This window comes from Amycolatopsis sp. NPDC003865, assembly GCF_053605345.1.
In genome coordinates, this window is sequence record NZ_JBSGJA010000016.1 from 167943 (window position 1) to 225613 (window position 57671).

A 57671-nucleotide genomic window follows, 5' to 3' on the forward strand; every position below is an offset into this window, starting at 1 on the left:
TGCTGGTCCGCGGAACGCACCTCGTGCGGACGGCGGCCGACGACCACGGCACCCTCGCCCTCACCGGCGACACCGGCACCGACGGCGCGTTCGAGGTCTTCGCGGCCGAGAAGTCGTTGTCCTGGAACGGTTCCCGCGTCGCGGCACAGCCGACGTCGAGCGGCAGCCTGACCGCCGCCGCGCCGACCGCGAAACCGGTGACCCCGCCCGCGCTGACCGGGTGGAAGCACCAGCAGGAATCGCCCGAGAGCCGGCCGGGCTTCGACGACTCGGCGTGGCCGGTGGCCGACAAGGACACCAGCAACAGCTCGACCGCGCTCGGCACGAAACCCGTGCTCTTCGCCGACGACTACGGCTTCCACACCGGGAACACGTGGTACCGCGGCCGGTTCACCGGCGACGGCAGGCAGACCGGGATCACCCTGTCGAGCCAGAGCGGCGGCCCCGCGGGCGCGTTCTCGGCGTGGCTCAACGGCGTCTTCCTCGGCAGCTCGAAGGATCCCCAGCACACGTTCCCCTTCCCGGCGGGTTCGCTCAAGCAGGGGGAGAACGAGATCTCCGTGCTGACCGTGAACATGGGCCACGAAGAGGACTACGGCGCCAGCAACGGCAACAAGGCCGCGCGGGGACTCACCTCGGCCCGGCTCACCGGAGCGCCGCTGACGTCGGTGACCTGGCGGCTGCAGGGCGTCCGCGGCGGCGAGACCGGCCTCGACCCGGTCCGCGGCCCGCTGAACACCGGTGGGCTGTACGGCGAGCGCGCGGGCTGGTCGCTGCCCGGCTTCCCGGACGGGAGCTGGACGCCGACGTCGCTGCCCGCGAAGGACACCGCCCCGGGAGTCTCCTGGTACCGCACCACGGCGGACCTCGACCTGCCGCGCGGCCAGGACACTTCGCTCGGCCTGACGATCACCGACGACCCCGCGCGGCAGTACCGGGCGCTGATCTTCGTCAACGGCTGGCAACTGGGCCAGTACGTCAACTACCTCGGGCCGCAGCACAGCTTCCCGATCCCGGCCGGCGTCCTGAACCCGAACGGGCACAACACGATCGCCGTCGCCGTGTGGAACCTCGACGGCAGCACCGGTGGCCTCGGCAAGATCGCGTGGACGAACTACGGCAGCTACTCCTCGCCGCTCACCGTGCGGCGGAACGCCTCGCCGGGCTTCGACCCCGTGCGGTACGCGATGCCGGCCGCGCCGGCGACGACCGTCTCGCTGACCGCGCCGGACACCGCCTCGGGCGGGCAGCGGTTCACCGCGTCGGCCACCGTCCGGGTGGCGGCGGGCGCACCGCCGGCGACCGACGTCAAGCCGGTGCTCACCGCGCCCGCCGGGTGGACCGTCGGAACGGCGTCTCCGCCTTCGGTGGCGAAGATCGACGGCGGCCGGGCGGCGACGTTCACCTGGCCCGTCACCGCTCCCTCCACAGTGGACACCTCGGCACTGGGGGTGGCGGTGGCCTACCGCCAGGCCGGGCGGCCGGGTTCGGCCTCGGACGAGCGGATCGTCGGCGCGGTACCGCCCGCGCCGCCGGCCGGGCAGGTCGCGGTCAGCTCGCTGCCCTTCCTGACCGCGACCAACGGCTGGGGCCCGGTCGAGCGGGACACCAGCAACGGCGAGGCGAACGCGGGCGACGGCAAGCCGATGACCATCGGCGGGGTGGCGTACGCCAAGGGCCTCGGGGTCCACGCGGCGAGCGACGTCCAGCTGTACCTGGCCGGGACGTGCACGCGGCTGACGGCCTCGGCCGGCGTCGACGGCGAGACCGGCACGGGCGGGAGCGTGAGCTTCAGCGTCGCGGCGGACGGCGCGACGAAGGTGACGACGCCGGTGGTCCGGGGCGGCCAGGCGGCCGTGCCGATCGACGTCGACGTCACCGGGGCCCAGGTCCTGGACCTGCTGGTGTCCGACGGCGGGGACGGCAACGGCAACGACCACGCGGACTGGGCGCTGCCGACGCTGACCTGCGCTACGCCGCCTGCCGGGTGAGCTCGGGCACGGGCCGGAGGACGAAGGTGGCGCGGACCTCGCGGCGTTCGCGCCACAGGTGGTACAGCGCCAGACCGAAGATGATCGAGCCCACGACGTTCGCGACGAAGTGCCACCAGACGCGGTAGGTGGTCAGGCCGGGTCCCGGGTCGATCAGGCCGAAGAACGTGGACAGGCCGATCGCGCGCGAGCCGGCCGCCACCGAGAGCGTCAGGACGAGGTGCTCGAGCCCGTGCAGGCCCTGCATCCAGACGCCCGTCTTCGCCCAGCGGCGGGCGCGGGTCTTCGAGGCCCGTCGCGTGATCACCATGACCCCGGCCAGCCCGGCCAGGAAGATGAAGTTGCCGGTGAGGTGCAGCAGCTCCATCCCGAACGTCGGCCGGCCGGGCAGGAGCAGCTGCAGGCCGTTCGCGAGCCCGGTGCCCCACGGTGTCATCCACGCCGGGGAGTTCGGGTGCCCGAGCCAGTAGCCGGCCTGCGCGACGTGCTCCTGGACGTGCCCGAGCTGGCCGAGGACACCGGCGCCGATCACCGCGACCGAGCCGCGGTACACCCACGGCCGCACCGGCCCGCGGTTCGCGTACGCCAGCACCCCGACCGCCGTCCACATCGCCAGCGCCCAGAGCACGAGCAGCGTCGCGCCCGCGACGTCCCAGCCGGACATCGTCCCCATCGGCATGGTCATGGCCGCCTCCCGTCCGCGTCCCGGCCAGGCTAGCCGCGGAACCGGCCGCCGAACGTCTTCGTCCGTGCGGCCGGAAACCGGGCAAATGCCTGCACCACAACGGTTTTCTGCTCAAGACAGGACAAGCCGGACGGCCAGCGCGGTGATCACCGCGCTGGAGGCGAGGGCCGTCACCAGCCGGCCCCGCCGCCCGGTGAGGACGCGGCCGAGCAGTGCCCCGCCGCCGGCGAGCAGTGCCTGCCAGCTCGCCGAGGCGGCGAACGCGGCCAGCACGAACACGACCTGTTCGAGCACCGACACGGCGTCGCCGGCGCGGTCGCCGACGACCAGGGCGGTGAAGTAGACGACCGTCGTCGGGTTCACCAGCGTGATGCCGAGCAGGCTGACGTAGGCGCGGCCGGGCGCGAGCGGCGTCACCGGCCGGGCGGCCGGGTCGCGGTGCGAGCGCAGCGCCAGCACGGCGCCGCGGACCGCCAGCACGACCAGGACCGCGGCCGAGACCAGCCGCAACGGCCCGGCGACGGGCGCGACGACCCCGGCGATCGCGGCGCCCCCGAGCACCGCGACCAGCGCGTACACCCCGTCGGCCGTCGCGACGCCGAGCGCCGCGGCCAAACCGGTCCGCAGGGACGTGCGTGCGGTGAGCGCGACGAGGTAGGTCGCCACGGCGCCGACCGGGATCGCGATGCCGTAGCCGGCCAGCAGGCCGGCGAACAGCGCGCCCGTCACGGCACCGGGGTGATCGACCTCCGCGGCGGGCACGGCTGCTGCTGGACCGGCGCGGTGGTCGCGGCGACGGTCGGCAGGAGCGGCGTGCGGTGAGAGGTCATGCGCAGATGGTGTAGCCGCGGGCCCGGCTGGGCAACCGGTTTTCCAGCCGGTGCGCACCGGGCGCCTGTGCTTGAATCGGCCGGGGGACCGGCCGACGCGAGAAAGGGTTTTCACGATGCGGGTCGACCTCAGCGGGAAGACGGCCCTGGTGACCGGGTCCACCCAGGGCATCGGCTCGGCCATCGCGGCGGGGCTCGCGGCCGCGGGCGCGCGGGTCGCGATCAACGGCCGGAGCGAGACCGGCGTCGCGAAGGCCATCGCGCGCCTGAAGGAGGACCGGCCGGACGCCGACCTGGTGCCGGCGCCGGGCGACGTCTCGGACGAGGCCGGGGCGGCGCAGGTCGTCGAAGAGGTGCCGGACGCCGACATCCTGGTCAACAACCTCGGCATCTTCGGTGCCCGGGAGCCCCTCGACATCACCGACGCCGAATGGCGGCGCTACTTCGAGGTCAACGTCCTGGCGGCGGTGCGGCTCACCCGCGCCTACCTGCCCGGGATGACCGAGCGCGGCTGGGGCCGGATCCAGTACATCGCCAGCGATTCCGCGGTCGTGATCCCGGCCGAGATGATCCACTACGGCGTGTCGAAGACGGCGCTGCTCGGGGTTTCGCGCGGGTTCGCCAAGCACGCGGCCGGCACCGGGGTCACGGTCAACGCCGTGATCGCGGGCCCGACGCACACCGGCGGCGTCGAAGACTTCGTCCACGAGCTGGTCGGCACGGACCTGCCGTGGGAGGAGGCCCAGCGCGAGTTCATGAAGAGGTACCGGCCGCAGTCGCTGCTGCAGCGGCTGATCGAGCCGGAGGAGATCGCGAACCTGGTGGTGTACCTGAGTTCCCCGTTCGCGTCGGCGACCACGGGGGCGGCCGTGCGCGTCGACGGCGGCTACGTCGACTCGATCGTGCTGTAGGCCCGCTCCCGCCCGGGCGCACGGGGGAGGCCCGGGTGGGAACGGGGGTTTTGGGGCCGGTACGGGGGCCGCCTCGCGGCGGAAGGCACGACACGGCTCCTGCGTTACCGGTATTCCGTGAAGGCAAGGGGTGAGGCCCGGGGGCACCGCCGTACCGACACCCGGTACAACGCTCGGGCGGTGCTGGTGTTCCGCGGGCGGGAGTGACGTGCGTCGCCGCCGTCCGGGGTACCCCGCGCAGGGGTCGCCCGGTCGAGCGCGCCGGCTGTCGCGTCCGGCGCGCGTCGGTCATGATCGACTTCATGGATCGGATCGAGACACCCGCGAAACCCGCCCGCGGCCTGCGCCGGGTGCTCCTCGCCGCGGCGACGGGCGCGTTGCTCGCCGCCGCGGCGTGGGTGGCGCTCTGGCTCGCCATGCACCTGTGAGCTACGGCGTGACCGAGATGTTCGTCAGGCCGGACTTGGCGTTCGTCACGGTGTTGGACGCGTACACCACGTTCGGGTTCGCCGCGCACTTCGAGACCGAGCTGATCTTGATCGCGTAGGCGCCGACGCCGCCGAGGTCGGACTTGTTGTTCCGCCACACGTTCCCGCAGCCGTTGTCGAAGGACGGGGACGTGCTCGTGTTGTGGTTCTCGTAGCCGTTGGCGAACACCCCCGGCGCCGCGAACGTGCCCGTGTTGTTCTCGATCGTGTAACCGATGCCCTTGACGTCGATCCAGGAATCCGCCGAGTTCTCGCCGGAGATGCCCCGGCCGTCGAAGGTGTTGCCGCGGATCACCCCGGCGAACGTGCCTTCCTTGACGTCGATGGGCTCCGCCGCGATGAACGGGCCGATGTGGTTGTCCAGCACCTGGATCCGGTCGCCGCGGTCGACACCGCCGGAGTTGCCGTGGCAGGACCAGTTCGAGGTGGCCGAGCCGAGGTAGACGCCTTCGCCGTAGCCCGGCTGCACCAGCCCGGTGTAGGTGATCGTGGAGTTCTTCAGGACGCTGTCGGCCGACGAGCGGCGGAAGTGGATCGCCTCCTCGTCGACGTGGTGGACGGTCACGCCGTCGATCGTCGTGTGCGGCGAGTTGTCGACGACGATGCCCTTCTTGGACTCCTGCACGGTGAAGCCGGTCAGGTTCCAGTACGGCGCGCCCGAGAGCCACAGGCCGTACCCCGAGTCCCAGCCCGCCGTCGGCGTCGGGCAGTCCGGCGCGTCGCCGCTCGGGCCGTCGTTGATCAGGACCGCGTTCGCCGGGCCCGAGAGCGTGATCGGCTTGGCCGCGGTGCCCGCCTTCGTCGTGACGAACGAGCCTCGGTAGGTCCCGGCCGCGAGCTTGATCGCCTGTCCGGGTGCCGCGTTGGCCAGCGCGGCCTGCAACTGGGCGGTGGTGGAGACGTTCACGGTGTCCCCGGCCGGCGGGGGAGTCGTGGTGGTCGTGGGCGGTGGCGTCGTGGTGGTCGTCGGCGTCGTGGTGACCGGGCCGCCGCCCGCGCACGCAAGCCCGTTGACCGTGCAGCCCGAAGGCAGGCCCGATCCGGTGACGGTGAAGCCGAAGTCCGCGGTGGCGCCGGGCTCGACCGTGCCGTTGAAGCCGGCGTTGGTGAACTTGTAGTGCTGCCCGCTCCGCGTCTTGACCGAGCTCCACGAGCTGGTCACCGCCGTGCCGGCCGGCAGGTCGAACTCGACGGTCCAGCCGGTGGCGGGCGCGTCGCCGCGGTTGGCGATCGTGTAGCCGCCGCCGTAGCCGCCGGTCCAGACCGAGGTCTGGGCGAAGGTCGCGGACAGGCTCGCCGCCGCGGCCTGCGCGGTGACGGCGCCGGTGAACGCGAGCGCGGCGGAAACGATGGCGGCACCGAGCAGAAGGGCACGACTTCGTGGGGACACCGAAGGCCTCCGGAGAAAGGGACAGCGGAGGTGTTGCGGCGGACACCCGGACTTCCCCTTTATAGGTGACCTCGCCGAGACTCGTCAATCGGCTGAATGATTGTCACGTATGTGAATGATCAGCCGGTGACGCTCGGGGCCCCCGTCTCGAGGTGCCCGCTGAACCGGCGGAGGAACTTCGGGTCGGCGTCGAGCGTCGCGGACAGGTCGTACCAGCCGTTCCCGTACGCGACCGGGTTCCAGTCGTCGGTCACCGTCTGGCCCGCGGCCAGCGAGTACGTCCACGGCCCGTCCGTGCGGTAGTGGTTCGCGGTGATCGTGACGCGCACGGCCGTCGTGCCGGTGTTCCGCATGGTCAGCCGCAGCTTGTTCTCCGTCGTGTAGCCGCCCAGGACGTCGACGCCCGCGCCCGCGCTGTTCGCGTCCCCGGCGAGGACCCAGCGGAACCGGTTGGGCCCGTGCACGGCGACGCCGTACTTGCCGCCGCCGTAGAGCTGGATCCGCCAGGTGTCGCTCACCTGCGCGCCGGGCGCGAGGTCGTAGGGCCACGGGCCGTCGGTCTGGCCGTCGTTGCGGTAGGCCGTCAGCTGCACGGCCGCGGTGCCCTGGTTGACGAACGTCGTGGTGAGGATCTTGCGGTCGGCGCTCAGCGCCGTCGTGACCGACGGCCGGTAGGGGAGCGCGCGGGCCGGGCGCGTGCCCGCCTCCTGCACCGGGAGCTGCTGCTTCCCGGTCGCCGGCGGGGCCGGCTTCGGCAGCTTCTTCTGGGTGTCGTCGGCCTGCTTGCGCAGCACCGCGGTGTCCGGCAGCAGCGGGATCTGCGTGACCGGGGCGCCGAAGTCGAAGCACGTCGTCAGGTCGCCGCAGATCGCGCGCCGCCACGCGCTGATGTTCGGCTCGGCGACGCCGGTCCAGCGCTCGAGGAACCGGATCACCGAGGTGTGGTCGGTGACCTCGGAGCTGACCCAGCCGCCGCGGCTCCACGGCGAGATCACCGTCATCGGCACGCGGGCGCCGAGCCCGATCGGCTTGCCGCCGACGTACTCGCCCGCGGTGCCGGCCGGCGCGATCGGCGGGGCGACGTGGTCGAAGAACCCGTCGTTCTCGTCGTAGTTGATGAGGACCACTGTGGACTCCCAGAGCTTCGGGTTGGCCCACAACGCGTTCAGCACGGTCTGGGTGTACGCGGCGCCGTCCACCGGGCGGGCTTCGGGGTGCTCGCAGTAGCCGTAGGGTGCGACGACCCACGAGACACGGGGGAGCGAGCCGCTCGCGCAGTCGGCCTTGAACTCGGCGAGGACGTGGTTCACGTCCTTGCCCTGTCCGGAATCCGGGCCCCACGTCTTGAACACACTGGCCCGTTCGGACAGCTCCGACCCGTAGTCCTGGTGGTAGGCCTTGAACAGCCACAGGGGGTTGTCGCCGTAGTCGCCGACGAACGAGCCGCTCGCGTCGCCGACCTCCTTGTTGGCGTAGACCTTCCACGAAACACCGCGCTGCTGCAGGCGTTCCGGGTAAGTCGTCCAGCTGAAGACCGGCTTGTAGTCGGCGGGGTTGTAGTTCGCCGGCCCACCCGCCTTGCCGTCGGCGTCGATCGTGCCCGTGAACAGGTAGAGCCGGTTGGGCGTGGTCGGGCCCTGCACCGAGCAGAAGTAGTGGTCGCACACCGTGAACGCGTCGGCGAGCGCGCGGTGGAACGGGAGGTCGCCGGAGTCGAAGTAGCCCATGGTCAGCTCGCCCTTGGCGGCGACCCACGCGTCGTTCGCGCCGCCGGCGATGGCCTGGTGCTGGTCGGTCCACCCGTGGCCGAGGTCGCCGAGGTCCTGACCGTCCACTTTGGTCGTGTCCACCCGGAAGGGCAGCAGGTACTGCCCGTCGGCGCGCCCGGAATCGGGCTGGTGGAAGACGTCCAGGCCGTTCGGCCGCACGATCGCCGAGCGGTCGCCGAAGCCGCGGACGCCCTTCATCGTGCCGTAGTAGTGGTCGAAGGAGCGGTTCTCCTGCATGAGGACCACGACGTGTTCGACGTCGGACAGGCTGCCGGAGACGCGCGGTTCGGCGAGGGCTTCGGCCATCCCGGGTGGCAGCGCGCCGAGGGCGCCGGCGGCGGCGACCCCGCCGAGGAAGCTGCGTCGGGTGAGCTCGTGCGGGTCGGCCATCTCGGGAGCCTCCTGGGGACCTCGGCAGGGCAGCGTCAGCGTAGGGACCCGGAGCCGCTCGGTGACACCGACGAAGGTACGTAATCACCCAGCGTGAAGTTCACGAGCTGTTCGGTTCGTGGGCCGCGGCCGTGACACTTTCCGGTGACCCGGAGGTGAACGCGGTCCGGACGGGGAATCTTGATCAGCACGAAGCCCTGGCACGCAGGGAGATTGCGGAGGGAGAGCACGATGAAGACCCGAATCGCTTCCTGGGCGGCGGCCGCCGCGCTCACGGTTTCCGCGGTGGTCGCCGCGGCGGCTCCGGCGTCGGCCGACCCGGTCCCGGGCAACGCCAACCAGTTCTACGCCTACTGCTCGGTGGACCTGCTCGGCGTTCCGCTGGCGTGCACCGAGACCGACGTGGCCCACGCGACGCACATCTGCCAGTACCTGGCCACGCCGCTGGGCGTCGGCCTCGACTGCATCCAGCGCTGAGCGTTGCCCGAAAGTACCCGGTGGTCCGGACCATCGGGTACTCGTCGGAAAATGTCCGACCGGATAGCCTTGTTCTTCGCCACCGGCCCGTTCATACTTTGTTGCGTTCGACAACAAATAGGGTGCCGGTGAGCCGCCAGCCGTCGCCCGCGGAACGGAAGGGGCGACGACGATGTCGACCAGGAACTCCGCCCGATGGCGGCGGACCGCCCGCCTGCTGGTGGCGCCCGCGGCGCTGCTCGTGGCAGGCGCCGTGGTGACCGCACCGCAGAGCCAGGCCGCGCCGGCCCGGACCTTCGCGAGCTTCAGCGACGACTTCGACGGCCCGGCGGGCAGCGGGGTCGACGGCTCGAAGTGGGTCCACGAGACCGGCGACAACGTCAACAACCACGAGCGCCAGTGGTACACCGACGGGACCGCCAACGCGGCCCTCGACGGCCAGGGCCACCTCGTCATCACCGCGAAGAAAGAGAACAGCGGGAACAACTGCTGGTACGGCGCCTGCGAATACACCTCGGCGCGGCTCAACACCTCAGGCAAGTTCACCGCGTCGTCCGGGCACGTCGAGGCCCGGATGAAGCTGCCGCGCGGGCAGGGCATGTGGCCCGCGTTCTGGATGCTCGGCTCCGACATCGGCAGCGTCGGCTGGCCGCAGTGCGGCGAGATCGACATCATGGAGAACGTCGGGTTCGAGCCGACCACCGTGCACGGGACGATCCACGGCCCCGGCTACTCGGGCTCGGGCGGCATCGGCGCGCCCTACAGCGGCCCGAACTTCTCCGACGACTTCCACACGTACGCGATCGACTGGTCGCAGGACAAGATCGTGTGGTCGGTGGACGGCAACGCCTACCAGACCCGCACGCCGGCCGACGTCGGCGGCAACCAGTGGGTGTTCAACCACGACTTCTTCGTGATCCTGAACCTGGCGGTCGGCGGCTACTGGCCTGGCGACCCGGACGGCAGCACCCAGTTCCCGCAGCAGCTCGTGGTCGACTACGTCCACGTGAGCTGAGGGTCCGGACCAGCGGGACCGGCTCTTCCCCGTGCGCGGCGGAGGGGAGCCGGTCCCGCGCCACGTCCGCTGGTACAGAACCGGGACATTTCCGGTTCAGACCTGTCGAACAACCCCGACTGCCCGGCGATCTTCCCCGGACACAGTGACGGAGTGCGCTCCCGAAGCGCCCCGGCACCCGGAGGAGACCCATGGCCCGTACCCGTATCCCACCCGTCGCCGGCGGGATCGCCGCCGCTGTCGCGGTGGCCCTCGCCGTGGCCTGCTGGGTCCTGTTCCCGCCCACCGTCGACGGCTACGCCAGTGCCCGGCCCGCCGTCGACCTCTCGCTGCCGTGGCCCGCGGGCGGGCAGGCGAGCGCCGAGGTGCAGGGGCTGGGCTCGCTCGGCAGCCGCGGGGAGCGGCGGCCGGTGCCGATCGCCAGCGTCACCAAGGTGATGACCGCCTACGTGGTGCTCGAGGACCACCCGCTGGCCCCGGGCGAGGCGGGCCCGATGATCACCGTCGACGAGCAGGCCGAAGCCGAGTCGGTCTCCCGCGAGGAGTCGACCGTGACCTTGCGGGCCGGGCGGGAAGTCAGCGAGCGGGACCTGCTGGCGCTGATGCTCGTCCCCTCCGGCAACAACGCCGCCCGGCTGCTCGCCCGCTGGGACGCCGGCAGCCAGGAGGACTTCGTCGGGAAGATGAACCGCGAGGCCGGCGCGCTCGGCATGACCGACACGACCTACACCGGCGCCAGCGGCGTCGAAGACTCGACCACGAGTACCGCCACCGACCAGCTGCGCCTGGCCCGCGAGGTGATGCGCAACGCCGTGATCCGCGAGATCGTCGCCACGACGAACCTCCGCGTCGACGGCGTGCCCGGCGTCGTCAACACCAACACCCTCCTCGGCCGCGACGGCGTGATCGGGTTAAAGACCGGCTCGTCGACCGCCGCCGGCGGGGCGCTCATGTGGGCGGCGAAGGGGCCGGGCGGAGCGCTCATCCTCGGCGTCGTCCTGCACCAGAACCCGGGCGGCAGCCCGGCACAGGGGTTGCAGGCCGCGCTGGAGAACAGCCGGACGCTGATCGCCGCCATCCAGCGGGAGCTGCCGGCGGCCACGCGATGACCGCGGTGCTCGAGACCCCGCCGGACCGCGGAACCTGGCGCCGCGGGCGCGTGATCGCGGTGTTCTCGGCGTTGACGGCGCTCCTGCTCCTCGCGCATTCGCTTATCCCGAACTGGGCCGGCAACGCGGGCAGCCTGCTGGAGACGTTCCTGCCGTGGACCGGCCTGCTCGTGCTCCCGCTGCTCGTGGCGGCGCTGCTGCGGCGCTCGGCGCTCGCGCTCGTTTCGCTGCTGCTGCCCGCGCTGGTGTGGGGCGGGTTCTTCGGCGGCAGGCTGTTCGACAAGACCGAAGCCGGCGGCGACCTCATGATCGTTTCGCACAACGTGAACGACGAGAACCCGGACCCGGCGGGCACCGCGCGGGCGCTGGCCGCGTCCGGCGCGCAGGTGATCGCCCTGGAGGAGCTGAAGAAGTCCGAGATCCCGAAGTACGAGGACGCGCTCGCCGCGGGCTACCCGCACCACTCGGTGCAGGGCACGGTCGGGATCTGGAGCACCTTCCCGCTGGGCGACACGCGACCGGTCGAGATCATGCCGTGGACCCGCGCCCTGCGGACCACAGTGGACACTCCGCGGGGGCCGGTCGCGGTGTTCGTCGCGCACCTGCCGTCGGTGCGGGTCCGGCTGGAGGCGGGCTTCACGGCGAACGGCCGGGACGAAGCGATCGGCCTGCTCGCCGACGCGCTGGCGGGGGAGCCGTCGCCGCGCACGGTGCTGGTCGGCGACTTCAACGGCACGGCCGACGACCGGGCCCTGGACCCGATCACCGCGCGGATGCGGCCGGCGCAGGAGGACGCCGGCGACGGCTTCGGGTTCAGCTGGCCGGCCGGGCTGCCGCTGGCGCGCATCGACCAGGTCTTCGTCGCGGGGCTGCGGCCGGTGGCGTCGTGGACCTTGCCCGCGACGGGCAGCGACCACCTCCCGGTGGCGGCTTCGGTCGCCTTCTGACCCCCCCGGCGCCGGCCGAACATGCCCCTTGAACACCCGCGCCGCGGGTATCCGGTGAATAATCCACCGGCTTTCCCGCAGGTCGGGCGGTGAAGCCACGACCCGCCGCCGCGGCGGCTTACGTGACTAGACCGTTACGCGACCCAGGCTTGACCCCGTGGGTGTTATCGCTAACACTGACTCCTCGCCGTCACCGGAACGGGTGACGGCGACCACGACGAGGTGTGCGAAAGGGGATGCCGGTGGCCGAACGACCCCGCTCCGGCGGCCCCGTCCGGGTGACCGCGGCCGGCACGCGGCAGCCCAGCCTGACCGACGTCGCGGGGGTGGCGGGCGTGTCGCACATGACCGTCTCCCGGGTCATCAACGGGACCGGTCCGGTGCGGCCGGAGACCCGGGCCCGGGTCCTCGCCGCGATCGAGGAACTGGGCTACCGCCCGAACTCCGCGGCCCGCGCGCTCGTCACCGGGCGTACCGGGACCCTCGGTGTCGTGGCGCTCGAGTCCAATCTGTACGGTCCGGCCAGCACGCTCTACGGGATCGAGAACGCCGCCCGCGAAGCCGGGTACGCGATCACGATCTCCAGCGTGAGCCGTCCGGGCCGGTCTTCGATCACCGACGCGGTGGAGAACCTCCGCCGCCAGGCCGTCGAGGGCATCATCGTCATCGCCCCGCACGTCACCGCCGGCCGGGCCCTGGAAGCCGCACCCGCGGACTTCCCGGTCGTCGCGGTCGGCGGCGGGGAAGCCGCGCCGGTCCCGGTCATCTCCGTCGACCAGCGCGACGGCGCCCGCCGCGCCACCGAGCACCTGCTGGCCCTCGGGCACCGGACCGTCTGGCACGTCGCCGGACCCGAGGACTGGCTGGAAGCCCGCGACCGCGAGGCGGGCTGGCGGGAAACCCTGGAACGCCACGGCGCGAACGTGCCTCGGGTGATCCAGGGTGACTGGAGCTCGCGTTCCGGCTACGAGGCGGGGCGATCCCTCGCCAAGGAGCGCGATCTGGACGCCGTCTTCGCCGGCAACGACCAGATGGCGCTCGGGCTGTTGCGCGCGTTCGCCGAAGCCGGCATCTCGGTGCCGCGGGACGTGCGGGTCGCGGGCTTCGACGACGTACCCGAGGCGGCGTACTTCACGCCGCCGCTGACCACGGTGCGCCAGGACTTCATCGAAGTCGGCAGGCGCACGTTCGGCCTGCTCACCCAGCGGATGGACGGGGGCGACCGGCACGCGCGGGCCCTGGTCGTGCCCGAGCTGATCGTCCGCGAGAGCACCGGGCCGCGTTAGCGCGGCGAACGCGCCCGGCAGAAGAAGACCAGCTCCGAATGTTAACGCTAACAAATTTGATCACCGTCGATCGAGGAGTGAACGTGCTGAAGAAGCGATGGGCCGCCGCGGCGGCCGCGGCGGCCGGACTCGTGCTGCTCACCGCCTGCGGGAGTGGTGGCTCTTCCGGTGGCTCCGGCGGGGCGATCACGCTCGGCTTCGCCCAGGTGGGCGCCGAGAGCGGGTGGCGGACGGCGAACACCAAGTCGATCCAGGACTCGGCCAAGTCCGCCGGCATCGAGCTCAAGTTCTCCGACGCGCAGCAGAAGCAGGAGAACCAGATCTCCGCGATCCGCTCCTACATCCAGCAGAAGGTCAAGGTCATCGCCTTCTCGCCGGTGGTGGAGTCCGGCTGGGACACCGTGCTCAAGGAGGCCAAGACGGCCAACATCCCGGTCATCCTCACCGACCGGGCGATCGACTCGCCGGACAAGTCGCTCTACAAGACCTTCCTCGGCTCGGACTTCATCGCCGAGGGCAAGAAGGCGGGGGAGTGGCTGACCAAGGAGTTCGGCAGCGCCACCGGTCAGGTCAACATCGTCGAGCTGCAGGGCACCACGGGCTCGGCGCCGGCCAACGACCGCAAGAAGGGCTTCGCGGACGTCATCGCGGCGGACCCGAAGTACAAGATCGTCGCGTCGCAGACCGGTGAGTTCACCCGCGCCAAGGGCAAGGAGGTCATGGAGGCCTTCCTGAAGTCCCAGCCCAAGATCGACGTCCTCTACGCCCACAACGACGACATGGCCCTCGGTGCCATCGAAGCGATCGAGGCCGCGGGGAAGGTCCCGGGCAAGGACATCAAGATCGTCTCCGTCGACGGCGTGAAGGACGCGCTGACGGCACTGGCCGACGGCAAGATCAACCACGTCGTCGAGTGCAACCCGCTGCTCGGCCCGCAGCTGATGGACCTGGTCAAGAAGGTCGCCGCCGGCGAGCAGGTGCCCGCCCGCATCGAGACCCAGGAGACCGAGTTCGACCAGGCGTCGGCGAAGGCCGCCCTGCCGCAGCGCCAGTACTGAGAGGTCCCCGTGTCCACCGAAATCCTGACCATGACCGGGATCCGCAAGGAGTTCCCCGGCGTCCTCGCCCTCGACGGCGTCGACTTCCGCCTGTTCCCGGGCGAGGTCCACGCGCTGATGGGGGAGAACGGCGCCGGCAAGTCCACCCTGATCAAGGTGCTGACCGGGGTCTACGGCGTGGACGCGGGCACCATCACCCTCGCCGGGACCGCCGTTTCCTTCGGCGGCCCCGGCGAGGCCCAGCAGGCCGGCATCAGCACGGTCTACCAGGAAGTCAACCTCTGCCCGAACCTGTCGGTGGCGGAGAACGTCTGCCTCGGCCGGGAACCCCGCCGCTTCGGCCGCATCCAGTGGGGCCCGATGCGGCGGCGGGCCGAGGAGCTGCTGGCCCGGCTGGACGTCCACGTGGACGTCTCGGCCGAGCTGAGCACCTGCTCGATCGCGGTGCAGCAGCTGGTCGCGATCGCCCGCGCGCTCGACGTCGACGCGCGGGTCCTCGTGCTCGACGAGCCGACGTCCAGTTTGGACGCCGGCGAGGTCGAGCAGCTGCTGAAGGTCGTGCGCTCGCTGCGCGACGAGGGGATGGCGATCCTGTTCGTCTCCCACTTCATCGACCAGGTCTTCGCCGTCGCCGACCGGATGACCGTGCTGCGCAACGGAAAGCTGATCGGCGAGTACCGCACCGCGGACATCACGCCGGTCGAGCTGGTCACCAAGATGATCGGCAAGGAGCTGCAGGTCCTCGAAACGCTCGAGGACTCCGGGCCGACCCGGGCCGAGGTCGCCGACGCGCCGGTGCTGCTGGCCGCCGAAGACCTCGGCCGCAAGGGCGGCGTCGAACCGTTCAGCCTCGCCATCCACGCCGGCGAGGTCGTCGGCCTGGCCGGGCTCCTCGGATCCGGGCGCACCGAGCTCGCCCGGCTGCTCTTCGGCGCCGACCACGCCGACAGCGGCTCGGTGACGATCGACGGCGACGTCACGAACCTGCGGACCCCGCGAGCCGGCCTCGACCACCGGATCGCGTTCTGCTCGGAGAACCGCAAGACCGAAGGCCTGGTCGAGGAACTGACCGTCCGGGAGAACATCGTCCTGGCGCTGCAGGCCTCCCGCGGCTGGGCGCGGCCGCTGTCGCGCCGCCGCCAGGACGAGATCGCGGAGAAGTACGTCAAGGCGCTCGACATCCGGCCCGCCGATCCCGAAGCGCTGGTGGGCAACCTGTCCGGCGGCAACCAGCAGAAGGTGCTGCTGGCCCGCTGGCTCATCACCGAGCCGCGGCTGCTCATCCTCGACGAGCCCACCCGCGGCATCGACATCGGCGCCAAGACCGAGATCCAGCGGCTGGTCACCCAGCTCTCGGCCGACGGCATGGCCGTCGTGTTCATCTCCGCCGAGCTGGAGGAGGTCCTGCGGCTGAGCCACCGCATTGTCGTGCTGCGGGACCGGAAAGTCGTGGCGCAGCGGGAAAACCAGGGGCTCACCGCAGACGACATCATGGCCACGATGGCCGAAGGGGTGCAGGCGTGAAAGGGATGACCAAACACCGGCTGTTCTGGCCCGTGGTGGCGTTGCTGGCCCTGTTGCTGGGCGACCTCGTCGCGAGCCCGGCGTTCTTCTCGATCGAGCTGCGCGACGGCCACCTCTACGGGAACCTCGTCGACATCCTCAAGAACGGCGCCCCGCTGATCCTCATCGCGATCGGCATGACGCTGGTGATCGCCACCCGCGGCATCGACCTTTCGGTGGGCGCGGTCGTCGCGATCAGCGGATCGCTCGCGTGCCTGTGGATCGCCGACCACCCGGACGGGGTGGGCGCCACGCTCGTCGCCGTCGGGCTGGCACTGGGCCTGTCCCTCGTGCTCGGGGTCTGGAACGGCTGGCTGGTCGCCGCGCTGGGTATCCAGCCGATCATCGCGACGCTCATCCTCATGGTCGCCGGGCGCGGGATCGCGCAGCTGATCAGCGGCGGGCAGATCATCACCATCAACTCCGCGCCCTTCGAGTGGATCGGCAGCGGGTTCGTCTTGACCCTGCCGAGCGCGATCCTCATCGCCCTGCTGGTCTTCGTGCTCGCTTCGCTGCTGGTCCGCCGCTCCGCGCTCGGCATGCTCGTCGAAGCCGTCGGCGGCAACCCCGAAGCCAGCAGGCTGGCCGGGCTCCGCTCGGCGCGGCTGACCTGGCTCGTCTACGTCTTCTGCGGACTGTGCGCGGGCATCGCCGGGCTGATGATCAGCGCGAACGTGCACAGCGCCGACGCCAACCACGCCGGGCTGTTCATCGAACTCGACGCGATCCTCGCCGTCGTCGTCGGCGGCACCCAGCTGACCGGCGGCCGGTTCTCCCTCGGCGGCTCGGTGATCGGCGCGCTGCTCATCCAGACGCTCACCACCACCGTCTACGCCCTCGGCATCCCGCCCGAGGCGATCATGCTGTTCAAGGCCCTGGTCGTGCTCGCGGTGTGCCTGCTGCAGTCGCCCGCGTTCCGCCGGAAGTTCCGGCGCGGGCACGGGGCCCATCCGGTCACCCCGGCGCCGTCGCCGGAGAAGGTCGAGGTCGGCGTATGACCACTGTGCCACCCGGAGCTTCGCCCCGGGCCGGGGGCTCTGCCACCCGGAACCCCCGAAAAGCAATTGGAGCCCGCGTAAAAGGCTACCGGCCGCAGCAGCGGCACGTCCCGATCCTCGCGACGATGGCGCTGCTCATCGCGGCGTACATCTTCGGCGCCGCCCAGTACGAGGCCTTCGGGTCCGGCCAGGTCGTGCTCGACCTGTTCATCAACAACGCCTTCCTGCTCGTGGTCGCGATCGGGATGACGTTCGTGATCCTCACCGGCGGCATCGACCTGTCGGTCGGCTCGGTGGTCGCGCTGTCCACAGTGGTCTCCGGCGACCTGATGCAGAAGCACGGCTGGCCCGCCTACGCGGCGATCGCGGTGGTGCTGGTGATCGGGGCGCTGCTCGGCGCCGGGATGGGCGCGCTCATCCACTTCTTCGAGATCCAGCCGTTCATCGCCACGCTGATCGGGATGTTCTTCGCCCGCGGGCTCTGCTACACGATCAGCACCGAGGCCTACTCGATCGACAACCCGACGATCGCCACCCTCGCCCAGACGCAGATCCCGCTCGGCGGGGAGCTGCACATCTCGATCAGCGTGGTCGTCGCGCTGGTCGTCGTCCTCGCGGCGGTGTACGTGCTGGCCTTCACGCGGTTCGGGCGCACGGTCTACTCGATCGGCGGCAACGCGCAGTCGGCGATGCTGATGGGCCTCAAGACCGGCCGCACGAAGATCGCCGTGTACACGATCAGCGGGTTCTGCTCGGCTCTCGGCGGGCTGCTGCTGGTGCTCTACAAGTCTTCGGGCGACCCGCTCAACGGCGTCGGCCTGGAGCTGACCGCGATCGCCGCGGTGGTCATCGGCGGCACGATCCTCACCGGCGGCTCCGGCTACGTGCTGGGCACCGTGCTCGGGATCATGGTGCTGGGCATCATCCAGACGCTGATCACCTTCGACGGCACCCTCAACTCCTGGTGGACCTCGATCATCACCGGCGCCCTCCTGTTCGTCTTCATCGTCCTGCAACGCCTCGTCACCCGACGGACCCGCTGAAACTCGAGGGAGACCCATGCTCCGCAGACTGCGGCGGCCCACGGCCGTGCTCGCCGCTTTGGCGCTGTGCGCCGCCGTGCCCATCACGGCGGCGCCGGCCGCCGCGGCCGGCCCCGAGCCGGGGCTGGCGGGGCACTGGACCTTCGACGACGGCAGCGGGACCACCGCCGCCGACACCGCGGGCGACCACCCCGCCACCCTGAACGCGGGCGCGGGCTGGGGCCCTGGCCTGCGCGGCGGCGCCCTGACCACCGACGGGACGAGCGGCTTCGCCGACGCCGGCGCGCCCGTGCTCGACACCACCCGGAGCTTCTCCGTCAGCAGCTGGGTCAAGCTCGACAAGACCTCCGGTTTCCAGACGTTCGTCAGCGTCGACGGCAGCCAGGTCAGCAATTTCTTCCTGCAGTTCCGCGACGACTCGCGCCGGTTCGCCTTCACCCGCCTCGCCGGGGACGCCCCGGCCGACGGCGTGGTCGCGGGCGCGGACTTCGACCCGGTCGCCGGCCAGTGGTACCAGCTCACCGGCGTGTTCGACGCGGCGGTGTCAACGCTGTCGTTGTACGTCGACGGCGCCCTCCAGGCGACCGTCGCCGCCCCCGCCGGCTGGGCGGGCACCGGCCACCTGGTGATCGGCCGCGGCAAGTACGGCGGCAACCCGGTGGACTACGTCGACGGCTCGATCGACGACGTCCGCGCCTACAGCGGCGCGCTGACCGCGGCCGACGCCGCCCGCCTGGCCATCGCCGCGCACTGGACCCTCGACGAAGGGACCGGCACCACCGCGGCCGACGGCTCCCTCGACGCGCGCACCGCCACCCTCACCGGCGGCACCACCTGGGGCGACGGGGTCGTCGGCCCGCACGGCGCGGTGCTCGACGGCACCGACGCCGCGATCGAAGCCCCGGCCCCGGTCGTCGACACCGCGCAGAGCTTCTCCGTCTCCGCGTGGGTGAAACCTTCCGCGGCCACCGGCTTCCGCACGGCGGTGAGCGTCGACGGTTCGGCGATCAGCGGCTTCTACCTCCAGCGCGCCGCCGACGGCAGGTTCGCCTTCACCCGCCGCGCGGGCGACGGCGACACGGCGTCGTCCGCGGCGGTGTCCACGCTGCCCGCGCAGGACGGCCAGTGGCAGCACCTTGCCGGTGTCTACAACCGTGCGGCCGGCACGCTTTCCCTCTACGTCAACGGAACCCTGCAACAGAGCGTCCCGTTCACCACGCCGTGGAGCGCCTCCGGCCACTTCGTCATCGGACGCGGCAAGTGGGCGGGCGCCCCGGCCGACTGGTTCGCCGGCGGCATCGACGACGTCCGCGCGTACCCGACGCCGCTGACCGGGTCCGCCGTCGCCGCGCTGGCCGCGAGCGGCTCGTGGCACTTCGACGAGGGCGCCGGCACGACCGCCCGCGACTCGAGCGCCAACGCGGCCGACGGCACGCTGAAGGGCGCCACCTGGACCGCCGGCGCGGCGGGCAAGGCCGTCCAGTTCGCCGGCACGTCCACTGTGGACATGGGCACCTCGCCCGCGTTCGACACCGGCACCGGCTCGCTCTCGCTGGCCGCGTGGTTCCGCACGACGGCGGACGGCACCCTCGTCGACCACGGCGACGGCTACGCCCTCGGCGTGACCGGCGGCAAGCTCACCGCCCGCGTCGGCACCGTCCAGGTGACCACCACCGGCGGCGGCCTCGCCGACGGCACCTGGCACCACGCCGCCCTGGTCCTCGACCGCGCTTCACAGCGGCTCACCGTCTACGCCGACGGCGACGCGGCCGCGGTCACGAGCACCTGCGGGACCCCGGCCGGCACCACAGTGGACGTTTCGGCCTGCCCCGCTTCGGGCACCGCCGCGGCGCCGTTCACCGTCGGGTCCGGGTTCACCGGCGCGGTCGACGAGGTCGAGCTGCGCCGCTTCCCGCTCACCGCCGCCCAGATCGGCACCCTGGCCGGTGCGAACCAGCTCGCGGTGGACGCCAACGTCGTCCGCGCCAACACCCGGCCGACGACCTACGGCTCGATCCTCGAGGACATCAGCCACTCCGTCGAAGGCGGGCTCTACGCCGAGCTCGTCCGCAACCGCACGTTCAAGGAGGCCTACCAGGGCGGCAGCGGCGCGGGCGACACCCCGGTCCCGTACTGGTCCCTGCTGACCTCGGCGGGCGCGACCGGCAGCTACGCCGTCGACACCACCACCCCGCTCACCACCGCGCTCGACCGCTCGCTGAAGCTGCACGCCGGCACCGTCCCCGCCGGGGGCCGGATCGCGGCCGCCAACGTCGGCTTCTACGGCGTCGCCGCGAAACCGGCCACCAAGTACACCGGCAGCTTCTTCGCGAAGGGCACCTGGACCGGCGCGGTCCGCGTCAGCCTGGAGAAGCCGGACGGGACCGTGCTGGCGAGCAAGGACGTCCAGCCGGCCGGGCCCGCGTGGACGCGGCAGACGTTCAGCTTCACCACGCCGTCCACCATCGTCGCGTCCACCGACAACCGGATCGTGGTGTCCCTGGTCAACAAGGGCCGGACGGCACTCGCGGGCGACGCGTGGTTCCAGCAGGTGTCGCTGTTCCCGCCGACGTTCAAGAACCGGCCCAACGGTGTCCGCGCGGACCTCGGGCAGAAGCTCGCCGCGCTGAAGCTCGGCCTGTTCCGCGTCCCCGGCGGCAACTACCTCGAAGGCAACACCCTCGACACGCGGTTCGCGTGGAAGAACACCATCGGCCCGCTCGAACAGCGGCCCGGCCACCAGAACACGGCGTGGGGCTACTGGTCCACCGACGGCTTCGGCATCCTCGACCACCTCGAGCTGGCCGAGGACATCGGGGCCCAGCCGCTGCTGGCCCTGTTCGCCGGGTACACGTTGAACGGCCAGCACGTCAGCCAGGCCGACTACCCGCAGTACGTCCAGGAAGCGCTCGACGAGATCGAGTACGCCATCGGCGACGCCTCCACGACGTGGGGCGCGAAGCGGGTCGCCGACGGGCACCCGGCGCCGTTCGACCTGCACTACGTCGAGGTCGGCAACGAGGACTGGTTCGACGGTTCCGGCAGCTACGCCTGGCGCTTCACCGACATGTACACCGCGATCAAGGCGAAGTACCCGCAGCTGACGGTCGTCGCCACCACCGGCGGCCTGCAGGGCGGCGCCGCGTCGAGCACCTCGACCGGGGTGCGCCCGGACGCCGCGGACGACCACTACTACCAGTCGCCGCAGTGGTTCACCGACAACTCGACCCGCTACGACACCGCCGACCGGTCCGGCCCGGACATCCTCGTCGGCGAGTACGGCGCCCAGGACGGCCGGCCCACCGGCACCCTGGCCGCGGCCATCGGCGAGGCCGCGTTCCTCACCGGGCTCGAACGCAACAGCGACGTCGTCATCGGCTCGATGTACGCGCCGGTGCTGGTGCACGAGAACCAGTCCAACTGGCCGGTCAACCTGATCGGCCTCGACGCCGGGAGCAGCTACGGCTCGCCGTCGTACTGGGTGCAGCAGATGTTCTCCAGCACGCTCGGCAAGCAGATCGTGACCAGCCGTCTCAACCAGGGCAGCCCGCTGCGGCAGGTGGTCAACGTGACCACGAAGAACGGCCGGAAGACGTTCACGGTCAAGCTCGTCAACCCGACCGGCCAGGTGCAGTCCACGCGGCTGGCGCTCACCGGCGTCACCGCGGTCGACGGCACCGGGACGCTCACCACGCTCACCGGCGACCCGGCGGGCTGCAACAGCCTCGCCGCGCCGACCGCCATCGTGCCGCAGACCAGGGAGATCACCGGCCTGGCCGCGACTTCGAAGCTGACCCTGCCCGCCAACTCCGTGACGACGCTCGTCATCACCGGCCGCTGAACAACACCAGGAGAGAGGACACCGTGGGACAACCACTAACCGTCGGCGTCGACTTCGGCACGCTGTCGGGCCGCGCAGTGGTCGTGCGCGTGGCGGACGGCGCCGAGCTGGGCAGCGCGGTCTTCGAATACCCGCACGGGGTGCTCGACGAGACACTGCCCGCCACTTCTCGCGCGCTGCCGCCGGACTGGGCGCTGCAAGTGCCCGCGGACTACGTCGGAGTGCTCCGCAACGCCGTGCCGGCCGCGCTCACCGCGGCCGGGGCGGAGCCGGCCGACGTCATCGGCATCGCCACCGACTTCACCGCGTGCACCATGGTGCCGGCGGCCGCGGACGGCACGCCGCTGTGCGAGCTGCCCGAGTTCGAAGGCAACCCGCACGCGTACGTCAAGCTGTGGAAGCACCACTCCGCCCAGCCGCAGGCGGACCGGATCAACGAGCTGGCCCGCACCCGCGGTGAGAAGTGGCTGCCGCGCTACGGCGGGCTGATCTCCTCGGAGTGGGAGTTCGCCAAGGGGCTCCAGCTGTTCGAAGAGGCGCCCGAGGTCTACGCCGCGATGCGGCACTGGGTCGAGGCGGCCGACTGGATCGTCTGGCAGCTGACCGGCACCTACGTCCGCAACGCCTGCACCGCCGGCTACAAGGGCATCCTGCAGGACGGCCAGTACCCGAGCCGCGACTTCCTCCGCGAACTGGCGCCCGGCTTCGAGTCCTTCGTGGCCGACAAGCTGGAGCACCCCCTGGGCCAGCTGGGTTCCCGCGCCGGGTCGCTGTCCGCCGAAGCCGCGGAATGGACCGGCCTGCCCGAGGGCATCGCCGTGGCCGTTGGCAACGTTGACGCCCACGTCACCGCACCCGCCGCGAACGCCGTCGAGCCCGGTCAGATGGTCGCCATCATGGGCACCTCGACGTGCCACGTCATGAACGGCGCCGAGCTGCGTGAAGTCCCCGGCATGTGCGGGGTCGTCGACGGCGGCATCGTCGCCGGGCTCTGGGGCTACGAGGCCGGGCAGAGCGGCGTCGGCGACATCTTCGGCTGGTTCACCGAGCACTTCGCCCAGGACGGTCACGAGCAGCTCACCCGGCTCGCCGCGCAGCAGGAGATCGGCGAACACGGGCTCGTGGCTTTGGATTGGCACAGCGGAAACCGGTCGGTGCTCGTCGACCACGAACTGTCCGGCGTCGTCGTCGGCCAGACCCTCGCCACCCGCGCCGAAGACGTCTACCGGGCCCTGCTCGAAGCCACGGCGTTCGGCACCCGCAAGATCATCGAGACCTTCGGCGAGGCCGGCGTCCCGGTGACCGAGCTGATCATCGCCGGCGGCCTGGTGAAGAACGCGCTGCTCATGCAGATCTACGCCGACGTCACCAACCTGCCGCTGTCGGTCATCGGCTCCGAGCAGGGCCCCGCGCTCGGCTCGGCGATCCACGCGGCCGTCGCGGCCGGCGCCTACCCGGACATCCGCGCGGCCGCCGCGGCGATGGGGTCGGTCGAGCGCGCGGTCTACCGGCCGGTGCCCGCGCACGTCGCCGCCTACGACGAGCTCTACGCCGAGTACACGACGCTGCACGACTACTTCGGCCGTGGCGGCAACGATGTCATGCACCGCCTCGCGGCCCGCCGCCGCGAGGTCGCGAAGGGACGGTCCTGATGTCGCTGACCGGTGAAGTCCTCGACACCGTCGCGGAACTGCGGGAGACCGTGGCGAACCTCCACGGTGAGCTGACCCGCAACGCGCTGGTCATCTGGACCGCGGGCAACGTCTCCGCGCGCGTGCCCGGCCGGGACCTGATGGTCATCAAGCCCTCGGGCGTGTCCTACGACGACCTGTCGGCCGACACCATGGTCGTCACCGATCTGCGCGGCGAGCTCGTGCACGGCGACCTCGCGCCGTCTTCGGACACCGCCGCGCACGCCTACGTCTACCGGCACCTGCCCGAGATCGGCGGCGTCGTCCACACGCACTCGACGTACGCCACCGCGTGGGCCGCGCGCGGCGAGCCGATCCCGTGCGTGCTCACGATGATCGCCGACGAGTTCGGCGGGGAGATCCCGGTCGGGCCGTTCGCCCTGATCGGCGACGACTCCATCGGCCGCGGCATCGTCGAAACGCTGCGCGCGAGCCGGTCGCCCGCCGTGCTGATGCGCAACCACGGGCCGTTCACCGTCGGCCGCACCGCCCGCGACGCCGTCAAGGCCGCGGTGATGGTCGAGGACGTCGCCCGCACCGTGCACAAGGCCTTCGAGCTCGGCACGCCCGAACCCCTGCCGCCCGAGGACGTCGACCGGCTCTACGCCCGGTACCAGAACGTCTACGGCCAGCACTGACTCCAAGGAGAACGATGACCCGCGCGTCGAAACCCCAGCTCTGGTTCCTCACCGGGAGCCAGGCCCTCTACGGCGAGGAGACCCTCGAACAGGTCGCCGGCCAGTCCCTGCGGATCCAGCAGCTGCTGGCCGCCTCCGGCGGGCTCCCGGCCGAGATCGTCGGCAAGCCGGTGCTGACCGAAGCCGCCTCGATCCGCCGGGTGCTGCAGGAGGCCAACTCCGACGCCGCGTGCGTCGGCGTGATCGCGTGGATGCACACCTTCTCGCCCGCGAAGATGTGGATCACCGGGCTGGACGCGCTGCGCAAGCCGCTGCTGCACCTGCACACCCAGCTCAACGAAGCCCTGCCGTGGTCGACCATCGACATGGACTTCATGAACCTCAACCAGGCCGCGCACGGCGACCGCGAGTTCGGGTTCATCCAGACCCGGCTCGGCGTCCCGCGCAAGACCGTCGCCGGCCACGTGTCGGACCCGGCCGTCGTCGCGCGGATCGACGCGTGGGCCCGCGCGGCCATCGGCGCCGACCACCTGCGGAACCTGCGGCTGGCCCGGTTCGGCGACAACATGCGCGACGTCGCCGTCACCGAAGGCGACAAGGTCGAGGCCGAGCTGCGGTTCGGCGTCTCGGTGAACACCTACGGCGTCAACGACCTGGTCGAGCAGGTCGACGCGGTGTCCGATGTAGAAGGTCTCGTGGCGCAGTACGCCGAGGACTACGACGTCGTGCCCGAGCTGGCCGCCGGGGGAGCGCGGCACGAGTCCCTGCAGTACGCGGCGAAGATCGAGGCGGGCCTGCGGAAGTTCCTCACCGACGGCGGCTTCGGTGCCTTCACCACGAACTTCGAGGACCTCGGCGGCCTGCGCCAGCTGCCCGGTCTCGCCGTGCAGCGGCTGATGGCCGACGGCTACGGCTTCGGCGGCGAGGGCGACTGGAAGACCTCGGCGCTGCTCGCCGCGGTCAAGGCCATGGGCGTGGGCAAGGACGCCGGCGCGTCGTTCATGGAGGACTACACCTACCACTTCGGACCGGGCACGCCGAAGATCCTCGGTGCCCACATGCTCGAGGTCTGCCCCAGCATCGCGGCCGCGAAGCCGTCGTGCGAGATCCACGCGCTGGGCATCGGCAACCGCGAGGACCCGGTCCGGCTGGTGTTCGACGCGGCACCCGGTCCCGGCGTGGTGCTCGGCCTGGTCGACCTCGGCGACCGGTTCCGCCTGGTGGCCAACGAGATCGAGGTCGTCACGCCGGACGAGCCGCTGCCGAACCTGCCGGTCGCGCGGGCGGTGTGGGAGCCGGCACCGTCCCTGTCGACCTCGGCCGAATCGTGGATCACCGCGGGCGGCCCGCACCACACCGTGCTGACCCAGGCGGTCGGCACGGAGACCCTCCGCGACTTCGCGAACCTCCTCGGCGTCGAGCTCCTGGTGATCGACGCCGACACCACCCCGCACGGCTTCGCCGACCGCATCCGCTGGAACCAGGCCTACCACCGGCTCGCTCAGGGCTTCTGAGAAAGGAAGAAGGAACAATGAAGTTCAGCACCAGAGGAATCGCGGCGCTCGCGGCCGCGGGGCTCGCGCTCACGCTGTCGGCGTGCGGCTCGAGCCAGAAGACGGCCGACCAGACGGCCGCGCCCGGCGCGAGCGCCGAGGGCAGCCTGGTCGGCGTCACCATGCCGACGAAGTCGTCGGAGCGGTGGATCCACGACGGCGACAACATCAAGGCCGCCCTGGAGAAGCTCGGCTACAAGGTCGACCTGCAGTACGCCGAGAACGACATCCCCACCCAGGTGAACCAGATCGAGAACCAGATCACCAAGGGCGCCAAGCTCCTGGTCGTCGCCTCGATCGACGGCACCGCCATCACCACCCAGCTGCAGGAGGCCGCGGACAAGAAGATCCCGGTCATCGCCTACGACCGGCTGATCCGCAACTCGCCGAACGTCGACTACTACGCCACCTTCGACAACTTCAAGGTCGGCGTCGAGCAGGCGAACTCGCTGGTCAAGGGCCTGGGCAACGGGCCGGGGCCGTTCAACGTCGAGCTGTTCGCCGGTTCCCCGGACGACAACAACGCCACGTTCTTCTTCAACGGCGCGATGTCCGTCCTCAAGCCGCTGATGGACAGCGGCAAGCTGGTCGTCAAGAGCGGCCAGACCGACTTCGCCCGCGCGGCCATCCTGCGCTGGGACCCGGCCACCGCGCAGCGGCGCATGGAGGACCTGCTCACCAAGACCTACACCGGTGGCGCGAAGGTCGCGGGCGTGCTTTCGCCGTACGACGGCCTGTCGATCGGCATCCTGTCGGCGCTGAAGAGCAACGGCTACGGCACCGCCGGCCAGCCGTACCCGATCGTCACCGGGCAGGACGCCGAGGTCGCCTCGGTCAAGTCGATCATCGCCGGTGAGCAGTACTCGACGATCTTCAAGGACACCCGCAAGCTCGCCGACACCACCGTCAAGATGGCCGACTCGGTCCTCAAGGGACAGAAGCCCGAGGTCAACAACACCAACGACTACGACAACGGCAAGAAGGTCGTCCCGTCCTACCTGCTGCAGCCGGTCACCGTGGACAAGGCGAACTACCAGAAGGAACTGGTCGACTCCGGCTACTACACGGCAGGTCAGCTGAAATGACCGAACTGCTCGGCATGCGCGGGATCACCAAGACCTTCCCCGGGGTCAAGGCGCTGTCGGACGTCACTCTTTCCGTGCGCCGCGGGGAAATCCACGCGATCTGCGGGGAGAACGGCGCCGGGAAGTCCACCCTGATGAAGGTGCTCTCGGGCGTCTACCCCCACGGGACGTACGACGGCGAGATCACCTTCGAGGGACAGCGGTGCGAGTTCGGGTCGGTGCGCGACAGCGAACGGCGCGGGATCGTGATCATCCACCAGGAACTCGCGCTGTGCGGCCAGTTGTCGATCGCGGAGAACATCTTCCTCGGCAACGAACAGGCCAAGCGCGGCTGGATCGACTGGAACCGCACCAACCACGAGGCCGGCGCGCTGCTCAAGCGCGTCGGCCTCGCCGAAAACGCCACGCGGGCGGTGCAGGAACTCGGTGTCGGCAAGCAGCAGCTCGTCGAGATCGCCAAGGCACTGTCCAAAGAGGTCAAGCTGCTGATCCTCGACGAGCCCACCGCGGCGCTCAACGACGACGACTCGGCCCACCTGCTCGAGCTGCTGCGCGGGCTGCGGGACGAGGGCGTCACCTGCGTGATCATCTCGCACAAGCTGGGCGAGGTGACCGCGATCGCCGACACCGTGACGATCCTGCGTGACGGCAAGACGATCGAAACGCTGGACGCCGCCGGACTGACCGAGGAACGCATCATCACCGGCATGGTCGGCCGCGACCTCGAGCACCGGTTCCCGCCCCGGGAACCGGAGATCGGCGAAGAGGTGCTGCGGATCGAGGACTGGACGGTGCACAGCCCGACCCAGGCCGGGCGGGTCGTCGTCGACCGGGCGTCGCTGACGCTCCGGCGCGGGGAGATCGTCGGCCTGGCCGGCCTGATGGGTGCCGGCCGCACCGAGCTCGCGATGAGCGTGTTCGGCCGGTCGTGGGGCAAGGACATCTCCGGGAAGATCTTCAAGCACGGCGAGGAGATCGAAGTCCGGTCGGTGCAGGACGCCGTCCGGCACGGGATCGCCTACGCCACCGAAGACCGGAAGCGCTACGGGCTCAACCTGATCGAGGACATCCAGCGCAACGTGTCCGCGGCCGGGCTGGGCAAGCTGGCCAAGCGCGGCTGGGTCAACGAGCACGCCGAGCACGACACCGCCAACTCCTACCGCCGTGATCTGCGGATCAAGGCACCGAGCGTGCAGAGCGTGACCGGGAAGCTCTCCGGCGGCAACCAGCAGAAGGTCGTGCTGGCCAAGTGGATCTTCACCGATCCGGACGTGCTGATCCTGGACGAGCCGACCCGCGGCATCGACGTGGGCGCGAAGTTCGAGATCTACACGATCATCAACTCCCTCGCCGCGCAGGGGAAGGCCGTGCTGGTCATCTCCTCCGAGCTGCCGGAGCTGCTCGGGCTCTGCGACCGGATCTACGCGCTGTCGGCGGGCCGGATCACCGGTGAGGCCCAGCGCGAAGAAGCCACTCAGGAACTGCTGATGCAGTACATGACTAAGGAACGGGAATGACCACGACCGAAGCGCGGCCCGACGCGCCCCCGGTTGAGCGCTCCAAGCGGAGGATCTCGATCAACCCGCGCCAGAGCGGCATCTACGTCGCGTTCGCGCTGATCGTGGTGCTGTTCGAGGTGCTCACCGGTGGCGCGCTGCTGGAACCGCAGAACATCTCCAACATCATCGTGCAGAACAGCTACGTGCTGATCCTCGCGATCGGGATGATCCTGGTGATCATCTCCGGGCACATCGACCTGTCCGCCGGGTCGGTGGTCGCGATGACCGGCGCGGTGTCGGCGGTGCTGATGGTGAATTCGCACATGCCGTGGTTCCTCGCGGTGCTGATCACCCTCGTCGTCGGCGCGGTGATCGGCGCGTGGCAGGGCTACTGGGTCGCCTACTTCGGCATCCCGGCGTTCATCGTGACGCTGGCCGGCATGCTGGCGTTCCGGGCACTGACCCTGACCGTCCTGGGCAACCAGGGCATCGGCCCGTTCCCGGACGCGATCCGCACGCTGTCCAACGGCTTCACCGACGGCTACCTGGGCAACATCGGTCTCGGCCCGCTCGGCGGCGCCGACCTGGTGTCGCTGCTCGCCGGCGTCGCCGCGGTGGCCGGGATCGCGTTCACCCAGTGGCGCAAGCGGATGGGCCGGCTGGGCTACGGCCAGGACGTCGACCCGTTCGGGGTGTTCGTGCTGAAGCTCGCCGGGATCGCGGTGCTGGTCCTCGCACTGGTCGTGCAGCTGGCGCGGTTCAAGAACCTGCCGTGGGTGCTGATCCTGCTGGCGGTGCTGGTGCTCGGCTACTCGCTGGTGGCCGGGAAGTCGGTGTTCGGCAGGCACATCTACGCCGTGGGCGGCAACCTGCAGGCGGCGACGCTCTCGGGCGTCAAGGTCAAGCAGGTCACGTTCTGGATCTTCGTCAACATGGGCGTCCTGGCGGCGCTGGCCGGCATCATCTTCGCCGGCCGGTTGAACCAGGCGGGCCCGACGGCGGGCGTCAACTTCGAACTCGACGCGATCGCGGCGGCGTTCATCGGCGGCGCGGCGGTCCAGGGCGGTGTCGGCAAGGTGGTCGGCGCGATCACCGGTGGCCTGATCATGGCGGTGATCAACAACGGGATGTCCCTGATCGGCGCCCCGAGCGAGCGGGTGATGCTGGTCAAGGGCGTCGTGCTGCTGGCGGCCGTGGCGTACGACATCTGGACGAAGCGCCGCGCGGCTTCCTGAGCCGGGTGGTCTGTGCGGGGCGCCTCGGGGTGGTTCTTCCGAGGCGCCCCGCACAGCGTTTCTACTGGTTGCAGCGCCTGCCGGTGTTGATGCAGTTGACGACCTGGTTCATCAGGCGCTGACCCATGACGTTGGCGAAGTCGTCGTGGTCCGAACGCGGGTTGTGCTTCTCCTGGGCGAAGGCGTCCACTTTGTACTGGCCCTTCACCTGGATGTCGTGCGGGATGTCGTAGACCAGCTTGATCACCAGCTGCGGCACGTTCTTGAACCCCTGCGGGCACTTGCCCTGCTGGTCGGCGAACACGATGTGCGTGCGGTGGTTGGTGCTGTCGATGTTCTTGCCGTCCCAGCAGTTCGGGAAGGCGTGAATCCGCTCCACCTTGCTGTTCTGCGGGCAGATCGGGTAGTGGTCGGTCAGCCGGTCCTCGAAGCCGGTGCAGGTCCAGCTCGGCCGGGCGTTGGCCGGGCCGTTGGTGCTCTGCTTGGCGTCGCCGTACAAGATCCGGAGGAACTGCGGCATCGCGACGACCTTCTGCGCGCCGCCGCTGGTGAACGTGATCGTCGCCGACTGGACGCGCTGGATCTCGCCGTCGTTGTCGCCGACCTCGTTCTTGTCGTTGACGCCGGGCAGCTCCGCGGGCTGGCCGTTGCTGTTCTGGCCGCCGTTGTCGAGGCCGCCCTTGCCGTTCTGCTTCAGCGCGCACTGCGCGAGCCCGCCGAGGTTCGTCGGCTTCGCGGCCCGGCGGCCGATCGCGATGGCGATGCGGTCGATGGTGGCCGCGCGCTTGTCCTTGAGCGGTCCGACGACGGCGTTCTGGATGTCCTGCGGGGTCTTGAGGTCGCCGTTCGCGATCCGCTTGTTGGCTTCGTCGATCTGCTTGTCGAGCAGGTCGAGGTTGCGGTTCACCTCGTCCATGGCCTGGTCCGGGACGTCGGGCAGCTTGCTCGCGACGTCGGGGCAGTCGACCTGGGCGCTCGCCTTGTCCTCGGCGCTGCCGGCCCGGTCGGGCTGGGTGGCGGGCGGGTTCTTCTCGGCGTCGCCGGTGTCGATGCGCACGACCGGCCAGAAGTAGGCGGACTTGTCGCCGTTCTTGCAGGTGGTGCCGGCCTTGACCAGGCTCTTGTTGTTCGAGTCGGCGTTGGTGGAGAGGTTGCCGACGTAGTCGTGCAGGTGCTGGGCACCGTTCTTGATCCCGGGCTGGGCGATGAAGTTGTCGGGGTTGAAGTGCTGGTTCTCGTTGCGTCCGCAGTCCACGGTGAACGTGCCGCGCGCGCCTTTCCGCTGCAGCGCTCTGTTCACGTTAACACCGGATGGCACCTTCGCGATGTCGATGAAGAACGACGCGTCGGCGGGATCGGCGCTGGCCTGGCCGGTCCGCCCGGCCGTGGTCGCGACGACGATGCCGCCGACCGCGAGCGCGAGGGCGAGGCCGCCGGTCGCGATCTTGGTGCGGCGGCTGATGCGATGTCTGCCCGTGGCGGGGGAATTTTTCCGGGGCATGGTCACCTTCTTCGGTTTTCCGGGCACGACGGGGAAAGCTGCGTGCCCGAGGGGAGACGCGCGGAACCCGGGGGAGTGCCACCGCGGGCGCGGGAATCGGGGAACCGCGCCCGGTGTCACTGGTTCCGGCACTGGCTGAAACGGCCGTGGCGGAAGCCCGGTTCAAAGCGGCTCATCCGCGTTACCTTTTCGTTATTTATGGAAGGTGAAGGAAGTTCACGTCCGGTGGTGTGATCGTTAACATCACCGGCATGACCGAGGACGACGCGGGTCCCAGAGGTTCTTTCCGCATGCGGCGCCGGGGCACCCTCGGGGTGATCACCACCGGAACCGCCGCCTCCGGGCCGGTCCTCAACGGTCTGCGCACCGCCGCGCACGAGCACGGCTACGCCCTCGTCGTCTTCGGCGTGCCGGGCCGCGGCCGCGCCGCGGTGCCCGCCGCCGCGGCCGGCCTGCTGCTGCAGGGCGTGTCGGGCATCGTGGTGGTGGACCCCCACCTGGTCGCCGAGCTGCCACCGGTCGACGGCGTCCCGCTGGTCCCGGCCGCGTCGGCCGACCAGCGCGAAGGTGCCCGGCGGGCCACCGAGCACCTCCTGGAGCTGGGCCATCCGACGGTCTGGCACCTCGGCGGCCCGGAAGACGGGCCGATCGCCCGCGCCCGCGAACGCGGCTGGCGGGAGACCCTCGAGCACCACGGCGCCCAGGTACCGCCGGTGGTCCGCGGCGACTGGTCCGCCCGGTCCGGTTACCGCGCGGGTCAGTCCCTGGCGGCCGAACCGGGGGTGGGCGCGGTGTTTTCGGCCAACGACCACATGGCACTGGGTCTGCTGTCGGCGTTCACGGAAGCGGGGGTGCGAGTCCCGCGCGACGCCCACGTGGTGGGGTTCGACGACGTCCCGGAGGCGGCCTACTTCGAGCCCCCGCTGACGACGGTCCGCCAGGACTTCGTGGCGGCGGGCCGCCAGACGCTGGCGGTGCTGGCGGCCCGCATCGACGGCGTGGCGGCTCCGGTGCGGGAGACGGTCGAGGCCGAACTGGTGGTGCGGGAGAGCAGCCGCTGCCTCAAAGGGACCTGACGCGGGCCGCGGTCGGGGTGCGGTTCAGCATCCGCTGCCGCGAGGGCGGGGTGCCGTCGGCTCTCCGCGCGGGGCCGCCGCGGGCTCGCCGATCACCGGGTCAGGGGCAGCGCCGCCAGCCCGCGCAGGGACGGGTTCGGGCGGCGCACCACCTCGCCGCCGATCCGCAGCGCCGGGAACCGCTTTCCCAGCTGTTCGAGCAGCACCGTCATCTCCGACCGTGCCAAGGCCGCGCCGAGGCACAGGTGCAGCCCGTGCCCGAAGAACAGCCCGCGGCCGTCGTCGCGGGTGATGTCGAAACGGTCCGGGTCCGGGAAGCGCGCGGGGTCCCGGTTCGCCGCTCCGGTCAGGAGCACGACCGCGTCGTCCGCCGGGATCTCCCGGCCGCCGAGCACCGCCGGCCGGGCGGCCGCGCGCTGGCTCATCTGGGCCGCCCCGTCCCACCGCAGGATCTCCTCGGTCGCGCCGGCCGCCAGCCCCGGGTCGCCGGCGAGCAGGGCGTACTGGTCCGGGTGGGTCAGCAGGGCGTGCACCCCGTTGCCGAGCGCACCGGCCGTCGTCTCGTAGCCGCCGCCGAACAGCACGACGAGGGCGTTGAGCACCTCGTCCTCGGACATCAGCTCCGCGCCCGTGGCGGGCCGGGCCAGCAGCGCGGACGTCAGGTCGCCGGCCGGGTCCGCACGCCGCTTGGCGATCAGCTCCGTGAAGTAGGCCCGGAATTCGACGGCGGCGGCGTCGACCTCGGCGCGCAGGGCCGGCGACATCGCGGGGTCGACCTGCTTGCCGATCAGGTCGGTGAGGCGGCGAAGCCGGTCGTGGTCGGCTTCGGGCACGCCGACCAGGTCACCGATCACGGCCATCCCGAGCGGGTAGAGGACGGTGCCGACGAACTCCGCCGCGGTCCCGTCCGCGGTGGCGTCGGCGAAGCGGTCCAGCACCCGGTCGGTGGCCCGGCGGACGGCGGGCTCCAGTTCCTGGACCCGCCGCACGGTGAAGTCGCGGACGAGCAGACGGCGCTCGCGCGTGTGCTCCGGCGGGTTCTTCCACGGCAGGAGGGCGGTCAGCAACACCATCGCGGGATTCTCGCGCCAGCCCGGCCGGTGCCGGTCACGCCACGAGGCGTCCAGCACCGGGAACGTCTCGCCGTCGGCGAGGACCTGCTGGCAGTCCGCGAACCGGGTGAGAACCCAGCCGTCGAAGACTTCGCTGCGGAAGACCGGCGTCTCCTCGCGGAGCTTCGCGTAGACCGGGTAAGGATCGGCGAGCCCGGCCGGGGTGGACAGGGACAGCAGGGCTTCGTCGGCGGCTGCGGACATGGTGCTCCCTCCAGTGGCGAACCGGTTCCCGCAGTCTTCTCCCGGCCCCAGCGCCGGGGCAGGGGATCGGGACGCGCTTCACCCGGATGGCAGGCCCGGCTCCGGCCGCCGCGTCAGAGCGTGAGGCGATCGCCGAGGGCGCGGATGTGGTCCGCTTCGCCGCAGCCGAGGTCGAGCTGGCGGCGGCGTTCCGCGACGAACGCCCGGCCGAGGCCCGTCCGGTCCGATGTGGACATACTCCGGCGCAGGTCGTTCAGCAGCCCGCGTTCCTCGCCGCGCACGTGCCCGTCGATCACGTTCTCCAAGCGCAGCAACGCCTTCTCGAAGTCCTCGCCGTCCACCACGGCCAGCAGGTCGTCGGCGAACGGCGCGCCGGGGGAGGAGGGGCGGACGATCCGCTCGGTCGCCGTCGCGTGGGCCACCAGCAGAGCCGACAGCTCCGCCACCAACGCCGGGCGGTCGGCCTCGGTGTTGCGCAGGTCGCGCAGCAGCTGCTCGAACCGGCGGTGGTCGGCCAGCAGCACCTCGACCAGGTCCGACCCCGGGGCGGCGGCGGCCGGGCCCGGGCGCATCCAGCCGAACGTCAGCTCCACCGCCTGGCGCCAGTGCCCGTACTCGGTGTCGCGGCGGGCCGGGTCCATCGCCGGGAGCCACTGCCCGGCCCGGTGCCAGTTGCGCCGCAACCCCTCCAGGTCCGGCCAGTACCCGACCGACAGCCCCGCCGCGTACGCCGCGCCGAGCGACACCGTCTCCGCGACCATCGGGCGGACCACCGGCACGTCGAGGACGTCGGCGATGAACTGCATCAGCAGGTTGTCCGCGGTCATCCCGCCGTCCACCTTCAAGGACGACAGTGCCAGCCCGGAGTCCGCGTTCATCGCGTCGACGACCTCGCGCGTCTGCCAGCCGGTCGCCTCCAGCACCGCCCGCGCCAGGTGGCCCTTCGTGATGTACGACGTCAGCCCGGCGATCACGCCGCGTGCTTCGCTGTGCCAGTGCGGCGCGAACAGCCCGGAGAAGGCGGGCACGATGTAGCAGCCGCCGTTGTCCTCGACCGTCCGCGCGAGGGTCTCGATCTCGGGTGCGCTGCCGATCAGCTCCAGCCCGTCGCGGAACCACTGCACGAGCGACCCGGTGACGGCGATCGACCCTTCCAGCGCGTACACCGCGGGCTCGTCGCCGATCTTGAACCCGACGGTGGTGAGCATGCCGTGGGTGGAGAGCACCGGTGTCGGACCGGTGTTGAGCAGCAGGAAGCTGCCGGTCCCGTACGTGCACTTCGCCTCGCCGGGCGCGAAGCACGTCTGGCCGAAGAGCGCGGCCTGCTGATCGCCCAGGGCCGCGGCGATCCGGATGCCCGGGACGACCCGCGAAGTGGTGCCGTAGACCTCGGTCGACGAGCGGATCTCCGGCAGCATCGCGCGCGGGACGTCGAAGAAGTCGAGCAGTTTGTCGTCCCAGCTGAGCGTGCGCAGGTTCATCAGCATGGTGCGCGAGGCGTTGGTGACGTCGGTGACGTGCACGCCGCCCTCGGCGCCACCGGTGAGGTTCCAGATCAGCCAGCTCTCGATGGTGCCGAAGAGGACGTCGCCGCGCTCGGCGCGCTCCCGCAGGCCGGGCGTGCGTTCGAGCAGCCAGCGCACGCGCGGCGCGGAGAAGTACGTCGCCAGGGGCAGGCCGCACAGCTGCCGGACGCGGTCGGCGCCGGGTTCGCGGGCGAGCTGTTCGAGCATGGCGTCGGTGCGGGTGTCCTGCCAGACGATCGCCCGCCCGACGGGGTTGCCGGTGTGCCGGTCCCACAGCACGGTGGTCTCCCGCTGGTTGGCGATCCCGAGCCCGACGACCTGGTCCGCGGTCGCGCCGGCGTCGGCCAGCGCCTGCGGCACGATCCGCGAGAGGTTCCGCCAGATCTCGGTGGCGTCGTGCTCGACCCAGCCGGGCCGCGGGAAGTGCTGCTGGTGTTCGCGCTGCACGACCGAGACGAGCCGGCCGCGGGCGTCGAACAGGATGCACCGGGTGGAGGTGGTGCCCTGGTCGATGGACATCACGTACCGCTGGACCACCTGCTCACCTCCATCGGATCGGGAACGCCCGGCGCGGGGCGCGTGCGGCGGAGCCGGCGGTGCACGGGGGCGCCGGACCGGGCAGCGCGGGCGGAAGCCGGCGCCGCGGCGGGCGGGGGTTGGGGGTTGGTGGTGGCGGGGTGGGTCGTGGGTGGCGTGGGTTGGGGGTTGGTGGTGGCCGGGTGCGCCCTGAGCCGTGAACGCCGTGGGGCGGCGGGGCCGGCCGTGGGCGGCGGAAGCTGGGGGCGGGCCGCCCCGGCGGGCGCCGGCCGCCGGAGCCGGGCGCCGGGCGGGCTCGCGGGATCCCGGTCGCGCCGCGGGTGTTTCACGCTCGCCACCTCCTTCACCACCGGGACGCGCCCAGGTCGCGCGAAACCGCGCGGGCCGCGTCGCGGACGTGGCCCAGCAGCCGCGGGCTCGGGCTGCCGTCCGGCTCGCAGATCCGCTCTACCGCGCCCGACACCCCGATCGCGCCGACCACGATGCCGCCGTGGCCGCGGATCGGGGCCGCGATCCCCGCCTCGCCGGTGATCATCTCGCCGTTCTCCGCCGCCCAGCCCGCCTCGCGCACCTTGCCGCAGGCGCGCTTGATCGCGGTCTGGGTGACCAGGGTCCGGCGGGTGTAGGCCTCGGGGTCGCCGGTGCGCAACGATGCCACGAGAGTCGTGTCGTAGGCCAGCAGCACTTTCCCGAGCGCGGTCGCGTGCAGCGGCAGCAGCGTGCCGACGTCGAGGGTCTGCAGGCTGTCGTCCGGCCGGAACACGTGGTGCACGACCAGCACCCGGCCTTCCAGGGGCGCGCCGATCCGGACCGCCTCGCCGCTGCGCGCGGCCAGCGCGTCCGCCCAGTTGATGGCGCGGGACCGCAGCTCGTTGACGTCGAGGTAGCTCGTGCCCAGGTGCAGCAGCGCCGCGCCGAGCTGGTACTTGCCCGTGTCGCGGTCCTGCTCGACGAACCCGACGCCCTGCAGCGTGCGCAGGATCCCGTGCGCGGTGCCCTTCGCCAGCTCCAGCGATTCGGCGATCTCGCCGACCCCGAGCCGGCCCGAGCCGCGCGCCAGCAGCCGCAGGATCGCGGCGGCGCGTTCGATGGACTGGATCGGACCGGGCACGCCGCCAACCTAACCCGACCGGCCTTGATTCGACAATGTCGAACATCCACACCGGTCGTTCGACAATGCCGACCGGCGTCCGTTGACCGCTCCGCAACCCGAACTTAACTTTCCTTCACCAGGGGGAATGAACGGTCCTTTGTGGAGGAAGCAATGGTGCGAAACCTCAAGGCCCACGGACTCGCCGGCGAGATGGCCGCCGAGTTCGTGGGGACGATGATCCTCATCCTCTTCGGGTGCGGGGTGGTGGCGCAGGTCGTCGCCGCGGGCATCGGGGACCACGACAGCATCGCCTGGGCCTGGGGACTCGGCGTCACGCTCGGTGTCTACGTCGCTTCGCGGATCAGCGGCGCGCACCTGAACCCGGCCGTGACCGTCGCGCTCGCGGTCTTCAAGGGCTTCGAATGGCGCAAGGTCGCCCCCTACGCGCTGGCCCAGACGGCCGGCGCCTTCCTCGCCGCGCTGCTGGTGCGCTGGAACTACACCGAGGTGCTCAACGCCAAGGACCCCGGCCTGACGATCAAGACCCAGGGTGTCTTCTCCACCCTTCCGGGTAACGGCACGCTCCCGGTGGGTGACTGGGGCGCCTTCCGCGACCAGATCATCGGCACCGCGATCCTCGTCCTGGTGATCTTCGCCATCACCGACCTCCGCAACACCTCGCCGGGCGCGAACCTGGCCCCGGTCGTCGTCGGCTTCCTCGTCGTCGCCATCGGCATGGCCTGGGGAACCGACGCCGGCTACGCCATCAACCCCGCCCGCGACTTCGGCCCGCGGTTCGCGTCCTGGCTCACCGGCTACGACACGGCGTGGTCCGACCAGTACGGCTTCCCGTACTGGTGGATCCCGATCGTGGCACCCGTGATCGGCGCCGTGATCGGCGGCGCGATCTACAAGTTCCTCATCGAGCGGCACCTGCCCGCCGGGGAGCCCCTGGACGCCATGCCCGCCAAGGACTTCGAGCCCGCCAACTGAAACGGAGAACACCCATGCCTGACTACGTCGGCGCCGTTGACCAGGGCACCACGAGCACCCGCTTCATGATCTTCGACCACGGCGGCAACGAGATCGCCCGCCACCAGCTCGAGCACGAGCAGATCCTGCCCAAGCCGGGCTGGGTCGAGCACGACGCCACCGAGATCTGGGAACGCACCCGCTCGGTCATCGCGACCGCGCTCAACAAGGCCAACCTGACGCACGGCGACCTGGCCGCGCTCGGCATCACCAACCAGCGCGAGACCACCGTCGTGTGGAACCGCCGCACCGGGCGCCCGTACTACAACGCGATCGTCTGGCAGGACACCCGCACCGACCGGATCGCCTCCGCGCTGGAACGCGAGGGCAAGGGCGACGTCATCCGCCGCAAGGCCGGCCTGCCGCCCGCGACCTACTTCTCCGGCGGCAAGCTGCAGTGGATCCTGGAGAACGTCGACGGCGTGCGCGAGGACGCGGAGAAGGGCGACGCGCTCTTCGGCACCACGGACTCGTGGCTCATCTGGAACCTCACCGGCGGGCCGGACGGCGGCGTGCACGTCACCGACCCGACCAACGCCTCGCGCACCATGCTGATGGACCTCGAGACCCTCGACTGGGACGACGAGCTGCTGTCGTTCTTCGACGTCCCGAAGCAGATGCTGCCGGCGATCCGGCCGTCGTCGAACCCCGGCTTCTTCGGCACCACCCGCGCCGACGGCCCGCTCGGCGGCGAGGTCGCGCTCACCGGTGTCCTCGGCGACCAGCAGGCGGCCACCGTCGGGCAGGTCTGCTTCCGGCCCGGCGAGGCCAAGAACACCTACGGCACCGGCAACTTCCTGCTGCTCAACACCGGCCACGAGCTCGTCCGCTCGAAGCACGGCCTGCTCACGACGCTGTGCTACCAGTTCGGCGACGACAAGCCGGTCTACGCACTGGAAGGCTCGATCGCCGTGACCGGGTCGGCGGTGCAGTGGCTGCGCGACCAGCTGGGCATCATCAGCGGCGCGGCGCAGAGCGAGAGCCTGGCCCGCCAGGTCGAGGACAACGGCGGCGTCTACTTCGTGCCGGCGTTCTCCGGCCTGTTCGCGCCGTACTGGCGCTCGGACGCCCGCGGCGCGATCGTCGGGCTCACCCGGGCCTCGACCAACGCTCACATCGCGCGGGCCACCCTGGAGGCGATCTGCTACCAGACCCGCGACGTCGTCGAGGCCATGCAGAACGACTCCGGCGTGACACTCGACGTGTTGCGTGTGGACGGTGGCGTCACCGCCAACGAGCTGTGCATGCAGCTGCAGGCCGACATCCTCGGCGTGCCGGTGTCGAAGCCGGTCGTCGCCGAGACCACCGCGCTCGGGGCCGCCTACGCGGCCGGGCTGGCCGTCGGGTTCTGGAAGTCCACCGACGAGCTCGAGCAGAACTGGAACGAGGACAAGCGCTGGGCGCCGACGTGGACCGCCGAGCAGCGCGCCGAGGGCTACGCGGGCTGGCAGAAGGCCGTCGGCCGCACGCTCGACTGGGTCGACGTGCAGTGATGATGAGGAGGAACACCGTGACCGCACTTTCCCCGCAGTACCGCGCCGACGCGCTGCGCAAGCTGGCGAACGAAGAGATCGACGTCCTGGTTGTCGGCGGGGGAGTGACCGGGGCGGGAGTCGCGCTCGACGCCGCGTCGCGGGGGCTCTCGACCGCGCTGGTCGAGGCCCGCGACTTCGCCGCCGGCACGTCCAGCCGGTCGTCCAAGCTGATCCACGGCGGCCTGCGCTACCTGGAGCAGCTGGACTTCAAGCTGGTGCGCGAGGCGCTCAAGGAGCGCGGGCTGCTGCTGCAGAAGCTGGCCCCGCACCTGGTGCGGCCGGTCAAGTTCCTGGTGCCGCTGCAGCACCGGGTGTGGGAGCGCGGCTACATCGGCGCCGGCGTCACGCTGTACGACACCCTCGGCGGCGCCCGCGCGCTGCCGCGGCACCGGCACCTGTCCAAGCGCGGCGCCTTCAAGGCCGCGCCCGGCCTGGCCGACGACGCGCTGATCGGCGCGATCCAGTACTACGACGCCCAGGTCGACGACGCCCGCCACACGATGACCATCGCGCGGACGGCGGCCGAGCAGGGCGCTTCGGTGCTGACGCGGGCGCGCGTCACCTCGCTGCTGCGCGACGGCGAGCGGGTCGTCGGCGCGAAGGTCGTCGACCGCGAGAGCGGCGCCGAAATCGAGGTGCGGGCGAAGACGGTGGTCGCCGCGACGGGTGTCTGGAGCGACGACATGGCGGAGGCGGCCGGGATCCCCGCGCCGTTCACCGTCCGCGCGTCCAAGGGCATCCACCTCGTGGTGCCGCGGGAGAAGATCGACCTCGACACCGGGCTGATCCTGCGCACCGAGAAGAGCGTGCTGTTCGTGATCCCGTGGGGACGGCACTGGATCGTCGGCACCACCGACACCGAGTGGGACCTCGACCGCGAGCACCCGGCGGCGAGCCGCGCGGACGTCGACTACGTGCTCGAGCACCTCAACGCCGTGCTCCGGACGCCGGTGACGCACGACGACATCGAGGGCGTCTACGCGGGCCTGCGGCCGCTGCTCGCGGCGAAGGCGGCCGCGACGACGAAGCTGTCGCGGGAGCACGCGGTCGCGCACCCGGTGCCGGGCCTGGTGATCGTGGCGGGCGGCAAGTACACGACGTACCGGGTGATGGCCGCGGACGCGGTCGACGTCGTGGTCGAGGAGCTCGGCCGCCCGGCCCCGCCGTCGTGGACCGACCGCCTGCCGATCGCCGGGGCCGAGGGCTACCACGAGCTGTGGGCCGACCGGCACTCCGTCGCCTCGCGGACCGGCCTTTCGTCGACGCGGGTCGAGCACCTCCTGCAGCGGTATGGCACGCGGATCTGGAACCTCGTCGAGCTGATGGAGGAGGATCCTTCGCTGGCTTCGCCGATCACGGAGACGTCGGAGTACCTCCGCGTGGAGGCCGTTTACGCGGTCTCCCACGAAGGCGCGCTGCACCTGGAGGACGTCCTGACGCGGCGGACGCGCATCTCGATCGAGGAGCGCGACCGGGGCGTCGCGGCGGCGCCCGTCGTGGCCGCGCTGATGGCACCGCGGCTGGGCTGGGATTCGCACCGCACCGACCGTGAGGTGGCGAACTACCTGGCCCGCGTCGAGGCGGAGCGCTCGGCCCAGGAAGCCCCGGACGACGCGGCGGCGAACGCCACCCGCCTCGCGGCGCCGGCGTTGCTGCCGAGCTGATCCGGCGTGCTCACGGAGCCGGGACGCACTCCAGCTCCGTGAGCACGTAACGGGCGTTGGCGGCGATGACCGGGTTCGTGTGCCGGTAGTACGGCAGCTGGATCACCGCCATCGACAGCGCCCGGCCCCGCCCGCGTACCCAGGTGGCGTCGTCGGGCGCCAGGGCGTCGCGGAAGGCGGGCCGGGTGCCGGCGGTCAGCAGGTTCCACGCCGGGACCAGATCGCCGGCGGGGTCGCCGAGCCCGGCCGTGGCCCAGTCGAGCACTCCGGTCAGCCGGCCGTCGCGCAGCAGCAGGTTGCTCGGCATCAGGTCCCCGTGCAGCCGGCACGGCGGTCCGGTCCACTGTGGAGCGTCGAGCGCTTCGGCCCACAAGGCGAGCGCGGCCTCCGGATCGAACGGCTCGACGGTACGGCTCAGCTCGCCGATCGCCCGGCGGGTGGCGGTGTCCACGGTGGACAGCGGCCACCCGCGAGGGGCCGCGGGCCCCGCCGCGGTGTTCGCCCGCAGCGCGAGGATGAACTCCGCCAGGCCGTGGACCGCGTGGCCTTCGAGCGCCGGTGCGCCGTCGAGCCAGCCGTGCACCGCCCACGGCCACGGATACCCCTCGGCGGGCTCTCCGATGGCGACGACGGCCGGCACCGCCGCGGGCAGCGGGGCGAGCGCGGTGAGGGCCCGCTGTTCCTTCGCGATGTCACCGGCGCCGCCCTCGGTGAGCGGCAGCCGGACGGTCAGCTCGTCCCCGAGGCGGTACACGGCGTTGACCGTGCCCCCGGAGGCCAGGGGAACCAGCGGCAGCCCGGCCCACCGGGGGAACTGCCCGTCGACGAGCCGCCGGACCAGGCCGGTGTCGATGGCGTGCTGATCCGCGTGCATCCGCATGATCCCACCGAACCACCCAGGTCAACGGGATTTCCGTGACCCGGCGCACCCCCGGATTGCACGACGATGCATGGGCGTGCATAATCATTCGCATGTCCAAGGTGCTCACTTCCCTGCCCGTCGGCGAGCGTGTCGGTATCGCCTTCTCCGGTGGCCTCGACACTTCCGTAGCGGTCGCGTGGATGCGCGACAAGGGCGCGGTGCCCTGCACCTACACCGCCGACATCGGCCAGTACGACGAGCCCGACATCGACTCGGTGCCCGGCCGCGCCGGCCAGTACGGCGCCGAGATCGCCCGGCTCGTCGACTGCAAGGAAGCCCTCGTCGAAGAGGGGCTCGCGGCGCTGACCTGCGGCGCGTTCCACATCCGCACCGGCGGCCGCAGCTACTTCAACACCACCCCGCTCGGCCGCGCCGTCACCGGCACGCTGCTGGTGCGCGCCATGCTCGAGGACGACGTCCAGATCTGGGGCGACGGCTCCACCTACAAGGGCAACGACATCGAGCGGTTCTACCGCTACGGCCTGCTGGCCAACCCCTCCCTGCGCGTCTACAAGCCGTGGCTCGACGCGGACTTCGTCACCGAGCTCGGCGGCCGCAAGGAGATGTCCGAGTGGCTGCTCGCGCACGGCCTGCCCTACCGCGACAGCACCGAGAAGGCCTACTCGACCGACGCCAACATCTGGGGCGCCACGCACGAGGCCAAGTCCCTGGAGCACCTGGACACCGGCATCGAGATCGTCAAGCCGATCATGGGCGTGGCGTTCTGGGACCCCGAGGTCGAGATCCCCGCCGAAGACGTCACGATCGGCTTCGAGCAGGGCCGGCCGGTGACGATCAACGGCAAGGAGTTCGCCACCGCCGTCGACCTGGTGCTGGAGGCCAACGCCATCGGCGGCCGGCACGGCCTCGGCATGTCCGACCAGATCGAGAACCGGATCATCGAGGCCAAGAGCCGCGGCATCTACGAGGCCCCGGGCATGGCGCTGCTGCACGCCGCCTACGAGCGGCTCGTCAACGCCATCCACAACGAGGACACCCTCGCCAGCTACCACAACGAAGGCCGCCGCCTCGGCCGCCTGATGTACGAAGGCCGCTGGCTGGACCCGCAGGCGATGATGCTGCGCGAGTCGCTGCAGCGCTGGGTCGGCACCGCGATCACCGGCGAGGTGACGCTGCGGCTGCGCCGCGGCGAGGACTACTCGATCCTCGACACGACCGGCCCGGCGTTCAGCTACCACCCGGACAAGCTGTCGATGGAGCGGACCGAGGACTCGGCGTTCGGCCCGGTCGACCGCATCGGCCAGCTGACCATGCGCAACCTCGACATCGCCGACTCGCGGGCGAAGCTCGAGCAGTACGCGAGCCTCGGCATGGTCGGCGGCTCGAACCCGAAGCTGATCGGCGCCGCCCAGGCCGCGTCGACCGGGCTCATCGGCGCGATGCCCGAGGGTGGCGCGGAGGCGATCGCCTCGCGCGGCAAGACCGACGACGTCGAGCTGCTCGACAGCGCCGCGATGGAGTTCGGCACGGACTGATCCGCGCTCGACCCGAAGGCCACCACGCACGGTTGCGTGGTGGCCTTCGGTGCGTTCAGGGGACGAGCACGACCTTCCCGGTCACCGTCCCGGATTCCGCCAGCGCCAGGGCTTTCGCGGCCTCCGTGAGCGGGATCCGTGCGGCCACCTGCGGCTTGAGGTCGCCCTTCGCCGCCAGGGCGAAAACGGCCGTGAGGTCCTCGGCCAGGCGCGCGCGGAAGCGGGCGAGGTTCCGCTTGCCGCCCCAGACGTTGTAGAAGTGCGTCCGGCGCCGGTTCGGCAGCGCGTTCCACCACAGCAGCCGCGCGACCAGCTTCAGCACGGCGGGCCTCGGGTTGCCGCCGGTGTCCTTGGTGGACGCGCTGCCGTAGGCGATCAGCGCGCCGCCGGGTGCGAGCAACCGGAACGAGTCCACGATGCCGGGTCCGCCGACGTGGTCGAAGACGGCGTCGACCCCGCCCGGCGCCAGCGCGCGGACCTGCGACGGGACGTCGCCGCGGTAGTCGAGGGCGGTCGCGCCGAGCGCGGTGACGGCGTCGAGGTTGCGGGCCGACGCGGTCCCGATCACCGTGATCCCGGCGGCGCGGGCGAGCTGGACGAGCGTCGTGCCGACGCCGCCGCTCGCACCGTGGACGAGGATCGTGCCGCCGGCCGGCACCTTCGCCCACCGGTGCAGCATCTGGTACGCCGTGATGCCGTTGACCACGAAGGTTTCGGCCTCGGCCGCGTCGAGTTCTGCGGGCACGGGGACGAGGTCGGCTTCCGCGAGGACGAGGTGGCTGCTCCAGCCGCCGATCTTGGTCATGGCGGCCACCCGGCGGCCGACCAGCGCGGGGTTCTCGGCTTCGAGCACGGTGCCGACGACGTCGTAGCCGGGTACGAAGGGGAACGGCGGCTGGTCGTAGTACTTGCCGCGCCGCATCTGCTGTTCGGCGAACGAAACCCCGCTCGCTTCGACTCGGATCAAGGCCTCTCCGGCTCCGGGCTTGGGGAGGGCGCGGTGCTCGACGCGCAGGCCGTCGGGCTCGACGAGGCCGGGAAGCACGATTTCGGTGACGGTCATGGTGGTTCCTTCCGGTTGTGAGTGACTGGTCAATCACTTGATGGGCGCGAAAAAGGGGCCGGCGGCCGGGTTCAGTTCTTGCCGGGGTGGCGGATGCCGGCGGCGAGGAGGGCGGCCCACTGGCCGGTGTGCTCGTCGAGGTCGAGGGTGGCGATGAGGTGGCAGAGCTGGCCGTAGGCGATGAACCGCTGCACCTGGTCGTCTTCGGCGCCGGAGCGGGCCTTGGCCAGCTCGGTCACCTTGGCCAGGCCGCGGCGGACGGCGTCGGCGATCTCGGGGGTGTCCGCGGCGGACTGGGCGTGCACCTGCAGCATGAGCAGGTTCCGGTCGCCGATGAGCTCGGCGTAGGCGCCGCCCATCTCGTGGAGGATCTTCTCGGGGTCACCGCCCTCGGCGCGCGCGGCGCCGTTGGAGAGGGCGTGCGCGACGAGCTCGTAGCACCGGTCGAGCGCGGCGACGAAGAGGGAGACCTTGCCGGGGAAGAGCTTGAAGACGTAGGCGGGGGAGATGTCGGCCTTGGCGGCGACGGCGCTGATCGGCGTGCTGTGGTACCCGCCCCGGGCGAACTCGGCGATGGCGGCGTCGACGACGACGTCCCGCCGGGCGTCGGAGGTGGAGAGCGTGGCACCGCGTTTCGTCATGTGAGTGACTGTACACTCACTCTCGCCGGGCCGGCAAGGCCTTCACTCGTGGCCGTGGTGGTGCTCGTGGTCGGGGGAGCCGCCCATCATCTTCAGCATGCCCAGGCCGCCGGTGCGGGCGAACCGCACCACCAGCGCCGCCGCGAGCAGCAGGAACGCGATGTTCAGCCACGTCGTGTAGTTCCACGCGATGCCTTCGTGCATCACCGTCGCCGAGCGCTCGGCCGGGATCAGGCCCGTGACGCCGAAGAGCAGTTCCACGAGGTAGCCGGCGCCGACCATCGCCGCGTAGAACGTGCCCAGCAGGACGAGCGTCATCCGGGCGCCGTAGTACTTCCGGTAGATGTTGAGGATCGGCAGGATCAGCAGATCCGCGTAGATGAACGCGATGACGCCGCCGAAGCTGATGCCGCCGTTCCAGAGCACCGCGGCCAGCGGGACGTTGCCGATCGAGCAGACGAACGCCAGGATCGCCACGAGCGGCCCGATGATCGGCCCCCAGATCGCCGACGCGACCGGGTGGTCGGTGAAGAACAGCGCCCGCCACCACGACTCCGGGACCCACGCCCCGACCGCGCCGGCGATCAGCAGCCCGATCACCAGGTCGCGCAGGATCGCCGCCCACTCCATGACGAACACGTTCGCCACCGCCGTGAAGCCGTCGGCCGAGAACAGCCGCTGCCGGAACGTGCCGGTGCCCCGGACCGACATGTCCATCGCCGCGTGGCCCTCCATCGATCCGGCGAGCCCCTTGTCCGCCTGCTCGCGGGCCCGGTCGAGCAGCCGGCGGCGGACGAAGATCCGGAACAGCACGGCCAGCAGCACGATCATGATCGGGCCGCCGGCGAACTCGGCCGCGGTGAACTGCCAGCCCATCAGCAGGGCCAGGATGATCCCGAGCTCGACGACCAGGTTCGTCGAGCCGATCTCGAAGGCCATGGCGGCGGTGAAGTGCGCGCCCCGGCGGAACAGCGACCGCGCCAGCGCCACCGCGGCGTACGAGCAGGACGACGACGCCGCACCCAGCAGCGACGCCACCGCGAGGGTGCGCGGCCGGTCGTCGCCCATCAGCCGCACGATCGTCGACTTCCGGACGACCGCCTGCACGACCGCCGAGAGCAGGAACCCGAGGATCAGGGCCCAGAGGATCTCCCAGGTCATCGACCCGGCCAGGGCCAGGGCTTCGAGGACTTCTCCCACGGAACGTGGACGCTACCCGGGCCGCGCGCGGGCCGCCACGCCACCGCGCCCGCCGTGTCCACAGTGGACACGGCGGGCGCGGTCGGGAAGCGGCTCAGACGCCCGCGGTCGAGGAGATCCAGTCGCGGTACTTCGTGATGTTGATGTAGGCGGTGTAGGACTGCCGGTCGCTCGTCGAAGCGACTCCCACCTGCTTGCCGTTCGCGTACATCGGACCGCCCGAGTCGCCGCCGGCCGTGATGCCGTCGCCGCGGTTCGCGCACACCGAGACGCCCGCCGCGCCGTCCGGGCAGTCGATCGAGGTCACGCTGACCTTCGCGACCTTCAGCAGCTGCGACTGGCACTCGATCTCGGGCTTGTCGGTGCAGGTCGCGCCCCAGCCATACACCTCGGCCTGGTCGCCCACCTTGACGTCGCCCTCGCTGCCCAGCGGCGCGTACTCCGTCTGCACCTGCTGGTCGATCTGCACCAGGGCGATGTCGGAGTCGGGCGCCTCGTGCACGGACGTGGCGTTGACCGTGGTGCCCTTCGTCTGGTCCAGGTCGCCGACGTGGAAGCTGATCGGCTGGCCGTCGGCGCCCTGCGTGCAGTGGCGGGCGGTGAGGATCCAGTCGGGCGCGATGATCGTCGCCGAGCAGATCTCCTGGCCACCGGCGAACATCCGGGCCGCGGAGTGGAGCGAGTCGGCGTTGCCGCCGTCGATGATGGCCGGCTGGGCGGCCAAAGAGGGCGCCGCGGCCGCGAGGGCCGAGAACAAAACGCCGGAGACGACTATGCCGGTTCGCGCGATACGCACTTTAGGATCAACCTCCTGCCGCGGACCGGGGGTCTCGCGGGTGACGTGTGGTGAAGGACGCACCTACCGTCACCGCTGTGGGTGAATCTCCGAAACCCGCCGATAGTCGGTTGATCCACAACGCGACTTTCGTCGTGGGCCGTCCGGCGCAGCCGGTGACATGTTCTGGCGCGCTGTCCCGAAAGTGCGCGAATCCCGCCCGTCCCGCGGCCACCCCCGGTTACAGTCCGGCCACGGGGTGCCGCCTGGGGGTGGCCGCGGGAACGGGGTGCGCGATGGAGCCTGAAGTGCGGTTTCAGCTGCTCGGACCGCTGACCGTGACGGTCGGCGGCCGGCCGGTGCCGCTCGGCGGGACGAAGCAGCGGGTGCTGCTGGCCCACCTGCTGCTCAACGCGAACCGGACCGTCCCGCCGGGGCAGCTCGTCGACACGATCTGGCCGGGCGAGCCGCCGACGTCGGCCACCGCCAACCTCCAGACCTACGTGTGGCGCCTGCGCCGGCTGCTGCCCGACGGCGCCGCCGCCCTGCGCACCCACGGCCCGGGGTACTCGCTGGCCGTCGACCCCGGCGCCGTCGACGCGCACCGGTTCGCCCGGCTCGTCGCCGACGCCGAGCGGGCGGACGCGCCCGAGACGGCGGTGACGCTGCTCGCCGACGCGGAATCGCTGTGGCGCGGCGAGCCGCTGGAGGACCTGCCGACGGCGCCGGCGTGGGACGCCGAACTCGGGCGGCTGGTGGAGAACCGGCTGGCCGCCGTCGAGGAACGGCTCGCGCTGCAGGTGCGGCTGGGCCGCCACGACGCGGCGATCGCCGAGCTCACCGTCCTGCTGGCCGAACACCCGTACCGGGAACGGCTGTGGCGGCAGTACCTGCTCGCGCTGACCGGAGCGGGCCGCCGAGCCGAAGCGCTGCGCGCGTATGCGACGGCCCGCGAGCGCCTGGTCACCGAACTCGGCGTCGAGCCCGGGCCGCAGCTGCGGGCGGTGCAGACGGCGATCCTGGCGGACGAGCCCGTGCCGCCGTCGCCGGTTTCCCCGCCGTTGCGCCAGCTTCCCGCCGACCTGCCCGACTTCACCGGCCGCGCGGAGTACGTCCGCGAGCTGGCGGCCGCGCTGGGACCGGCGCCCGTCGTGCTGACCGGGGCACCGGGAACCGGCAAGACGGCGCTGGCCATGCACGTCGCCCACCGCCTGGCCGGCCGGTTCCCGGACGGGCAGCTCTACGTCGACCTCGCGGGCACCGGCGCGCCACGCGACCCGGCCGAGGTGCTCGCCGACTTCCTGCACGTCCTCGGCGTCACCGGCACCACCGTCCCGGCCGGGCTCGGCCAGCGGGCCGCGGTGTTCCGCTCGCGGCTGGCCGGGCGGCGGGTGCTGCTGGTGCTCGACGACGCCGCGTCGGCCGCGCAGGTCCGCCCGCTGCTGCCCGGGGACGCCGGGTGCGCGGTGCTGGTCACCACCCGCGGGCGGCTGCCGGAGCTGGCCGGCGCCCAGCACCTCGAGCTGCCGGTGTTCGGCGAGCGGGAGGCGCTCGACCTGCTGGCCGCGGTGGCGGGCGGCGACCGGGTCGCCGGCGAACCGGCCGCGGCGGCGGCGATCGTGCGCTGCTGCGGCTACCTGCCGCTGGCGATCCGCGTCGCGGGCGCGCGGCTGGCCGGGCGGCAGGCGTGGAGCCTGCGGACCCTGCACGAGCGGCTGGCCGACGAATCGAGCCGGCTGAACGAGCTGCGCGTCGGCGACCTCGGCGTCCGGCCGAGCTTCGAGCTGAGCCTGCGCCAGCTGCCGGCGTCCGCGCGGACGGCGTTCTGCCGCTCGGCGGTGCTCGGCGCCCAGGACTTCCCGAGCTGGGTCGTCGACGCGCTCCTGGACCGCGCGGACGCGCACGAGGTCCTCGACGTGCTCGTCGACGCGAACCTCGTCGCGCTGGTGGGGCGGGATTCCCGGGACCGGCCGCGGTACCGGCTGCACGACCTCCTGCGCTGCCACGCGGCGGAACTGCTGTCCGCGGAGCCGGAAGCGGTGCGGCGGGACGCGCTCACCCGGGTGCTGACGGCGCTGCTGGCGCTGGCGAAGACCGCGGCGGCGAGCCTGCCGCCGGCGTTCGGCGCGATGACCGGGCCGCCGGTCGGCCCGCCGGTGGCGACGGCCGGGCCCGCCGACCCGCTGGGCTGGTTCACCGCGGAGCGCAAGCTGCTGGCGGCCGCGGTCCAGCTGGCGGCGGACGCGGGCCTCGACGAGCTGGCCTGGCAGCTGACGGCGACGGCGGTCCCGTTCTACGACCTGCGCGGCGCGTACGACGAGTGGCGGCGAAGCCACCTGACGGCGCTGGCGGCGGCCGAGGCGGCGGGCAACCGCCTCGGGGTGGCGGTGCTGCACCGCGGGCTCGGCCAGGTGCGGCTCTACCACGACGAATACGCGGAGGCGGTCCGCGACATGGAACGCTCGGCGTCGCTGTTCGCTTCGCTGGGCGACGTGCGCGGGGAAGCCCTGGCGGTGGCCGGCCTGGGCACGGTGGCGCGAGTCCGCGACCGGCCGCGCGCGGCGCTCGGGTTCTACCGCCGGGCCCTGGCCGGGCTGGAGCGGGCGGGCGACCGCCGGGGCGTCGCGCAGCTTCGGAACTCGGTGGGGACGACGTACGCGCTGCTGGGTTCGTTCGAGGAGGCGGACGCGTGGCTGCGGCAGGCGCGTGAGCTGGCGCGGGAGATCGAGGACCCCCATCGCGAAGCGAAGGTGCTGACGGAGCTGGGGACGCTGCACCGGGAACGGGGCCGGCTGCCGGAGTCGTTGACGTGCCTGCGCTCGGCGCTGGGCATCCTCGAGGACCTGGACGACGAGCGGTGCAGCGCGTACGCGTTGCTGGGCATCGGGCAGACGTTGCTGGCCGCCGGCGAGCGGACCCAGGCGCGCGGGGTGTGCGACCGGGCGGTGCGGGTGTTCCGGGAAACCGGGAACCGGCAGGGCGAGACGACGGGTCTGGAGCTGCTGGACCGGGTCCGGCGGGCGAGGACTCCGGCGGCGAGGTAGTGCACGGCTCGTTCCCGTCGCCAGATGACAGGAACGAGCCGCGCACGTCGGTTCGGTCAGTTGCCGTTGCCCGGCTTCCAGCCCAGGTAGTTCGCGAAGTACCCCTGCCGGGCGTGGCCGATCGCGCCGTTGACGCTCGTCGCCCAGACCCCGCCGCTGCCGTCGGCGATGCCGACGTGGCCGTAGGCCGAAATGTTCCAGAACACGAACGCGCCCCGCGGCGGGGTGCCCGTCGTGTGGCGGGCGCCGTCGGACGAGCGCCAGTGCTCGATCGCGCTCGGGTGGTGCGTCGTGCGGTTCCACGCCAGCCGCGCCGCCTTCTCGCAGTAGCCCTGGTACGCCGTGCTTCCGTTGCGGCTCGAGTACCACGCGATCGCCTGCGCGGCCGTGCGGGCGGCCGCCAGCGCGGCCGGGGAGTCGACGATCACCGCGCCCGGGTCGGCGACGTCGGCGGCGGTCACCTCCGCGTAGACGTCGGCCGGGGCCGCCGAAGCGACGGTCGCGCCGCCGACGAGCAAAGCGGCCGCGAGCGTGGCCGCCGGGTGGATCGTGCGCATCACTTCTCCCTCGGGGACGGGGTTTCCGACCCGGACGACCCTGCGCGCGGCCCCTACACCGGCACTACACCCGCGCTCTCGCGACGCTGACGCACGTGAGCGCGCGGAACCGGGAAATTGTCACGCCGGAAGGCGCGCATGACAAAAAACAAAGCCGTCACCGTCATCGCATGTGACAAATTATGCAACCACGAGAAAGCGCATTGGCCGGTTGGGAAGTTTCCGCCTAGCATTCGAAACGCCGTTCGACGACGAAAGGACCAGACATGACGGAAACCCTCGTGCGGAAAAAAAGGTTCCGAGGAATGGGGCTGGCCGCGCTCCTGGCGGGCGCACTGGCCGTGGTTTCCGCGGGACCGGCCGCGGCGGCCGAGAAATCGCTCACCTACAAGGGCGGTTTCCCGCTGATCGGCGACCAGCAGGTCACCGTCGTGGTCAAGGCGGACATCCCCGCGACCGCCACGGCGGGCACCCCGGTTTCGGTGCCGTTCAGCCTCGACGTCGACGCGGGCCAGGCGGCGGGCGACGGCCTGCGGCTCGTCGGCGCCACCAAGATCTCGGGCACCATCAAGTCGCAGGTGAACGTCGCGATCGCCGGCCAGTCGGTCGCCATCCCGATCGAGCTGCCCATCCCGGAGACGCCCGTCCCCGCCGAAGGCAGCCTGAAGTTCACCGCCCAGGGCCAGGTCGACTTCACCGTCCCGGCCGGCACCCCGGCCGGGGAGGCCACCAGCAGCGTCGACGCCGCGGCGACCACGCACGTCGTCACCGACAGCAGCCTCGGCGAGTTCGACGTCGCGCTGACGCTCGACCCGCCGGACCAGGACGCGACCCTCGGCACGACGACGGTGAGCTGACCCGCGCGGCCCGGCCCGCCGGAATCCGCCCGGCGGGCCGGAGCCGATGCCGGAATCCGGCGCCCGGGAAATGCCGGGATCCGCCGGAAACCGTTCCCTCCCAACGTGATCCTCCCTTAGTAGGTACCGGGCTCGCCGCGGTGCGCGGAGTATTCCCTGCCACCAGGTCGAATCCTCACCGGCTGGAGGACCACTTCGTGAAAACCACTTCAGGAGTCCTACGTGGACTCGCGGCGGTTTCGGCCGCGGTGGCCGTCGTCGCGCTGCAGGCGCCCGCCACCGCGGCCGCCGCGCGGACCGATCTCGGCATCACCATGCAGGCCCAGCAGAAGGACCAGTGGTGCTGGGACGCCAGCGGCAACACCATCGCCGACTACTGGGGATATTCGCTCACCCAGACGAAGTTCTGCCAGGTCGCCCACAACGAGTCCGGCAGCGACTGCGCCAACAACCAGGGCTACCTGTCCGACCAGCAGCGCGTTTTCCGCTGGCTCGGCTTCACGAACGTCGGGTCGTACAACTCGAACGGGCAGGTCCTTTCCTTCACCACCATCAAGAACCAGATCGACGCGGGGCAGCCGATCGGCACCCGGATCGGCTGGCGCTCCGGCGGCGGGCACATGCACGTCCTCTACGGCTACGACAACGCCAATGGCGCGACCCGGGTCGAATACGGCGACCCGTGGCCGAACAACAGCCGCTACAACTCGATGAACTACGACACCTACCGCTCGAACAACCAGTTCCAGTGGACCCACACGCTGTACGGGATCGAGGGATGAGCGTGCTGAAGAAAGCGCTGGGCGCGGCCGTGCTGGCCGGCGCCGCGATGCTCACCACGGCCGGTGCCGCCGGTGCGGCGACCGGGCCCGCCGGCACCCCGACCGCGGCCGACACCGCCGCGATCGGGCAGGTCGCCGGCGGCAGGCAGACCCTCGACCGGCTCGCCGGGACGAAGTTCCCCGGCGCCCGCGCGGCCGCGTCGAGCAGCGCGGACGCCGACCCGCGCACCCAGGTCGCCGTGTACGAGCCGACGGCGGCGTTCGTCGCCGGGACCTCGGACGTCCCGGCCGCGCTCGCCTACGTCGCGGTGCCGGCGCGGACCGGCGACGGCACCACGGCGACGGTCTGGGCGGAGCGGCAGGGCGCGGCGTGGACCGTCGTCAACGTCGCCTCGGGTGACTACGAACGGAAGTACGCCGAGGCTTCGGCCGGCGGCTACCTGCTGCACGAACCCCAGGTCAACGCCTGGTACGCGGTGCACGGCGACACCGTGACGGTGCTCGACGGCTCGGTCACCGGCCTGGCCGCGGGCACCCGGCTGGCGCTCGCCGACTACCGCGCTCAGCTGCACCGGCGGTACGCGGACAAGCTGCCGGGCTCGGCCTACGACCGCGACGGCGCGGGCGGCGGCTACGGCGGGCGCGAGCGCGCGGTGCCGGCCGCGGACGCCGACGGGGTGCCGGTGCTGCCGTTCGTGCTCGGCGGTGCCCTGGTGCTGGTGGCCGGGGCGGTCGTGGTGCCGAGGCTGCGGCGCCGGTAGGGCAGCGGGGCCGCCGGCACGTCCGGCGGTCCCTTGGCAGGTGATCATGATCGGGGCACAATGCGCCATGCCCGTTCCCACGGCGGCCCAGCCGGAACCGGCGCGGCTGACCGGGTCGGACCTCGCGCTGGTCGAGGCGCTGCAGCGCGACCCGCGGGCGCCGTGGACGCGGATCGCCGCCGCCGTCGGCACCGACGCGACGACGGCCGCGCGCCGCTGGGACCGGCTGCAGGCGGCCGGGCTGGCCTGGCTCACCGCCTACGCGACGGCTCCGACGACCACTGTCGGCTACGTCGACCTGGCCTGCCGCCCGGACGCGCTGGCCGAGCTGACCCGCGAGCTGTGCGGCTGGCCGGCGGTGTTCAGCGTCGAGCGCACGACCAGCCGCTTCGCGCTGTTCCTCTCGCTGGCCGCCCGTGACCTCGACGCGCTGGACGAGCTGGTCACCGGCCGGCTCGGCGCCCTGCCCGGCGTGCGCGAGGTCCGCTTCGCCGTCGCGACGCGCGTGTACCGCGAGGGCAGCGGCTGGCTGGTGAACGCGCTGGCGCCGGAACAGCGGGCGGTGCTCGACGAGACGGCGGTGCAGGCCCGGCTGGTCGTCCCGCAGCAGTGGGACGACCGGGACGTGCGCGCGCTGGTCGAGTCCCTCGGCGAGGACGGCAGGCGCAGCTACGCCGAGCTGGCCCGCGACTGCCGGATGAGCGAGTCCGCGGTGCGCCGCACGCTGGCGCGGATGCTGCGCAACCACGAGCTCGACTTCCGCTGCGACCTCGCGCACGTCCCGGCGGGCTGGCCGGTGATCGCGGGCTACCGCCTCGACCTCGCGGCCGCCGACCTGGACCGCGCGGGCACGGCGATCGCGCAGCTGCCGGAAACCCGGCTCTCGGCCGCGGTGGTGGGGGAGGGCAACCTGGTGGTGTCGGCGTGGCTGCGCGAGCCGGCCGGCTGCACGGGCTACGAGCAGCGCCTGGCGGCCGCGGCCCCGGGGGCGCGTGTCCTCGACCGCGCGATCACGCTGCGGATGCCGAAGCGGATGGGCCGGCTGCTCAGCCCGCACGGCCTCGGCGGCACCCACCAGGCGATCATCCCCGCCCGCTGACTATCGTGCGGGCACGGACCTGGGGAGGATCATGAGCCTGCGGGAAACCCTGCAACGCCACGTCGACTCCGGGACGCTGCCCGGTGCGGTGGCCGTCGTCGACCGGGGCGGAGACCGGCAAGTCGTGGCGGTCGGCTCGGCCGACGTCGAAGGCAGCCGGCCGGTGGCCGAAGACACGCTGTTCCGGATCGCGTCCATCACCAAACCGATCACCGCAGCCGCGGTCCTCACCCTCGTGGACGACGGCACGCTGGCGTTCGACGACCCGATCACCCGGTGGCTGCCCGAGCTGGCGGACCCGATGGTGGTGCGGACGCCGTCGAGCCCGGTGGCCGACGTCGTCCCGGCGAAGCGGCCGATCACGGTGTTCGACGTGCTGACCGGCCAAGCCGGCTGGGGCTTCGCGTCGGACTTCACGCTCCCGGCGGTACAGGCGCTGTTCCCCGTGCAGGGAGACGGCCGGGAGGTGCAGAGCTTCCCGCCGCCGGACGTCTGGCTCGAGCGGCTGGCCGAGGTGCCGCTCGCCTTCCAGCCGGGCGAGGCGTGGCTGTACGACACGTGTTCCACGATCCAGGGCATCCTCGCCGCCCGAGCGTCCGGCCGGTCGCTGCCGGAGCTGTTCGAGGAGCGGATCTTCGCACCGCTGGGCATGGCGGACACGGGGTTCGTCGTCGGCCCGGAGCGGCGCGACCGGTTCACCGCTTGCTACAAGAAGACGGCGGACGGTCTCGTCCTCGCCGATCCGCCGGACGGCCAGTGGCGCACGATGCCCGCGTTGCCGCTGGGCAGCGGCGGCCTGGCCGGGACGGCGGGGGACTGGGTGGCCTTCGGCCGGATGCTCCTCGCCTCCGGTGCCGCCCCGGACGGCCGGCGGGTGCTCAGCCCCGAATCGGTCCGCGCGCTGACCACCGACCACACCACCGCGGCCCAGCGCGAGATCGGCGCGCTGTTCCTGGCGGGCCAGGGCTGGGGGATGGGCGGCACGGTGGACGTCGCGGCCGTCGAGCCGTGGACCGTCCCCGGCCGCTACGGGTGGGTCGGTGGCACCGGCACGACCGCCCACGTCGTCCCCTCGACCGGCACGGTCGCGGTGCTGCTGACCCAGGTCGGCGCGGACGACCCGGTACCGCCGGAGTGGATGCGCGACTTCTGGCGCGCGGCGGCCGCGTAGGGTCGGTGGCGGGGATCCGGCACTGGGATCCGGCAGTGGGATCCGGCACTGTGGAGGGACATTGGGCGAGTCGAACTGGGCGGGCAACCACGCCTACGCCGCGGACGCCGTGGTGGCCCCGCGCACGGTCGACGAGGTGCGGGCGGCCGTCGCGGGCGCGTCGCGCGTCAAGGCGCTGGGCAGCCGGCACTGCTTCAACGACATCGCGGACTCACCCGGCGGCGTCCTGCTCGACCTGCGCGCGCTCGAGGTCCCTCTGGAGTTCCACGACGGCAGCGTGACGGTCGGCGGCTCCGCGCGCTACGGCGACTTCGCCGGACAGCTGCACGCCGCGGGTTTCGCGCTGCCGAACCTCGCGTCGCTGCCGCACATCACGGTGGCCGGCAGCGTCGCGACCGGCACCCACGGCTCCGGACGCCGGCAGCCCGGGCTCGCCGCGGCCGTGTCGGGGGTCGAGCTGGTCACCGCGGACGGTGACCTGCGGACGTTCACCCGGGCCGACCCGGAGTTCGCCGGCGTGGTCGTCGGGCTGGGCGCGTTCGGCGTCGTCACGCGGCTCACGCTCGACGTCGTGCCCGCGTTCGACGTCCGGCAGGACGTCTTCGACGCCCTGCCCTGGGAGGCCGCGTCCCGGCACTTCGACGAGATCGAGGACGCCGGCTACAGCGTGAGCATGTTCACGAACTGGGTGAACGACACGATCGACCAGGTGTGGGTCAAGAGCCGCGTGGACGCGTTCACCGCGCGCCCCGGCCTGTTCGGCGCGGTGCCGGCCGACGGCCCCCGCCATCCGGCGCACGCGGCCGGGATCGCCGCCGACAACGGCACTCCCCAGCAAGGGGTGCCGGGCCCGTGGCACGAGCGGCTCCCGCACTTCGCGCTCGCCTTCACCCCGAGCGTCGGGGACGAGCTGCAGACGGAGTACTTCGTGCCGTACGCCGACGCCGTGGCGGCGATCGAGGCGGTCCGGGAGATCGGCGACCTCGTGGCGCCCTTGCTGCTGGTGTCGGAGATCCGCGCGATCGCGGGCGACGAGCTGTGGCTGAGCCCGTGCCACGGTGGTGACCGCGTGGCGCTGCACTTCACGTGGCAGCCGCGGCAGCCCGAGGTCGAGGCGGTGCTGCCGGTGCTGGAGGAGCGCCTGGCGCCGTTCGGGGCCCGGCCGCACTGGGGAAAGCTCTTCCACGCGGTCGGCGGGGAGTACCCGCGGCTGGCGGATTTCCGGGCGCTGGCGGGGAAACTCGATCCCGGGGGCAAGTTCCGCAACCCGTTCCTGGAGCGGCACGTCTTCGGGGACTAGCGCCGCCGGCGGGGCCGTGGTCGCGTGGACGATGAGGACCGCACCATCACGGAAACGCCTGGCAACTATTTCCGTTCGGTCACCGATTCCGCCGTGCATTCGCGGACAAAGTCGTGTTTCCGGTTCGAGTAAGCGCTTACTCGAACCGGCGACCGCCGTTCGGAGTACCCTCCTTTCGACGAATTCGAGGGCGCGTCCCGGACATTGACACACTTGTCGCGAACGCCCTACCGTGACCATCGGAAGTTTCTCCCGAACTGCCCATTCGTCAGTTCCCGCACGGCCGGAGCCGGCCGTGCCGATCGGAGACCCATGTCGGGGAGCAGGCGCCGCACCGTCGCGGACCCACCGAAGCCGGCCGTGACCGGCGCGGCCGGCGCGGCCGGCGCGTGGATCCGCACCGACGCCCGCTGCCGCCGCAATCCCCGGGCGGGCGCGGGTGATCCGGCGGTGGTGCGCGGGATCGGCGAAGAGGTCGCCGCCGGCCGGCCGGCGCTGTTCTCCGACGTCGGCGTCCCGTGGGCGGAACGCACTGGGTGACGAACCCCGGTGCCCCAGCGCTGGCAGCCCCGTGTCCACCCGGGATTGCTGTAAGCGCTTTCTCGCGCTGCCCGTTTTCAAGGGAAAGCGTTGCTGCACAAGGGGTGTTGCGGTGATGCGCCCGTTGACACGAGTCGCGTGCGCTGCCTACCGTGACCCCGCTGACGGCGTTTTCGGAAAAGTGCTGACCGGCTGGGAACGGAGAGCTCGATGCGTCGGACAAGACCGCGGCGGACCCTCGTCGCGCTGGCCGCGGTGGTGCCGCTGCTGCTGACCGGGGTGGCCGCGTGCGGCTCGGACTCCGGCGACGGCGGGGACGTGACGATCACCTTCGTCTGGTGGGGGAGTGACGGCCGGGCCACCCTGACGAAGAAGGCCGTCGAGCTGTTCCAGCGGAAGAACCCGAAGATCAAGGTGCAGACGTCGTTCTCGGCGTACGCCGCCTACTGGGAAAAGCTGGCGACGCAGACGGCGGGCGGGAAGCCGCCGGACGTCCTCAACGTCGACACGCGCTACCTGGCCGAGTACGGCGGCCGGGGCGTCCTGGCCGACCTGAACCAGGGCGCCGGGAAGTCGGTGTCGCTCGCCGACGTCAACCCCGAGCTCGCCGCCACCGGCGTCTACCAGGGCAAGCGGTACGCCGTGCCGTGGGCGCAGAACACCCCGGCGATGCTCTACGACCCGGCCGCGT

At 71.7% G+C, this 57671-nt stretch carries 46 protein-coding genes and 1 pseudogene (2 of these 47 cut by a window edge); 33 read left to right on the forward strand and 14 right to left on the reverse strand.

All coding sequences use genetic code 11. The annotated features are described in order from the left end of the window. On the forward strand, positions 1-1991 hold the 3' portion of the coding sequence (locus tag ACWEVP_RS33165) for a beta-galactosidase (protein WP_452066498.1). Its footprint begins 2089 nt before the window's first position; the window shows 1991 of its 4080 coding nt (coding positions 2090-4080); its start codon lies off the left edge, out of view; its stop codon occupies positions 1989-1991. Here ACWEVP_RS33165 and ACWEVP_RS33170 read toward each other — a convergent pair. Together ACWEVP_RS33170 and ACWEVP_RS33175 are read right to left on the reverse strand one after the other, a co-directional pair. Further along, positions 1972-2676, reverse strand: a complete 705-nt coding sequence (locus ACWEVP_RS33170) for a DUF6008 family protein (protein ID WP_452066499.1) — start codon at positions 2674-2676, stop codon at positions 1972-1974. The genes ACWEVP_RS33165 and ACWEVP_RS33170 overlap by 20 nt on opposite strands. A 111-nt stretch (positions 2677-2787) precedes the next feature. Then, complete coding sequence (locus ACWEVP_RS33175) at positions 2788-3405, reverse strand: LysE/ArgO family amino acid transporter (RefSeq protein WP_452066500.1); 618 nt, start codon at positions 3403-3405, stop codon at positions 2788-2790. Positions 3406-3622: 217 nt separating this feature from the next. Between ACWEVP_RS33175 and ACWEVP_RS33180 the strand changes: the two genes are divergently transcribed. Together ACWEVP_RS33180 and ACWEVP_RS33185 are read left to right on the forward strand one after the other, a co-directional pair. Continuing rightward, a complete protein-coding gene (locus ACWEVP_RS33180; RefSeq protein ID WP_452066501.1) occupies positions 3623-4417 on the forward strand; it encodes an SDR family NAD(P)-dependent oxidoreductase in 795 nt (264 codons plus the stop codon). Positions 4418-4719: 302 nt separating this feature from the next. Then, the gene (locus tag ACWEVP_RS33185; RefSeq protein WP_452066502.1) at positions 4720-4845 is read left to right on the forward strand and encodes a hypothetical protein; all 126 of its coding nucleotides are present in this window, start codon (positions 4720-4722) and stop codon (positions 4843-4845) included. Position 4846: 1 nt separating this feature from the next. On the opposite strand, the gene ACWEVP_RS33190 is transcribed toward ACWEVP_RS33185, so the two are convergent. Both ACWEVP_RS33190 and ACWEVP_RS33195 read right to left on the reverse strand, forming a co-directional pair. Then, complete coding sequence (locus tag ACWEVP_RS33190) at positions 4847-6295, reverse strand: cellulose binding domain-containing protein (protein WP_452066503.1); 1449 nt, start codon at positions 6293-6295, stop codon at positions 4847-4849. A gap of 119 nt (positions 6296-6414) precedes the next feature. Next, positions 6415-8454 (reverse strand): phosphocholine-specific phospholipase C, encoded by a 2040-nt coding sequence (locus ACWEVP_RS33195; protein ID WP_452066504.1) that lies wholly within the window; start codon positions 8452-8454, stop codon positions 6415-6417. A 231-nt stretch (positions 8455-8685) separates the two neighbouring features. Between ACWEVP_RS33195 and ACWEVP_RS33200 the strand changes: the two genes are divergently transcribed. From ACWEVP_RS33200 to mmsB, 16 genes and pseudogenes are all read left to right on the forward strand, one after another. After that, positions 8686-8931 carry a hypothetical protein gene (locus tag ACWEVP_RS33200; protein WP_452066505.1) on the forward strand — a complete coding sequence of 82 codons (246 nt, stop codon included), beginning with the start codon at positions 8686-8688 and terminating at the stop codon, positions 8929-8931. Positions 8932-9103: 172 nt separating this feature from the next. Beyond that, a pseudogene (locus ACWEVP_RS33205) lies at positions 9104-9943 on the forward strand (glycoside hydrolase family 16 protein); the annotation flags it as partial. 194 nt (positions 9944-10137) lie between these two features. Next, entirely contained in the window at positions 10138-11055 is a 918-nt protein-coding gene (locus tag ACWEVP_RS33210; protein ID WP_452066506.1) for a D-alanyl-D-alanine carboxypeptidase family protein, read from the forward strand. Further along, positions 11052-12002 (forward strand): endonuclease/exonuclease/phosphatase family protein, encoded by a 951-nt coding sequence (locus tag ACWEVP_RS33215; RefSeq protein ID WP_452066507.1) that lies wholly within the window; start codon positions 11052-11054, stop codon positions 12000-12002. Before ACWEVP_RS33210 ends, ACWEVP_RS33215 begins: the two co-directional genes overlap by 4 nt. A gap of 236 nt (positions 12003-12238) precedes the next feature. Then, positions 12239-13288, forward strand: coding sequence for a LacI family DNA-binding transcriptional regulator (locus tag ACWEVP_RS33220; protein WP_452066508.1), 1050 nt, complete (start codon positions 12239-12241; stop codon positions 13286-13288). 38 nt (positions 13289-13326) lie between these two features. After that, positions 13327-14346: an ABC transporter substrate-binding protein gene (locus tag ACWEVP_RS33225; RefSeq protein ID WP_452066509.1), complete on the forward strand. Its 1020-nt coding sequence runs from the start codon at positions 13327-13329 to the stop codon at positions 14344-14346. A gap of 30 nt (positions 14347-14376) precedes the next feature. Beyond that, positions 14377-15870 carry a sugar ABC transporter ATP-binding protein gene (locus ACWEVP_RS33230; RefSeq protein WP_452066574.1) on the forward strand — a complete coding sequence of 498 codons (1494 nt, stop codon included), beginning with the start codon at positions 14377-14379 and terminating at the stop codon, positions 15868-15870. A gap of 5 nt (positions 15871-15875) precedes the next feature. Beyond that, complete coding sequence (locus ACWEVP_RS33235; RefSeq protein ID WP_452066510.1) at positions 15876-16907, forward strand: ABC transporter permease; 1032 nt, start codon at positions 15876-15878, stop codon at positions 16905-16907. A gap of 125 nt (positions 16908-17032) precedes the next feature. Then, positions 17033-17950 carry a galactofuranose ABC transporter, permease protein YjfF gene (gene yjfF, locus ACWEVP_RS33240; protein WP_452066511.1) on the forward strand — a complete coding sequence of 306 codons (918 nt, stop codon included), beginning with the start codon at positions 17033-17035 and terminating at the stop codon, positions 17948-17950. Between the two features lie 16 nt (positions 17951-17966). After that, positions 17967-21791: a LamG-like jellyroll fold domain-containing protein gene (locus tag ACWEVP_RS33245; RefSeq protein ID WP_452066512.1), complete on the forward strand. Its 3825-nt coding sequence runs from the start codon at positions 17967-17969 to the stop codon at positions 21789-21791. Between the two features lie 23 nt (positions 21792-21814). After that, positions 21815-23443: a ribulokinase gene (gene araB, locus ACWEVP_RS33250; RefSeq protein WP_452066513.1), complete on the forward strand. Its 1629-nt coding sequence runs from the start codon at positions 21815-21817 to the stop codon at positions 23441-23443. Next, on the forward strand, positions 23443-24120 hold the full coding sequence (locus tag ACWEVP_RS33255; protein ID WP_452066514.1) for an L-ribulose-5-phosphate 4-epimerase: 678 nt from the start codon (positions 23443-23445) through the stop codon (positions 24118-24120). The genes araB and ACWEVP_RS33255 overlap by 1 nt, the downstream gene beginning before the upstream one ends. A gap of 14 nt (positions 24121-24134) precedes the next feature. Further along, on the forward strand, positions 24135-25634 hold the full coding sequence (gene araA / locus ACWEVP_RS33260; protein WP_452066515.1) for an L-arabinose isomerase: 1500 nt from the start codon (positions 24135-24137) through the stop codon (positions 25632-25634). Between the two features lie 17 nt (positions 25635-25651). Then, positions 25652-26758: a multiple monosaccharide ABC transporter substrate-binding protein gene (gene chvE, locus ACWEVP_RS33265; protein ID WP_452066516.1), complete on the forward strand. Its 1107-nt coding sequence runs from the start codon at positions 25652-25654 to the stop codon at positions 26756-26758. Then, positions 26755-28275 carry a multiple monosaccharide ABC transporter ATP-binding protein gene (mmsA, locus tag ACWEVP_RS33270; protein WP_452066517.1) on the forward strand — a complete coding sequence of 507 codons (1521 nt, stop codon included), beginning with the start codon at positions 26755-26757 and terminating at the stop codon, positions 28273-28275. Before chvE ends, mmsA begins: the two co-directional genes overlap by 4 nt. After that, positions 28272-29492 (forward strand): multiple monosaccharide ABC transporter permease, encoded by a 1221-nt coding sequence (gene mmsB / locus ACWEVP_RS33275; RefSeq protein WP_452066518.1) that lies wholly within the window; start codon positions 28272-28274, stop codon positions 29490-29492. The genes mmsA and mmsB overlap by 4 nt, the downstream gene beginning before the upstream one ends. A gap of 61 nt (positions 29493-29553) precedes the next feature. Here mmsB and ACWEVP_RS33280 read toward each other — a convergent pair whose 3' ends face one another. Then, positions 29554-30993: a DUF1996 domain-containing protein gene (locus ACWEVP_RS33280; RefSeq protein WP_452066519.1), complete on the reverse strand. Its 1440-nt coding sequence runs from the start codon at positions 30991-30993 to the stop codon at positions 29554-29556. 251 nt (positions 30994-31244) lie between these two features. On the opposite strand from ACWEVP_RS33280, the gene ACWEVP_RS33285 reads away from it, so the two are divergent. Beyond that, positions 31245-32069: a substrate-binding domain-containing protein gene (locus ACWEVP_RS33285; protein WP_452066520.1), complete on the forward strand. Its 825-nt coding sequence runs from the start codon at positions 31245-31247 to the stop codon at positions 32067-32069. Positions 32070-32161: 92 nt separating this feature from the next. Here the strand turns inward: ACWEVP_RS33285 and ACWEVP_RS33290 are convergent, their stop codons facing one another. From ACWEVP_RS33290 to ACWEVP_RS33300, 3 genes are all read right to left on the reverse strand, one after another. After that, positions 32162-33385, reverse strand: coding sequence for a cytochrome P450 (locus ACWEVP_RS33290; RefSeq protein ID WP_452066521.1), 1224 nt, complete (start codon positions 33383-33385; stop codon positions 32162-32164). A gap of 113 nt (positions 33386-33498) precedes the next feature. Then, positions 33499-35448 (reverse strand): glycerol kinase GlpK, encoded by a 1950-nt coding sequence (gene glpK / locus ACWEVP_RS33295; protein WP_452066522.1) that lies wholly within the window; start codon positions 35446-35448, stop codon positions 33499-33501. Between the two features lie 343 nt (positions 35449-35791). Then, positions 35792-36559 (reverse strand): IclR family transcriptional regulator, encoded by a 768-nt coding sequence (locus ACWEVP_RS33300; protein WP_452066523.1) that lies wholly within the window; start codon positions 36557-36559, stop codon positions 35792-35794. 153 nt (positions 36560-36712) lie between these two features. Between ACWEVP_RS33300 and ACWEVP_RS33305 the strand changes: the two genes are divergently transcribed. The 3 genes from ACWEVP_RS33305 to glpD are packed head-to-tail and all read left to right on the forward strand — an operon-like array spanning position 36713 to position 40772. Further along, positions 36713-37534, forward strand: coding sequence for an MIP/aquaporin family protein (locus ACWEVP_RS33305; protein WP_452066524.1), 822 nt, complete (start codon positions 36713-36715; stop codon positions 37532-37534). 14 nt (positions 37535-37548) lie between these two features. Beyond that, positions 37549-39066 (forward strand): glycerol kinase GlpK, encoded by a 1518-nt coding sequence (gene glpK, locus ACWEVP_RS33310; RefSeq protein WP_452066525.1) that lies wholly within the window; start codon positions 37549-37551, stop codon positions 39064-39066. After that, positions 39066-40772, forward strand: a complete 1707-nt coding sequence (gene glpD / locus ACWEVP_RS33315) for a glycerol-3-phosphate dehydrogenase (protein ID WP_452066526.1) — start codon at positions 39066-39068, stop codon at positions 40770-40772. The genes glpK (ACWEVP_RS33310) and glpD overlap by 1 nt, the downstream gene beginning before the upstream one ends. Positions 40773-40782: 10 nt before the next feature. Here glpD and ACWEVP_RS33320 read toward each other — a convergent pair whose 3' ends face one another. Then, positions 40783-41655 carry an aminoglycoside phosphotransferase family protein gene (locus ACWEVP_RS33320; RefSeq protein WP_452066575.1) on the reverse strand — a complete coding sequence of 291 codons (873 nt, stop codon included), beginning with the start codon at positions 41653-41655 and terminating at the stop codon, positions 40783-40785. Positions 41656-41744: 89 nt separating this feature from the next. Between ACWEVP_RS33320 and argG the strand changes: the two genes are divergently transcribed. Next, on the forward strand, positions 41745-43190 hold the full coding sequence (gene argG, locus ACWEVP_RS33325) for an argininosuccinate synthase (RefSeq protein ID WP_452066527.1): 1446 nt from the start codon (positions 41745-41747) through the stop codon (positions 43188-43190). Between the two features lie 55 nt (positions 43191-43245). On the opposite strand, the gene ACWEVP_RS33330 is transcribed toward argG, so the two are convergent. The 4 genes from ACWEVP_RS33330 to ACWEVP_RS33345 all read right to left on the reverse strand — a co-directional run bounded on the left by ACWEVP_RS33330 (position 43246) and on the right by ACWEVP_RS33345 (position 46890). Next, positions 43246-44253, reverse strand: a complete 1008-nt coding sequence (locus ACWEVP_RS33330; RefSeq protein WP_452066528.1) for a medium chain dehydrogenase/reductase family protein — start codon at positions 44251-44253, stop codon at positions 43246-43248. Positions 44254-44324: 71 nt separating this feature from the next. After that, entirely contained in the window at positions 44325-44894 is a 570-nt protein-coding gene (locus ACWEVP_RS33335; protein ID WP_452066529.1) for a TetR/AcrR family transcriptional regulator, read from the reverse strand. Positions 44895-44936: 42 nt separating this feature from the next. Then, positions 44937-46094: a permease gene (locus ACWEVP_RS33340; RefSeq protein ID WP_452066530.1), complete on the reverse strand. Its 1158-nt coding sequence runs from the start codon at positions 46092-46094 to the stop codon at positions 44937-44939. Between the two features lie 94 nt (positions 46095-46188). Beyond that, positions 46189-46890 (reverse strand): S1 family peptidase, encoded by a 702-nt coding sequence (locus ACWEVP_RS33345; protein WP_452066531.1) that lies wholly within the window; start codon positions 46888-46890, stop codon positions 46189-46191. A gap of 287 nt (positions 46891-47177) precedes the next feature. Here ACWEVP_RS33345 and ACWEVP_RS33350 point away from each other — a divergent pair, with 287 nt between their 5' ends. Then, entirely contained in the window at positions 47178-49913 is a 2736-nt protein-coding gene (locus ACWEVP_RS33350) for a BTAD domain-containing putative transcriptional regulator (protein ID WP_452066532.1), read from the forward strand. A gap of 56 nt (positions 49914-49969) precedes the next feature. Here the strand turns inward: ACWEVP_RS33350 and ACWEVP_RS33355 are convergent, their stop codons facing one another. Beyond that, entirely contained in the window at positions 49970-50470 is a 501-nt protein-coding gene (locus ACWEVP_RS33355) for a hypothetical protein (protein ID WP_452066533.1), read from the reverse strand. 266 nt (positions 50471-50736) lie between these two features. On the opposite strand from ACWEVP_RS33355, the gene ACWEVP_RS33360 reads away from it, so the two are divergent. The 8 genes from ACWEVP_RS33360 to ACWEVP_RS33395 form a co-directional block, all read left to right on the forward strand. Then, on the forward strand, positions 50737-51327 hold the full coding sequence (locus ACWEVP_RS33360; protein ID WP_452066534.1) for a DUF6801 domain-containing protein: 591 nt from the start codon (positions 50737-50739) through the stop codon (positions 51325-51327). 197 nt (positions 51328-51524) lie between these two features. Next, a complete protein-coding gene (locus ACWEVP_RS33365; protein WP_452066535.1) occupies positions 51525-52109 on the forward strand; it encodes a papain-like cysteine protease family protein in 585 nt (194 codons plus the stop codon). Further along, positions 52106-52870, forward strand: a complete 765-nt coding sequence (locus tag ACWEVP_RS33370; protein WP_452066536.1) for a hypothetical protein — start codon at positions 52106-52108, stop codon at positions 52868-52870. Before ACWEVP_RS33365 ends, ACWEVP_RS33370 begins: the two co-directional genes overlap by 4 nt. Before the next feature lie 67 nt (positions 52871-52937). Next, positions 52938-53969: an Lrp/AsnC family transcriptional regulator gene (locus tag ACWEVP_RS33375; protein ID WP_452066537.1), complete on the forward strand. Its 1032-nt coding sequence runs from the start codon at positions 52938-52940 to the stop codon at positions 53967-53969. A gap of 31 nt (positions 53970-54000) precedes the next feature. Beyond that, positions 54001-55140 carry a serine hydrolase domain-containing protein gene (locus ACWEVP_RS33380; RefSeq protein WP_452066538.1) on the forward strand — a complete coding sequence of 380 codons (1140 nt, stop codon included), beginning with the start codon at positions 54001-54003 and terminating at the stop codon, positions 55138-55140. A 61-nt stretch (positions 55141-55201) separates the two neighbouring features. Continuing rightward, complete coding sequence (locus ACWEVP_RS33385) at positions 55202-56440, forward strand: FAD-binding protein (protein ID WP_452066539.1); 1239 nt, start codon at positions 55202-55204, stop codon at positions 56438-56440. Positions 56441-56752: 312 nt separating this feature from the next. Next, positions 56753-56980, forward strand: a complete 228-nt coding sequence (locus tag ACWEVP_RS33390; protein ID WP_452066540.1) for a hypothetical protein — start codon at positions 56753-56755, stop codon at positions 56978-56980. A gap of 210 nt (positions 56981-57190) precedes the next feature. Beyond that, positions 57191-57671, forward strand: the 5' portion of a protein-coding gene (locus ACWEVP_RS33395) for an ABC transporter substrate-binding protein (protein WP_452066541.1). The gene runs 800 nt beyond the window's last position; only the first 481 of its 1281 coding nucleotides appear in the window; the start codon lies at positions 57191-57193; the stop codon falls past the right edge of the window.

Bases quoted from the DNA above. Each gene is read 5' to 3' on its own strand.
- chvE (WP_452066516.1), top strand. From the start codon at position 25,652: ATGAAGTTCAGCACCAGAGGAATCGCGGCGCTCGCGGCCGCGGGGCTC.
- ACWEVP_RS33225 (WP_452066509.1), top strand. From the start codon at position 13,327: ATGTTAACGCTAACAAATTTGATCACCGTCGATCGAGGAGTGAACGTG.
- ACWEVP_RS33375 (WP_452066537.1), top strand. From the start codon at position 52,938: ATGCCCGTTCCCACGGCGGCCCAGCCGGAACCGGCGCGGCTGACCGGG.
- ACWEVP_RS33370 (WP_452066536.1), top strand. From the start codon at position 52,106: ATGAGCGTGCTGAAGAAAGCGCTGGGCGCGGCCGTGCTGGCCGGCGCC.
- ACWEVP_RS33280 (WP_452066519.1), bottom strand. From the start codon at position 30,993: ATGCCCCGGAAAAATTCCCCCGCCACGGGCAGACATCGCATCAGCCGC.
- mmsB (WP_452066518.1), top strand. From the start codon at position 28,272: ATGACCACGACCGAAGCGCGGCCCGACGCGCCCCCGGTTGAGCGCTCC.
- argG (WP_452066527.1), top strand. From the start codon at position 41,745: ATGTCCAAGGTGCTCACTTCCCTGCCCGTCGGCGAGCGTGTCGGTATC.
- ACWEVP_RS33200 (WP_452066505.1), top strand. From the start codon at position 8,686: ATGAAGACCCGAATCGCTTCCTGGGCGGCGGCCGCCGCGCTCACGGTT.
- ACWEVP_RS33285 (WP_452066520.1), top strand. From the start codon at position 31,245: ATGACCGAGGACGACGCGGGTCCCAGAGGTTCTTTCCGCATGCGGCGC.
- araA (WP_452066515.1), top strand. From the start codon at position 24,135: ATGACCCGCGCGTCGAAACCCCAGCTCTGGTTCCTCACCGGGAGCCAG.
- ACWEVP_RS33390 (WP_452066540.1), top strand. From the start codon at position 56,753: ATGTCGGGGAGCAGGCGCCGCACCGTCGCGGACCCACCGAAGCCGGCC.
- ACWEVP_RS33235 (WP_452066510.1), top strand. From the start codon at position 15,876: ATGACCAAACACCGGCTGTTCTGGCCCGTGGTGGCGTTGCTGGCCCTG.
- ACWEVP_RS33245 (WP_452066512.1), top strand. From the start codon at position 17,967: ATGCTCCGCAGACTGCGGCGGCCCACGGCCGTGCTCGCCGCTTTGGCG.
- ACWEVP_RS33195 (WP_452066504.1), bottom strand. From the start codon at position 8,454: ATGGCCGACCCGCACGAGCTCACCCGACGCAGCTTCCTCGGCGGGGTC.
- ACWEVP_RS33180 (WP_452066501.1), top strand. From the start codon at position 3,623: ATGCGGGTCGACCTCAGCGGGAAGACGGCCCTGGTGACCGGGTCCACC.
- ACWEVP_RS33305 (WP_452066524.1), top strand. From the start codon at position 36,713: ATGGTGCGAAACCTCAAGGCCCACGGACTCGCCGGCGAGATGGCCGCC.
- ACWEVP_RS33170 (WP_452066499.1), bottom strand. From the start codon at position 2,676: ATGACCATGCCGATGGGGACGATGTCCGGCTGGGACGTCGCGGGCGCG.
- ACWEVP_RS33355 (WP_452066533.1), bottom strand. From the start codon at position 50,470: ATGCGCACGATCCACCCGGCGGCCACGCTCGCGGCCGCTTTGCTCGTC.
- ACWEVP_RS33360 (WP_452066534.1), top strand. From the start codon at position 50,737: ATGACGGAAACCCTCGTGCGGAAAAAAAGGTTCCGAGGAATGGGGCTG.
- ACWEVP_RS33230 (WP_452066574.1), top strand. From the start codon at position 14,377: ATGACCGGGATCCGCAAGGAGTTCCCCGGCGTCCTCGCCCTCGACGGC.
- ACWEVP_RS33220 (WP_452066508.1), top strand. From the start codon at position 12,239: ATGCCGGTGGCCGAACGACCCCGCTCCGGCGGCCCCGTCCGGGTGACC.
- ACWEVP_RS33330 (WP_452066528.1), bottom strand. From the start codon at position 44,253: ATGACCGTCACCGAAATCGTGCTTCCCGGCCTCGTCGAGCCCGACGGC.
- glpK (WP_452066525.1), top strand. From the start codon at position 37,549: ATGCCTGACTACGTCGGCGCCGTTGACCAGGGCACCACGAGCACCCGC.
- ACWEVP_RS33185 (WP_452066502.1), top strand. From the start codon at position 4,720: ATGGATCGGATCGAGACACCCGCGAAACCCGCCCGCGGCCTGCGCCGG.
- ACWEVP_RS33255 (WP_452066514.1), top strand. From the start codon at position 23,443: ATGTCGCTGACCGGTGAAGTCCTCGACACCGTCGCGGAACTGCGGGAG.
- glpD (WP_452066526.1), top strand. From the start codon at position 39,066: ATGATGAGGAGGAACACCGTGACCGCACTTTCCCCGCAGTACCGCGCC.
- ACWEVP_RS33380 (WP_452066538.1), top strand. From the start codon at position 54,001: ATGAGCCTGCGGGAAACCCTGCAACGCCACGTCGACTCCGGGACGCTG.
- ACWEVP_RS33210 (WP_452066506.1), top strand. From the start codon at position 10,138: ATGGCCCGTACCCGTATCCCACCCGTCGCCGGCGGGATCGCCGCCGCT.
- mmsA (WP_452066517.1), top strand. From the start codon at position 26,755: ATGACCGAACTGCTCGGCATGCGCGGGATCACCAAGACCTTCCCCGGG.
- ACWEVP_RS33215 (WP_452066507.1), top strand. From the start codon at position 11,052: ATGACCGCGGTGCTCGAGACCCCGCCGGACCGCGGAACCTGGCGCCGC.
- ACWEVP_RS33335 (WP_452066529.1), bottom strand. From the start codon at position 44,894: ATGACGAAACGCGGTGCCACGCTCTCCACCTCCGACGCCCGGCGGGAC.
- ACWEVP_RS33290 (WP_452066521.1), bottom strand. From the start codon at position 33,385: ATGTCCGCAGCCGCCGACGAAGCCCTGCTGTCCCTGTCCACCCCGGCC.
- yjfF (WP_452066511.1), top strand. From the start codon at position 17,033: ATGGCGCTGCTCATCGCGGCGTACATCTTCGGCGCCGCCCAGTACGAG.